The organism is Undibacterium sp. SXout20W, from assembly GCF_049340285.1.
GTDB lineage: Bacteria > Pseudomonadota > Gammaproteobacteria > Burkholderiales > Burkholderiaceae_D > Undibacterium.
On the sequence record NZ_JBMPPH010000023.1, the window covers coordinates 1 to 57,671 of the forward strand.

Annotated in this window: 44 protein-coding genes (1 of these 44 running past the window's edge); 28 read left to right on the plus strand and 16 right to left on the minus strand. The window is 46.7% G+C overall.

Annotated features, from left to right (window positions below):
* Nucleotides 1–418: 418 nt before the first annotated feature.
* The 5 genes from ACO0K1_RS12590 to ACO0K1_RS12610 all read right to left on the minus strand — a co-directional run bounded on the left by ACO0K1_RS12590 (nt 419) and on the right by ACO0K1_RS12610 (nt 8,829).
* Nucleotides 419–2,992: a DUF1631 family protein gene (locus tag ACO0K1_RS12590; protein WP_423026204.1), complete on the minus strand. Its 2,574-nt coding sequence runs from the start codon at nt 2,990–2,992 to the stop codon at nt 419–421.
* 106 nt (nt 2,993–3,098) lie between these two features.
* Complete coding sequence (locus tag ACO0K1_RS12595; protein WP_423026206.1) at nt 3,099–5,696, minus strand: DNA topoisomerase III; 2,598 nt, start codon at nt 5,694–5,696, stop codon at nt 3,099–3,101.
* Nucleotides 5,697–5,866: 170 nt separating this feature from the next.
* A complete protein-coding gene (locus ACO0K1_RS12600; protein ID WP_423026208.1) occupies nt 5,867–6,331 on the minus strand; it encodes a DUF494 family protein in 465 nt (154 codons plus the stop codon).
* Between the two features lie 232 nt (nt 6,332–6,563).
* Nucleotides 6,564–7,667 carry a DNA-processing protein DprA gene (gene dprA, locus ACO0K1_RS12605; protein WP_423026210.1) on the minus strand — a complete coding sequence of 368 codons (1,104 nt, stop codon included), beginning with the start codon at nt 7,665–7,667 and terminating at the stop codon, nt 6,564–6,566.
* A gap of 28 nt (nt 7,668–7,695) precedes the next feature.
* Nucleotides 7,696–8,829, minus strand: coding sequence for a LysM peptidoglycan-binding domain-containing protein (locus ACO0K1_RS12610; RefSeq protein WP_423026212.1), 1,134 nt, complete (start codon nt 8,827–8,829; stop codon nt 7,696–7,698).
* Nucleotides 8,830–8,988: 159 nt separating this feature from the next.
* Between ACO0K1_RS12610 and def the strand changes: the two genes are divergently transcribed.
* From def to ACO0K1_RS12630, 4 genes are all read left to right on the plus strand, one after another.
* Nucleotides 8,989–9,516, plus strand: coding sequence for a peptide deformylase (gene def, locus ACO0K1_RS12615; RefSeq protein ID WP_423026214.1), 528 nt, complete (start codon nt 8,989–8,991; stop codon nt 9,514–9,516).
* Nucleotides 9,513–10,478: a methionyl-tRNA formyltransferase gene (gene fmt, locus ACO0K1_RS12620; RefSeq protein ID WP_423026216.1), complete on the plus strand. Its 966-nt coding sequence runs from the start codon at nt 9,513–9,515 to the stop codon at nt 10,476–10,478. Before def ends, fmt begins: the two co-directional genes overlap by 4 nt.
* A 222-nt stretch (nt 10,479–10,700) precedes the next feature.
* The gene (locus ACO0K1_RS12625; protein ID WP_423026218.1) at nt 10,701–11,282 is read left to right on the plus strand and encodes a hypothetical protein; all 582 of its coding nucleotides are present in this window, start codon (nt 10,701–10,703) and stop codon (nt 11,280–11,282) included.
* On the plus strand, nt 11,282–11,854 hold the full coding sequence (locus tag ACO0K1_RS12630) for a FlgO family outer membrane protein (protein ID WP_423026220.1): 573 nt from the start codon (nt 11,282–11,284) through the stop codon (nt 11,852–11,854). Before ACO0K1_RS12625 ends, ACO0K1_RS12630 begins: the two co-directional genes overlap by 1 nt.
* Before the next feature lie 181 nt (nt 11,855–12,035).
* On the opposite strand, the gene nhaR is transcribed toward ACO0K1_RS12630, so the two are convergent.
* Nucleotides 12,036–12,938, minus strand: coding sequence for a transcriptional activator NhaR (gene nhaR, locus ACO0K1_RS12635; protein WP_423026300.1), 903 nt, complete (start codon nt 12,936–12,938; stop codon nt 12,036–12,038).
* Between the two features lie 165 nt (nt 12,939–13,103).
* Between nhaR and ACO0K1_RS12640 the strand changes: the two genes are divergently transcribed.
* The 6 genes from ACO0K1_RS12640 to ACO0K1_RS12665 all read left to right on the plus strand — a co-directional run bounded on the left by ACO0K1_RS12640 (nt 13,104) and on the right by ACO0K1_RS12665 (nt 23,522).
* Complete coding sequence (locus ACO0K1_RS12640) at nt 13,104–13,784, plus strand: Bax inhibitor-1/YccA family protein (protein ID WP_423026302.1); 681 nt, start codon at nt 13,104–13,106, stop codon at nt 13,782–13,784.
* Between the two features lie 2 nt (nt 13,785–13,786).
* Nucleotides 13,787–14,737 carry a TerC family protein gene (locus ACO0K1_RS12645; protein ID WP_423026222.1) on the plus strand — a complete coding sequence of 317 codons (951 nt, stop codon included), beginning with the start codon at nt 13,787–13,789 and terminating at the stop codon, nt 14,735–14,737.
* A 311-nt stretch (nt 14,738–15,048) separates the two neighbouring features.
* Nucleotides 15,049–18,792 carry a methionine synthase gene (gene metH, locus ACO0K1_RS12650; RefSeq protein WP_423026224.1) on the plus strand — a complete coding sequence of 1,248 codons (3,744 nt, stop codon included), beginning with the start codon at nt 15,049–15,051 and terminating at the stop codon, nt 18,790–18,792.
* Nucleotides 18,793–19,053: 261 nt separating this feature from the next.
* A complete protein-coding gene (locus tag ACO0K1_RS12655) occupies nt 19,054–19,299 on the plus strand; it encodes a hypothetical protein (RefSeq protein WP_423026225.1) in 246 nt (81 codons plus the stop codon).
* Nucleotides 19,300–19,824: 525 nt separating this feature from the next.
* Nucleotides 19,825–21,126 carry an HD-GYP domain-containing protein gene (locus tag ACO0K1_RS12660; RefSeq protein ID WP_423026227.1) on the plus strand — a complete coding sequence of 434 codons (1,302 nt, stop codon included), beginning with the start codon at nt 19,825–19,827 and terminating at the stop codon, nt 21,124–21,126.
* Nucleotides 21,126–23,522, plus strand: coding sequence for a sensor domain-containing protein (locus tag ACO0K1_RS12665; RefSeq protein WP_423026229.1), 2,397 nt, complete (start codon nt 21,126–21,128; stop codon nt 23,520–23,522). Before ACO0K1_RS12660 ends, ACO0K1_RS12665 begins: the two co-directional genes overlap by 1 nt.
* A gap of 2 nt (nt 23,523–23,524) precedes the next feature.
* Here ACO0K1_RS12665 and ACO0K1_RS12670 read toward each other — a convergent pair whose 3' ends face one another.
* Entirely contained in the window at nt 23,525–24,295 is a 771-nt protein-coding gene (locus ACO0K1_RS12670; RefSeq protein ID WP_423026231.1) for a tetratricopeptide repeat protein, read from the minus strand.
* Nucleotides 24,296–24,522: 227 nt separating this feature from the next.
* Here ACO0K1_RS12670 and ACO0K1_RS12675 point away from each other — a divergent pair, with 227 nt between their 5' ends.
* From ACO0K1_RS12675 to ACO0K1_RS12695, 5 genes are all read left to right on the plus strand, one after another.
* Entirely contained in the window at nt 24,523–25,422 is a 900-nt protein-coding gene (locus ACO0K1_RS12675) for a methylglyoxal synthase (protein ID WP_423026233.1), read from the plus strand.
* A 19-nt stretch (nt 25,423–25,441) separates the two neighbouring features.
* Nucleotides 25,442–25,930, plus strand: coding sequence for a phage regulatory CII family protein (locus ACO0K1_RS12680; RefSeq protein ID WP_423026235.1), 489 nt, complete (start codon nt 25,442–25,444; stop codon nt 25,928–25,930).
* 104 nt (nt 25,931–26,034) lie between these two features.
* Nucleotides 26,035–26,610 (plus strand): chromate transporter, encoded by a 576-nt coding sequence (locus tag ACO0K1_RS12685; protein WP_423026237.1) that lies wholly within the window; start codon nt 26,035–26,037, stop codon nt 26,608–26,610.
* Nucleotides 26,610–27,203, plus strand: a complete 594-nt coding sequence (locus tag ACO0K1_RS12690; RefSeq protein WP_423026239.1) for a chromate transporter — start codon at nt 26,610–26,612, stop codon at nt 27,201–27,203. Before ACO0K1_RS12685 ends, ACO0K1_RS12690 begins: the two co-directional genes overlap by 1 nt.
* Before the next feature lie 16 nt (nt 27,204–27,219).
* Nucleotides 27,220–27,552: a hypothetical protein gene (locus tag ACO0K1_RS12695; protein WP_423026241.1), complete on the plus strand. Its 333-nt coding sequence runs from the start codon at nt 27,220–27,222 to the stop codon at nt 27,550–27,552.
* Here the strand turns inward: ACO0K1_RS12695 and ACO0K1_RS12700 are convergent.
* Both ACO0K1_RS12700 and ACO0K1_RS12705 read right to left on the minus strand, forming a co-directional pair.
* A complete protein-coding gene (locus ACO0K1_RS12700) occupies nt 27,516–28,916 on the minus strand; it encodes a DUF1501 domain-containing protein (RefSeq protein WP_423026243.1) in 1,401 nt (466 codons plus the stop codon). The two genes, ACO0K1_RS12695 and ACO0K1_RS12700, sit on opposite strands and share 37 nt — an antisense overlap.
* Before the next feature lie 10 nt (nt 28,917–28,926).
* Entirely contained in the window at nt 28,927–30,702 is a 1,776-nt protein-coding gene (locus ACO0K1_RS12705; protein ID WP_423026245.1) for a DUF1800 domain-containing protein, read from the minus strand.
* Nucleotides 30,703–31,020: 318 nt separating this feature from the next.
* Here ACO0K1_RS12705 and ACO0K1_RS12710 point away from each other — a divergent pair, with 318 nt between their 5' ends.
* The gene (locus ACO0K1_RS12710; RefSeq protein WP_423026247.1) at nt 31,021–31,881 is read left to right on the plus strand and encodes a hypothetical protein; all 861 of its coding nucleotides are present in this window, start codon (nt 31,021–31,023) and stop codon (nt 31,879–31,881) included.
* 24 nt (nt 31,882–31,905) lie between these two features.
* On the opposite strand, the gene ACO0K1_RS12715 is transcribed toward ACO0K1_RS12710, so the two are convergent.
* Complete coding sequence (locus ACO0K1_RS12715; RefSeq protein ID WP_423026248.1) at nt 31,906–32,217, minus strand: hypothetical protein; 312 nt, start codon at nt 32,215–32,217, stop codon at nt 31,906–31,908.
* Nucleotides 32,218–32,395: 178 nt separating this feature from the next.
* Between ACO0K1_RS12715 and ACO0K1_RS12720 the strand changes: the two genes are divergently transcribed.
* Nucleotides 32,396–33,853, plus strand: a complete 1,458-nt coding sequence (locus ACO0K1_RS12720) for a PLP-dependent aminotransferase family protein (RefSeq protein WP_423026250.1) — start codon at nt 32,396–32,398, stop codon at nt 33,851–33,853.
* Nucleotides 33,854–33,942: 89 nt separating this feature from the next.
* On the opposite strand, the gene ACO0K1_RS12725 is transcribed toward ACO0K1_RS12720, so the two are convergent.
* Nucleotides 33,943–36,819 carry a TonB-dependent receptor domain-containing protein gene (locus tag ACO0K1_RS12725; RefSeq protein ID WP_423026251.1) on the minus strand — a complete coding sequence of 959 codons (2,877 nt, stop codon included), beginning with the start codon at nt 36,817–36,819 and terminating at the stop codon, nt 33,943–33,945.
* Nucleotides 36,820–37,466: 647 nt separating this feature from the next.
* On the opposite strand from ACO0K1_RS12725, the gene ACO0K1_RS12730 reads away from it, so the two are divergent.
* On the plus strand, nt 37,467–38,786 hold the full coding sequence (locus ACO0K1_RS12730) for a dicarboxylate/amino acid:cation symporter (RefSeq protein ID WP_423026253.1): 1,320 nt from the start codon (nt 37,467–37,469) through the stop codon (nt 38,784–38,786).
* A 130-nt stretch (nt 38,787–38,916) separates the two neighbouring features.
* Here ACO0K1_RS12730 and ACO0K1_RS12735 read toward each other — a convergent pair whose 3' ends face one another.
* Nucleotides 38,917–40,173 carry a TCR/Tet family MFS transporter gene (locus ACO0K1_RS12735; RefSeq protein ID WP_423026255.1) on the minus strand — a complete coding sequence of 419 codons (1,257 nt, stop codon included), beginning with the start codon at nt 40,171–40,173 and terminating at the stop codon, nt 38,917–38,919.
* A 308-nt stretch (nt 40,174–40,481) separates the two neighbouring features.
* Between ACO0K1_RS12735 and ACO0K1_RS12740 the strand changes: the two genes are divergently transcribed.
* The 3 genes from ACO0K1_RS12740 to ACO0K1_RS12750 all read left to right on the plus strand — a co-directional run bounded on the left by ACO0K1_RS12740 (nt 40,482) and on the right by ACO0K1_RS12750 (nt 45,455).
* On the plus strand, nt 40,482–41,786 hold the full coding sequence (locus ACO0K1_RS12740) for a hemolysin family protein (protein WP_423026257.1): 1,305 nt from the start codon (nt 40,482–40,484) through the stop codon (nt 41,784–41,786).
* Between the two features lie 71 nt (nt 41,787–41,857).
* Nucleotides 41,858–43,147: an Hsp70 family protein gene (locus ACO0K1_RS12745; protein WP_423026259.1), complete on the plus strand. Its 1,290-nt coding sequence runs from the start codon at nt 41,858–41,860 to the stop codon at nt 43,145–43,147.
* A gap of 85 nt (nt 43,148–43,232) precedes the next feature.
* Entirely contained in the window at nt 43,233–45,455 is a 2,223-nt protein-coding gene (locus tag ACO0K1_RS12750) for a bifunctional diguanylate cyclase/phosphodiesterase (RefSeq protein WP_423026262.1), read from the plus strand.
* A gap of 115 nt (nt 45,456–45,570) precedes the next feature.
* On the opposite strand, the gene ACO0K1_RS12755 is transcribed toward ACO0K1_RS12750, so the two are convergent.
* The gene (locus ACO0K1_RS12755; RefSeq protein WP_423026264.1) at nt 45,571–46,107 is read right to left on the minus strand and encodes a Spy/CpxP family protein refolding chaperone; all 537 of its coding nucleotides are present in this window, start codon (nt 46,105–46,107) and stop codon (nt 45,571–45,573) included.
* 312 nt (nt 46,108–46,419) lie between these two features.
* On the opposite strand from ACO0K1_RS12755, the gene ACO0K1_RS12760 reads away from it, so the two are divergent.
* From ACO0K1_RS12760 to ACO0K1_RS12770, 3 genes are all read left to right on the plus strand, one after another.
* The gene (locus tag ACO0K1_RS12760; RefSeq protein WP_423026266.1) at nt 46,420–47,148 is read left to right on the plus strand and encodes a response regulator; all 729 of its coding nucleotides are present in this window, start codon (nt 46,420–46,422) and stop codon (nt 47,146–47,148) included.
* Entirely contained in the window at nt 47,145–48,500 is a 1,356-nt protein-coding gene (locus ACO0K1_RS12765) for an ATP-binding protein (protein WP_423026268.1), read from the plus strand. Before ACO0K1_RS12760 ends, ACO0K1_RS12765 begins: the two co-directional genes overlap by 4 nt.
* A gap of 349 nt (nt 48,501–48,849) precedes the next feature.
* Nucleotides 48,850–49,320 (plus strand): DUF2721 domain-containing protein, encoded by a 471-nt coding sequence (locus ACO0K1_RS12770; RefSeq protein WP_423026304.1) that lies wholly within the window; start codon nt 48,850–48,852, stop codon nt 49,318–49,320.
* Between the two features lie 11 nt (nt 49,321–49,331).
* Here ACO0K1_RS12770 and ACO0K1_RS12775 read toward each other — a convergent pair whose 3' ends face one another.
* A complete protein-coding gene (locus ACO0K1_RS12775; protein ID WP_423026270.1) occupies nt 49,332–50,750 on the minus strand; it encodes a hypothetical protein in 1,419 nt (472 codons plus the stop codon).
* A gap of 186 nt (nt 50,751–50,936) precedes the next feature.
* On the opposite strand from ACO0K1_RS12775, the gene ACO0K1_RS12780 reads away from it, so the two are divergent.
* The 3 genes from ACO0K1_RS12780 (at nt 50,937) to ACO0K1_RS12790 (ending at nt 55,806) form a co-directional block, all read left to right on the plus strand.
* The gene (locus ACO0K1_RS12780; RefSeq protein WP_423026272.1) at nt 50,937–52,598 is read left to right on the plus strand and encodes a long-chain fatty acid--CoA ligase; all 1,662 of its coding nucleotides are present in this window, start codon (nt 50,937–50,939) and stop codon (nt 52,596–52,598) included.
* Between the two features lie 580 nt (nt 52,599–53,178).
* A complete protein-coding gene (locus tag ACO0K1_RS12785; RefSeq protein ID WP_423026274.1) occupies nt 53,179–54,846 on the plus strand; it encodes a methyl-accepting chemotaxis protein in 1,668 nt (555 codons plus the stop codon).
* A gap of 111 nt (nt 54,847–54,957) precedes the next feature.
* Nucleotides 54,958–55,806 carry an HDOD domain-containing protein gene (locus ACO0K1_RS12790; protein WP_423026276.1) on the plus strand — a complete coding sequence of 283 codons (849 nt, stop codon included), beginning with the start codon at nt 54,958–54,960 and terminating at the stop codon, nt 55,804–55,806.
* 44 nt (nt 55,807–55,850) lie between these two features.
* Here ACO0K1_RS12790 and ACO0K1_RS12795 read toward each other — a convergent pair whose 3' ends face one another.
* Nucleotides 55,851–56,063, minus strand: coding sequence for a SlyX family protein (locus ACO0K1_RS12795; RefSeq protein ID WP_423026278.1), 213 nt, complete (start codon nt 56,061–56,063; stop codon nt 55,851–55,853).
* A 286-nt stretch (nt 56,064–56,349) separates the two neighbouring features.
* Between ACO0K1_RS12795 and ACO0K1_RS12800 the strand changes: the two genes are divergently transcribed.
* On the plus strand, nt 56,350–57,312 hold the full coding sequence (locus ACO0K1_RS12800) for an HDOD domain-containing protein (RefSeq protein WP_423026280.1): 963 nt from the start codon (nt 56,350–56,352) through the stop codon (nt 57,310–57,312).
* A 301-nt stretch (nt 57,313–57,613) separates the two neighbouring features.
* Here ACO0K1_RS12800 and ACO0K1_RS12805 read toward each other — a convergent pair whose 3' ends face one another.
* Nucleotides 57,614–57,671, minus strand: partial view of a hypothetical protein gene (locus tag ACO0K1_RS12805; protein ID WP_423026282.1) — the 3' portion only. Its footprint extends 260 nt past the window's final position; only the last 58 of its 318 coding nucleotides appear in the window; its start codon lies off the right edge, out of view; its stop codon occupies nt 57,614–57,616.

Genomic DNA, 57,671 nt, shown 5'->3' on the forward strand with positions numbered 1-57,671 from the left:
TGCTCACATTTATTGACTGTTAATTGTTAAAGAACCGAATGGTGTAAATTCTTTTCCGCTCAAATCTAAGCATTTATTTACCTGATTTAGCAACGAAGCGTTGTGTTCGTTTGCAGCAGAGAAGCGAGATTATGCAGCACTTTATTTACCCTGTCAACTCCCTTGCTGCTTTTGCTGTTCGTTTCGATGCATCTTATGCAGATCTTGTCGCTTTCGCGCCAACTTCATCAAATCAAACCACCGGAGTTACCTGGCTGCTGCTTTCTTCTTACTTCCCGTTTTAGCGGGAGGAGAACTATAGCAAAGGCATGCCTATGAAAGCAAGCTTTAAGCATAAATTATTTATATGGAATAAAGAAATTAGTACGGATCGCTTTTCTGATTTTGATCTGCTATCTATCTGCTATCTATCTATCTGCTATCTATCAAGGGCATCGGCGGACTTTAGAACGGATAAAATCGATCTATCAAATAGACTTGCATTTTCCAATAACCTTGCTGTTCCATGATTTAGATGATGGCAAAAATCATCGATGGTGATAAAACCCGGCGCAGCATGAGATTTAAAACTCAGAACCAAGCTATTTGTTCCAGGACTACTCCAGTGCACACATCCGCGCCAGAAGCTTCCATCTAAACTCATTTCAATCGCTGTACCAGCGACCAGTCGCGCCTTCATTTCGTTGGCGTCTGTTACCTTCAATGGTTGAGTTAAGCGAATCGAATCCTCTTGTGTGCCTCTGGAGTTGAACTCTTCTTCTGTGAGCATCATGATGGTCAATCCTAGCTCAGACAAAATATCTATTAAATACTTGCGCATTTCTTGCGACTTGTCCCCTGTCGCAATGTCTGAGATTATCAGAGCAGGTTGTTTTGAAAATTCCCCAAACAGAGTACGAACTTCTTCCAGGGAGAGATCGGAATTTGTGCCTGGTGTGGGCTTTAATGCGCGCGAGTGTGCGTCCGCCAACCAGTTGGTTAATGCATTTTGTTTAAATTGACTCAACTCTGAAATTTCCATGCCCCGCTTTAAACAATCCATCATTGGCGGAACTAATTCGGCAAATAACAACCTCTCCTCTTGAGTGACCTTAGGGCGGATACTCCAGATGACATCAGGGACAAACTTCCTAAAATCTCCCGCCAATTCTGGATTTTGTCGGTCAGCGATATTAATCGCTCTGACCCACTCGTTTTCGAGAAAAGTCAGAAATGGTGTCGGCAAAACTAAGCTAGAAAGCGCAGCCTTCATGGTGTTCGATGTTTGTTCGAACTGGCTAAACCGAATTTGCGCTTCCTCGATCGACTTAACGGTGCGTCTTATGACCTTGTTCTGGATGCGCAATTCCCGCAAAACAAAAATATCGAAGCGATTAATAATTCTTTGGAACAATCCTGGGATACTACAGTCGTGCTGAACGAGCGTTTTAAAGATACGCTCGACTTCCGTTGCAAACTGCAGTTTTTGCGAATCGATATGCTGCACGGCGATCGTGACGGAGGCAATGCGATTCAATAATAAACGTGCCGGATGTTGGCTTGAGATCAAAAAATGCTGATCAATCAAGGCCAACTGCAAGTAAAGAAATTGCACGCGACCAATTTGAATCCGCAAGTCAATAGGAAGCAAGGAATCGAATAACATGGATTCAAAGATCAACGCGACAATATCAATTCTCATTTGCGCTTGCCTCGTGCGGACAAGTTGCATCAAAACATCGCGCTGTTCATGAATCAAGTTCCGTATCTCGCCACGCTCGTTGATCATATCCTTCGCTGCTGGCGTCAGCAATTTATGCATCTGACCAATAACGTCGTGGCAGTCCAGTCCGGCAAATGAAAATTTTGCCGCTGAAGCGGGGATATTGCCAGCTGAAACTTCCTGCTGATGAGCTTTCTGGAGTTGCTGTACTAAGTCTCGGATAGCAGCTAAATTTTGCTTATCGACGCTAATCGTCGAATCCGAAGGCTGTGGTGGTGGGCGAACTCTGGATTTAGTTTCCCAGCTTAAATCATCTTCAGCACCAAATGCAATGCGCAATGAATCTCCAAGGGCGCCACCACCTTCAAGCCAATTCAATGGGCCGGGCTCACGATTCCCAAGGATAATCTGATCTGCCGGAGCGATAGAGAAGCCAGCACGTCCACGTACAGCCATTAATAATTGTTCGATATTGATGGCAGGCTTCGTCATGAGCTGCGGAAAGTCCGCCGGAGGAACATTGTAGGCGGGTTTGGGAGCTGACGGGCTCCGCGCATCTGTGCGTTTCACACCGAGATGGTGTGACTGTACATCCTCAAATAGTGCCGATAATGCCGGCCGAGGTGCCTGGATTTTTGGTGCTTTATTTATCTTTAACGTCAGTTGCGAGCTAATCCCATGTTTGGCAAATGCTGCATTGGCAACTTGGTACATCTCTTTAACGTTGAAAGTGATACTCTCACCGATTTGCGTTATGAGTATCGCAGTCAGCTCGGGTGAAAATTTCAGACTATCAACGGCGAGCGAAATACAGCGAGCCAGGAGATAGGGGCGAAATGGATTTTCACGTTCGCGAATGTCATCTTGTCCAAATAACACTGCCAGACGAAGATTTAAATCAACCAACTCCTGTTCGGCAGCATCGCGGAAAAGCTGCATAATGTTATTAAAACGCAGGGAATTTTCAAAAGTCGACGAATCCAGCAAGCCAACTTTGTCTAATGATAATGATAAGGCTGATAACGTTGGGCGAAAGGCGTCATAGGTAGTTGCAATACTTCTGCTAAGCAACTGATCCATATTCAGATTCATTTGTCGAACTAATTCATCACGATTTTCTTGTAAAAGCACACGGGCGCGAAAAATCGCCGCCTTTTCTAGCGGGGAATTGCATGTAGATGCCTTGACAAATAGGGCCTCAATAGCAGATGGCACAATGAATTGCACCGCATTTTGAAAGCTATCGAAAAACCCCGAACGCGCACTAGCGAGTATTTCCTTCGGCTGCATACTGATCCTATTGCATAAATTACTTCATACAATATACAAAATCCTGATTTTTGTTTGCAAGATTGTGCAAACTAATCCGGATTACAATCGGCTCGAAAGAGTCGTATTAAGCTGCTTTCTTTTTACGTGCTGCTACTTTTTTTACTGGTGCATCTACGATGTCAGCTACTTTTTCAGCAGTAGACGCTTTAGATTTGGTTGCTGCTTTGCCCGCAGCTGGGGCTTTTGCTTTACGTTCTTCAAATTCAAAACTGACCTTACCGTCTTTACCCCTCACCAAAAAAGCTTTAAACGGACGACGGGTACGTTGTGAGACGAAACCAGGTAATAAATCAGTTTTACCATCAACCAACAGTTTCACCATTTGTTCTGGCAGAATTTCTTGTTGCAAAATGATGCGTCCACTACGGAAATCGCAAGCTTTCGGTTTTGCCATTGACTTTTCGCACACATAGTTCAGGGGCATTTCATAAACGCCGTTACCGCATTTTGGGCAAGGACCGAGAGAAGTCTGGGCACTAAAATCAACGCCCTCACCCTCTTCACCATCATCCTGGTTTTGTCCAAAGTCAAATTCCAGCTTGAGATTATTATGCTCGCTGTCTGGGACAATTTTCAAGACCGCGGCAAACGGTCTACCCATTTTTGAACGGAAACCTTGCAGTGGACCAATTTCGCGTTTTGCCAATAGTTCTTCGACTTCTGCCACTTCAAATTGACGACTACCAGGTGTTTTGCTCATAGAGAATTCACATTTGGTGCACGCAAAACGGCGATAGTTTTCCTTTACCACGCCGCCACAATGGGGGCACGGCGTGTGCAAAGTTGCATAGTCACCAGGTATTGTGTCATTGTCGTACTCTTTGGCACGCTTAACGATAATTTGTGTCATCTGGGCAATTTCGCGCATAAATTCTTCGCGACTGATTTTGCCTTTTTCCATTTGCGAGAGTTTATATTCCCACTCACCTGTCAACTCTGGGGAAGTCAACTCATCCACACCAAGGCCACGTAACAAAGTCATCAACTGGAATGCTTTGGCAGTTGGCATCAACTCGCGACCTTCACGCAGCAGATATTTTTCTGTCAATAAACCTTCAATAATCGCCGCGCGTGTCGCCGGAGTTCCCAGGCCTTTGCCTGCCATCGCATCACGCAAATCGCCATCATCAACGAGTTTTCCGGCACCTTCCATCGCTGACAGTAAGGTTGCTTCACTGTAACGCGCAGGTGGTTTGGTGACGAGACCGTGCGATGTAACATGATCCGCTAAGACTTTTTCACCTTTTGCAACGGCAACCAGGGTTCCTTTGCCGTCAGTATCTTTTTCTTCCAGTGCCTCTTTTCCATAAATTGCCAGCCAGCCGGCATTGGTCATGACCTTGCCTTCGGTTTTAAAGTGATGGCCGGTGACTTCCGTAATACGTGTAGTGACCTGAAATTCGGCGGCGGGGAAAAACACGGCCATAAAACGACGTGTTACCAGGTCATATAATTTTTGTTCGGGCTCCGATAAGTTTTTCGGTGCCTGACCAGTAGGGATGATCGCAAAGTGATCGCTGATCTTGCTGTTATCGAAAATCCGTTTATTCGGTTTGACCCAATTACTTTTCAAAATCTGGCTTGCAAACTGATGATAATTGTTGCTTTCCGAAATAGTACTCAAAGTCTGCTTCACTGTATCCAGATAGTCTTCTGGCAAATGGCGAGAGTCGGTACGTGGGTACGTCAATACTTTGTGTTTTTCATACAATGCTTGCGCCAGACCCAGCGTATTTTTGGCAGAAAAACCAAATTTAGCATTCGCTTCCCGCTGCAAACTGGTCAAATCAAATAAGCCCGGCGCCATTTGTGTGGCTGGTTTTGATTCTTCAGTAACATTGCCCTGACGGCCACGACAAGCGGCGACAATCGTGTCGGCAGCGAGCTTACTCCACAGGCGTTCGGCTTTTTTCTCGGGGTCGTGTTCATCTTTTTTGAATTGCTGATCCATCCACCGGCCTTCATAGATACCAACAGCACAGACGAATTCGGCACGAACCTCCCAAAAATCACGTGACACAAACTTCTTAATTTTTTCTTCGCGCTCGACAACGATTGACAAGGTTGGCGTTTGTACACGACCAACGGTGGTCAAATAAAACCCACCTTCTTTGGAATTGAAAGCGGTCATGGCACGCGTGCCATTAATGCCAATCAGCCAATCGGATTCTGAACGACAACGCGCTGCATCTGCTAAAGGCATCATATCGTCATCGCTGCGCAACTTTTGAAAGCCGTCACGTATTGCCCCGGGTGTCATCGATTGCAGCCATAGACGTTTGACAGATTGCTTGGCTTTTGCATGTTGAGCAATCAAACGAAAAATTAGCTCTCCCTCGCGGCCCGCGTCACATGCGTTGATCAGCGCGGAAACATCTTTGCGCTTAATTAACTTCGTCAGCACTTTTAAACGCGTTTCGGTTTTTGCAATCGGATTCAAGGCGAAGTACGGAGGAATCATCGGTAAATGCGTGAAACTCCATTTGCCGCGCTTGACGTCGTATTCTTCTGGAACAGTAATTTCTAATAAATGACCAACTGCTGAAGACAAGACGTAGTCATCAGATTCAAAATAATCATCATGCTTAGTGAAACCTCCCAATGCTTTCGCAATATCGGCGGCGACTGAGGGTTTTTCGGCAATGATGAGCGTTTTTGTCATTTCGGGATTCTCGAATGGTGTTCGGTGCAAGGAAAACAATGTCGAATGTACAACATTTTCCGCAAATAAGCGTAAGACTAACCTAAATTAGCGTGGAATGATCAGCGTGGCAGTCTAAAAAACATTATCAATATACGATTTTTGTTAAAAATCTTAGTATATTGGAATGATTAGTGCAAAAGGCGAGTGGCATTGTCGTCATCTGACAACAATAATTCATCAAACATCAGCATATCAGGTTCGGCACCCTGACTCCACAACATCATCAGAACAATGATACGCAGTTTATCTAACGGCAGCGGCGATTCATTCACTGCCAAAGCACGTTCAATGACGATTTCACGTTGTAGAGAAGATAATAAACCGGCCGATTCTAAAAATTGAATAAAACCGATTGCTTGCGTCCCTAGTGCTGAAATTTCAATAGGAGCATATACACGAAAACCACTTGAGCTCTTCGGTGCTGGTTGCTTCTCATCAGTCGTGAGGGCTAAGCCAGTCAACCAATCAAGTGCTTCTGAAATTTCATCTTCAGGGAAACCAACCGCAGATAATTTTTTGACCAAGGCCGCAGTATCCGGGCAAGCGTCGGGCCGGTAATAAGTTTCGTAGAGGTAAACAAGGATATCAAACATAGCACTACTCTATCTGTTGCAGCAGATTCGGACAAGTCCCTTAGCACTGATTACGGCTTTGTTTTTCATTTTTTAATACACTGCGTGTCCTTCGGAATCAACGATATTCGAAATAACGACTATAAAAACGTATCAAAATACCTATAAAACATATTTAAAAGAAATTTCTTCACGTGAGAACCGCCTCTGATTCACTTAATAAAGTGGCAGGCAGCAAACGACCTTAAGTTATTCAGACCAACCGACGATAAAGAGCTCCCGGTAAGGCTTCAACGCGTCCAGCTAACTCTAAATCCAGCAAGTGTGCAGATAGACTTGCGATATCGAGCCCACTATATTGCACCAACAAATCTAGAGGGGTCGGTTCATAAGTGATTTTTGCTAACAATCCGGGTGCTGTTTTTTCTATATGGCACAAATCGGTATCTGCCAATAACTTCACTGACTTTTGCGGTGGAAAGGCAACTTGTAATTCCTCTAAAATATCTTGGGCCGACTCAACTAGTTTCGCGCCTTGTTTTATCAGCTGATGATTGCCCTTTGAGAGCGGTGAATGTATAGAGCCAGGTATGGCAAAAATATCGCGTCCTTGCTCGGCGGCCATTCTTGCGGTGATCAGCGACCCCGATTGTACTGCCGCTTCGACGACCAAAACTCCTAGTGCTAAGCCAGAAATTATTCTGTTTCTTCGCGGGAAATTAGCCGCTATTGCAGGTGTACCGAGTGAGTATTCACTGACTATACAACCTTTACCAGATATAGTATGTGCAAGTTGATGATTCTTTGCTGGATAAACAATATCAGCGCCGGTACCAATAACGGCGATTGTCGCGCCCCGCCCGCGTAATGCGCCTTGATGCGCTGCAGCGTCGATACCAGCAGCAAGACCAGAGCTAATAGTTAAACCAGCCTGACTCAAGGCTTCCGAAAATTGTTCGGCATTTCGTAGGCCCTGGAGGGTTGCATTGCGACTACCAACAACACCGACGCCAGGAGCGGACAGTAGTTCTATTCGACCTTTAACATACAAAAGAATAGGGGGATCAGCGATCTCTAACAAAGAACGCGGATAACGATCATCCGCAAGTGTGATGATCTGATTTTGTGGCTGTTGGCACCAGTTCTGCGTTTTTTCAAACAAGGCAAGTAGCGTAACTGATGGTGGTTGCAACAAAGCCTTGGCGATGCGAGGTGTTACTACGGTAGTCAGCTGTTCATAGCTACTTGCGAAAATTTGTTGAGGTAAACCAAATGTCCGCAGCAACTTGTAAGCTGTTCCCGCACCAACCCCAGGCGTTTGCTCTAGCTGCAACCAAGATAAAAAGTCAGCGGACAAATGGCGACCTTGTCAGTCAATCTGCTAATTACTGCGGCGAACGGGCAACATCGCCAACTTTAACGAAGTCTTTCACCTGCATAATCAAGCCGTAAGAGATATTGTCGAACACCCGGAAAATAAATACATTGCCATATAACTCGTCAGGTAATTTTACGCGACGGTTTTCATCAGTACGATCGATGATCGTCTCACCATGGCGTTCTAAGGCTAAGACCATCCCAGTATTGATGCCACTTTCACTTCCGCGATTAATGGCAACGATCTGATTCTGGCCAGCAACTGATACGCCGCCATATACGCTGACAACCCGCCCTCTGACGTCTTCGGAAGGTGGGTGCGGGACGTAATTTAAGATGGGGGTCGGTGGCAATGGCAGTAAACGATCGCCAACGGACATTTCTTCTTTTGATTTGACGACGATAAACGTGTGAACATCGCCCTCGTCACCTGCTTCACGGTCGAGCTTTAAGGTGCCGACAAATGCAGCCTCGAAACCGATTACCTGGCCGTTATCAGGATCCTTTAAAGCGACGCCGGGACGAAATACCTGGAATGAAGTGCCACCATCAAGATCGCCCCTGACATACGCTTTTTCGCCTTGTCCCATATTCACCCGACTTTCGCTGGCGGCGACAATGCGCGGAGTTCGATCAAGTGCATTTGCCTCGATAATCAAAGGCTGCGATAAGAACGGTTCAATAACCGCTGAAGGGATCGACGGGATAGCGTCTGCGCCAAGTCCCTCAACACGTGAATGGGGCGTCCATTTGACCGTCGGGACGCCGCCTGACGAGCCGTCTCCGTTGCCATTCCCATTACTCGACACGTTTGCCAAACGCAAACGTTGATTAATCCGATCAAAATACACAATTTGTCCGGGATAAATCCAATGCGGATTTCGAATATCCTCTTTATTCATGCCCCAGACTTGTGGCCAACACCACGGATTCTGTAAAAATTGCGCAGAAATCCCCCACAACGTGTCCCCTCTGACGACGAGATGTTTATCCGGCGCATCTGGTAAAAATGTACATTTGCTACTATTTGCGACAGTTTGCGCTTGCGCAATGGTTGCATCCGCCGGATTTGCAAGTGAAACTCCTGAAGCAAATGAAAGACCAGCGGCGAGGATGGCGGTGATTGTGCTAAACTTTTTCATGTACATTATCCGATGCAAGATGCTGCGAAACAGCAAACTGGCAAGCACGCAGGCAAACGCTTGCAAAACTTGCCAAATTGAATCAAATTCTGCCCATAAATCCTTGAACTAGCAAGAAAAACAGCGCAATTGCCTCCACGGCTTGTTGTGAAAAGTCTTATGTCCATATTAAATATTTTGCGTTATCCCGATCCGCGTCTTCACAAGAAGGCAAAACCGGTCACCGTTTTTGATGAGCGATTGAAAAAACTCATTGCCGATATGGCAGAAACTATGTACGACGCCCCTGGCGTCGGACTTGCTGCATCGCAAGTAGATGTCCACGAGCAATTAGTCGTGATTGATACTTCAGAAACAAATGATCAATTGCAAGTTTTTATCAATCCTGAGATTATTTGGGCTAGCCCTGAGAAGAAGGTCTATGACGAAGGCTGCCTGTCGGTTCCTGGTGTCTACGATGGTGTAGAGCGTCCTGCCGAAGTCAAAGTCAAAGCACTTAATGCCAATGGATTGCCATTTGAAGTTCATGCCGATGGCTTGTTGGCCGTTTGCATTCAGCATGAAATGGATCATTTACTCGGCAAAGTATTTGTAGAGTACCTGTCGCCGTTGAAGCGTAATCGCATCAAAACCAAGATGGTCAAAGAAGAGCGCGAAATCGCACGCAAAGAGGCGAACCGCCGATGAAGGTAATTTTTGCCGGCACGCCAGAATTTGCCGCGACAGCATTGGCAGCGATCCATGAGGCTGGCCACGAAATTGTTCTGGTATTGACGCAACCAGATCGTCCTGCGGGACGTGGTATGCAATTGCACGCTTCAGCGGTTAAACAATACGCTCTGGCACATAACATTCCAGTTGCGCAACCGGTATCGCTTCGTTTGGATGGTAAATATCCCGCTGTGGCTGCCGAAGCACATACTTTGCTGCACAGCACACCACATGACGTTATGGTGGTAGCAGCATATGGATTGATTTTGCCGTTGTCAGTGTTAAACATCCCACCACTTGGCTGCCTGAACATTCACGGCTCTTTGTTGCCACGCTGGCGCGGAGCTGCGCCTATCCACCGTGCGATTGAAGTGGGTGACCCGGAGACGGGGATTACGATCATGCAAATGGAAGAGGGCCTCGACACTGGGCCTATGCTATTGGCAGAACGTGTCGCCATTGCGGACACCGACACCACAGGCTCTTTGCACGATACGTTGGCAGCGTTAGGTGGTAACTTGATCGTGCAAGCATTACAACGATTGGCATTGGGTGAGCTACCGGCAACCGTTCAACCGGAACTTGGCATCACATACGCTGCCAAAATCAGCAAAGAAGAAGCGGCTTTAGACTGGGTATTGTCGGCTGAAAGCTTGTCAAGAAAAATCCGCGCTTTCAACCCTTTCCCTGGCACACATACACAATACGGCGATAAAACGATCAAAGTGTTCCATGCACGCGCACTGCCGCCAGCGGCATATGATGACACGCCAGTGCCGGGAGAAATACTTAGCGCATCCGCAAATGACGGTATCATCGTTGCCTGTGGTACAGGCTGTCTGCAACTCACCGAATTGCAAAAGCCAGGTGGTAAGCGACTTCCCGCTGCGGAATTTTTACAGGGTTTTCCGCTGAGTGTAGGTACGAAGTTCTCTTGATTTAAGACGGCGTGCAGCAAAAAAGCGACAGCAATCTTACCAATAGGACCACTGTCTCCCAATTCGGCGGATAAACATCCGAAACCTTGTTGGTATGGAGCAAATTCTTTGTTATCTGGTAATACTTGTTGTATTCTCTGAGGCTCAATGTCGATCAGGGCATCGGCCAGCATCGATGCCACTATCGTGTCGATCCTGACAAGAATTTAAAAAGGTAAGTGCATGAAGATATTTGTACCTGTTGCCTGCGCAATAATGCTGCTAACGGGTTGCTCCACACCGTTTTACAATGATGCTAAGTACAACACGACTACCGCTGACAAAGTGGCTAGTGGCAATGCGGCATCAAACTGGTTACTCATCGCGAAAGATGTGGCGGATCAAATTAAGCTCGGTACTGATAAAATTGGTGCTCCGGTCTTTGTTACACCACCCGCGAACCGAAGTCATTTCGCGCAAGCTTTTTATACACAGGTCGTTACTTCACTGGTGAATCAAGGTGTGACTGTCAGAAAATTTAACGATGGCACAGCACAAATCATCGACATTGATACACAATTAGTACGCTTTTCCTCGGACAAAGCACAAAATCAAGCAAATCAGCATTTCATGGGAGTTGCTGGAGTGGTTTCATCGACTAACAATGAAAATCTACCTATGTACGAAGTGATTGTCACCACATCGCTGATCAAAAATGCGCAATATGTCGCTCGACGCACTGATGCATATCCTGTCAATGAATACGATGCGTCCCTTTATAACAAGGATGCTGAATTTACTTTTAAAGTCACCGGAGGCCAATAATGTTGAAACCACTTGTACTTGCTATTAGCTGCGGCGTGTTAATCAGCGGCTGCTCATCCCTGAATAATTTCGGCGGCAACTCTTCAGCCACGTCTGCCCAGGCACTCTCGTGGAAAGAGGCAGAAACCAACGAATTCATCCCCACCAACCAAAGAGCAGCGGCGGCGTTGATCGCGGCGGCGGCCAATTCTTTAGATAAATCACGTCCGTTGATCGTAGCGACACTGGCCAACATCAACGCGTTAGAAGAATCTTCGCCGTTTGGCCGTATCGTGGCAGAACAAGTGTCCGGTCAATTTTCTCGCTCCGGCTATCAAATGGTAGAGATGAAATTTCGCGACAAAGTGTTCATTAAACAAAATGTCGGCGAACTTTTATTGACTCGCGAAATTAAAGAAGTGGCAAAAGATCACGCTGCACAAGCCGTGATTGTTGGAACCTATGCGGAAAGCGAAAAATTAGTATTCGTGAATCTGAAGCTTATTCGTCCGGGCGACAACATCGTCCTTGGCACTTACGATTACGCATTGCCGATGGACAGAACCGTTAAATCTTTGCTCGGCCGTCATTAATTCTGGCGTCAGAGACACCGCGTTCCGCGACTACTGCGAACGCGGTGTATCAATATACTCCCTATCAGTATAGATATTTGATGTCGCTTCAATGAGTATTTGCAATGACTCTTCAAAAGAATCGCCATATACTCCCCATAATCAATATAGCTTTAACGCGAATAATGCGCACATATCGAGTTCAGGTTCTAAACATCGCGCCCTGCGCCGCATGACTGATCGCCAACACTGCCGGATGGGTCAATTTACGCTGCACTGAAATGGCATAGAACTGTTCACAAATATCGTCCGTGCTGCCGATCAAATTAACATCGTACTGTCGCATTACCATGTCTGCAATCACGCTGGGGGCAGCAAACATGCCAGCGCCAGCCTGGCCAAAAGCGCTCATCAATGCACTGTCGTCAAATTCGCCAGCAATTCGTGGATGCAATTCTTGTTGATCGATCCACTGTAATAAACGTGAGCGCATGGCGGCATCTTCCCCAGGCAGCAATAGCGGCGCCCCTTCAAGACATGCGGGGAAAGGGGCAGGAAATTGCGCACTCAACCCTGAAGTAGCAAAGAAACTCACACCGGATTCACCCAGCAAATGGTTATAAGCCCGCACCTTGGCGTTCGCCGGCATCGGGCTATCTGAAATCACGACATCCAATTTATGTGCTGCCAACTCGGCCAGCAACATATCCAATTTACCTTCGCGACAATTAATGCGTAAGGTTTGTGGCAATTGCAGCGCTGGTTCCAATAATTTATACGCAACGATTTTCGGTAACGCATCTGAGACCCCGACCCGCAATTGCAACGTGCGCTCGGTCGGACGATGGTGTAATACTTCTTCTAATTCTTGCCCAAGCGCGAAAATATCTTCTGCGTAGCTTAAAACCAGACGGCCCGCCTCCGTCAGCTCAAGGTTACGCCCGTTTTTGCGGAATAATGTTTCCCCTTGGGTCTGTTCAAACAAACTTAACTGTCCACTGATGGTTTGCGGAGTAAGATGCAGCTGTTCACTGGCGCGCGCTATACTACCGGCCTTGGCAACTGCCCAAAAATAGTGCAAATGTTTGTAATTTAAATTGGACAAAGTCAGCTCGGTAATAAAATGCATCGATTTTTACGAAGTATTTATCAATTATATTCGACTTTTATTGCGGTTCATTTACTACTACACTAGTCTTGCTCTTTAAAAAAGGGTAAGACATGCCGCCAGACAGCGATGTCTTCATTATTTCAGGAGAAAAGTATGAGAATTACCGGTCGTACCAATGCAAGCAATGTGCAAACTGTTGACTATATCGACAGCACAGCGAGCGACAGTCTGAAAGTCTTGCGCAACACCTACATGTTGCTGTCCATGACATTGCTGTTTTCCGCGCTGACCGCTGGATTAACCGTCGCCTACGCCGTTCCGGGCCCGGGTTCTATCCTGACTTTAGTTGGCTATTTCGGGTTACTCTTTGCGACCACCAAGTTACGCAATAGCGCATGGGGTATTTTGTCCGTGTTCGCCTTAACCGGCTTTATGGGTTATAGCCTTGGCCCTATCCTGAGTCACTATTTGCATTTACCTGGTGGCGCAACGATCGTTATGACGGCGATGGGCATGACTGGACTGATTTTCCTGGGATTGTCAGCGTATGTTTTAGTCAGCAAACGCGATTTTAGCTTTATGGGTGGCTTTCTGATGGCTGGTATGATCGTGGTCTTGGTCGCTAGTCTGGGCGCCATTTTCTTCCAGATTCCAGCGTTGTCTTTGACCATTTCCGCAGTCATTGTGTTATTGATGTCCGGCATGATTTTGTTCGAAACCAGCAACATCATCAATGGCGGTGAAACCAATTACATCATGGCGACCGTCAATCTGTACGTGACATTGTTCAATCTGTTCGTCAGCTTATTGCAGTTGTTGGGATTTGCTGAGAAGGAGTAAATATGTTGCATTCCGTCGCTCAACCCTGGATGTGGGTGGTATTTATAGGCTTTGTCTTTGCCATGTTGGCGGTTGATGTCTTTGCGCTCGGCGGGTCACGTGCGCACAAAGTCAGCATTCGGGAAGCGGCGGTGTGGTCGGTGATCTGGGTCAGTCTGGCATTAGGGTTTGATGCCGGCCTCTGGTTCTATCTCAAGCAAACTGCTGGTGCGGAAATCGCAACAGCAAAAGCAATGGAATTTCTGACCGGTTACGTGATTGAAAAATCACTTTCAGTCGATAACGTCTTTGTATTTTTGCTGATCTTTGGTCACTTTTCTGTACCTGTCCAATACCAACGCAAAGTCCTGCTGTACGGTGTAGTTGGCGCCATTGTCATGCGTATCGTCATGATTTTGGCGGGTAGCTGGGTGGTCACGCAATTTGCCTGGGTAATGTATCTGTTTGGGCTTTTCTTGCTCATTACTGGTGCGCGGATGCTGCTTTCGTCCAACCATGAATCCGATGTTGACAGCAATCCAGTACTAAAATTAGCTAAAAAGCTACTGCCATTTACCAATGAGTTTCATGCAGAAAAATTCAGTATCAAACGCGATGGCAAACGTTTTTTCACACCTTTGCTGTTGGTACTGATACTAATTGAAGTGTCAGACGTGGTATTTGCTGTCGATTCGATTCCCGCAATATTTGCGGTGACAACCGATCCCTTCATCGTCTTCACGTCGAATATTTTCGCCATTATGGGGTTGCGTGCCTTGTATTTTTTACTCGCAGATATGGCAGATCGCTTCCATTTATTGAAATTTGGACTCGCCTTCGTGCTGATGTTTGTCGGTATCAAAATGCTCATTGTCGATTGGATGCACGTACCGACGGACATCTCATTGATTACGATAGGCGTCATTTTAGGGACTTCTATTGTTGCTAGTTTAGTTAGTAGCCGCAAATCCTGAGTTTTCGACTTTTGTTTTCCCATTGGGCGTCTCGGCATAAGAGACGCCTTTTTTTTGACCCTCAAAATTACGCTGATGACCTTGCCTTTGTGCAAAGAACGCATAACCATCTAACCACAATGTATAAGCAAAATCTCCTAAAATGGGGGCAGAATACGTCCAAGCCTTTGATCTGACGTATAATTTATCTTTCCCAGCGCCGATTTGAGATTCAGATTGCGGGCGCGTAATAAGTGCTGCTAAAAGGACGTCGCCCGATCCGCCTGCATGCACAAGCCGATCGGGTTTTTTGCTTTTAGCGAGTGAACATCATGAACTTATCCCTGCCAGTCTCTGCCACCGAAATCCGTTTGCGTGAAATCTTGCAACAACGCATCATGATACTGGATGGGGCAATGGGTACCATGATCCAACGCTACAAGCTGACCGAAGAAGACTATCGCGGCGAGCGTTTTAAAGATTTTGCCGTTCCCGGCAAAGAATTATTCGTCAAAGGCAATAACGAATTATTGACCTTAACCCAGCCGCATATCATTCAGGAAATTCACGAACAATATCTGGCAGCTGGCGCCGACCTGATCGAGACCAATACCTTTGGCGCGACCACGGTGGCACAAGACGATTACCACATGGCACATCTGGCCTATGAAATGAACGTGCAAGCGGCAAAAATTGCGCGTGCGGCATGTGACAAATATTCGAGCGACGACAAACCACGCTTTGTCGCGGGTGCTTTGGGTCCAACGCCAAAAACTGCCTCGATTTCACCCGATGTGAATGACCCAGCCGCACGTAATGTGACGTTTGATCAACTGGTCGCGGCCTATCTGGAGCAAACCCGTGGTCTGGTCGAAGGTGGTGCCGATGTGCTGCTGGTCGAAACTATTTTTGATACGCTCAATTGCAAAGCCGCGTTGTTTGCGATTGACCAGTATTTTGAAGAAACTGGCAAGACCTTGCCTATGATGATTTCTGGCACGGTGACGGATGCCTCTGGGCGTATTTTGTCAGGTCAAACTGTGCCAGCCTTCTGGAATTCCGTCCGTCATGCTAAACCGCTGACCATCGGTTTGAACTGTGCTTTGGGCGCAGCGCTGATGCGTCCGTATGCCGAAGAATTATCCAAAATCGCCGACACCTTTGTGTGCATTTATCCGAACGCCGGTTTACCTAACCCCATGAGCGATACAGGCTTTGATGAGTTGCCTGCCGATACCTCAGCATTGCTGAAAGAATTTGCGGAAGCAGGTTTCATCAACATCGCTGGTGGTTGCTGCGGCACCACACCACCGCACATTAAGGCGATTGCCGATATTCTGCAAACCCAGGCACCGCGCGTCTTGCCAACCATAGAACCAGCAATGCGATTGTCAGGGCTGGAGCCATTTACCGTTGATGCGCAGTCACTGTTCGTCAATGTTGGTGAGCGAACGAACGTCACAGGTTCCAAGGCCTTTGCGCGTTTGATTTTGAATGAACAATACGACGAAGCATTAGCCGTCGCTCGTCAGCAAGTAGAAAATGGTGCGCAGGTCATCGACATCAACATGGATGAAGCGATGCTCGATTCACAAGCCGCGATGACGCGTTTTTTGAATCTGATCGCCTCAGAACCGGATATTGCGCGCGTGCCCTTGATGATCGACTCATCAAAATGGTCGGTGATTGAAGCAGGTTTGAAATGCGTGCAAGGTAAAGCCATCGTCAACTCGATTTCCATGAAAGAAGGCGAGGCGGAATTCCTGCGTCAGGCAACACTGTGCAAACGTTATGGTGCGGCGGTGATCGTCATGGCCTTTGATGAAAAAGGGCAAGCCGATACGTATCAACGCAAGATAGAAATTTGCGAACGTGCGTATCGCCTTTTAGTCGACAAATTAAACTTTGATCCGCAAGATATTATTTTCGATCCGAATATTTTTGCGGTCGCCACCGGTATTGAAGAACACAACAATTACGCGGTGGATTTTATTGAAGCAACACGTTGGATACATCAAAATCTACCAGGCGCAAAAATCAGCGGTGGTGTGTCTAACGTCAGTTTTTCTTTCCGCGGCAACGACCCCGCACGCGAAGCAATTCACACCGTATTTTTATACCACGCGATTCAAGCAGGCATGACCATGGGCATCGTCAATGCCGGCATGGTTGGTGTCTATAGCGAACTGGCACCAGAATTACGCGAACGCGTGGAAGACGTGGTGCTCAATCGCCGTGAAGACGCGACTGAGCGCATGATTGAATTTGCCGCCACCCTTAAAGCCGGTGGCAAAAAAGAAGAAGCCACCCTGGAATGGCGTAGCGAACCAGTTGGCAAACGACTGGCACATGCGATGGTACATGGCATCACTCAATGGATCGTTGAAGATACCGAAGAAGCGCGACAAGAGATCATGAACGATGGCGGTCGCCCAATTCAAGTCATTGAAGGTTCGCTGATGGCGGGCATGAATATCGTCGGCGATTTATTCGGTCAGGGCAAAATGTTCTTGCCACAAGTCGTCAAATCCGCACGCGTCATGAAGCAAGCGGTGGCACATCTGGTGCCGTTTATCGAAGAAGAAAAGAAGCGCAGCGGCAACAATAAACCCAAAGGTAAAATCGTCATCGCTACCGTCAAAGGTGACGTGCATGACATTGGTAAAAACATCGTCACCGTGGTTCTTCAATGCAATAATTTTGAAGTGGTAAACATGGGCGTCATGGTGCCGTGTTCAGAAATTTTAGCGAAAGCGAAAGCAGAAAACGCCGACATCATTGGCCTGTCAGGATTGATCACGCCATCACTCGAAGAAATGGCCTATGTCGCTAAAGAGATGCAACGCGATCCGCATTTCCGTATGATGAAAATTCCGTTGATGATTGGCGGCGCAACCACCAGCCGCGCTCATACGGCTGTCAAAATCGCGCCGAATTACGAAGGTCCTGTCGTCTACGTGCCGGACGCATCGCGTTCTGTATCAGTCGCACAATCCTTGCTGACACCAGAAAGCCGCGACCAATACATCGCTGATTTAGGCACTGATTACGAACGCATCCGCGTGCAACACGCGAATAAAAAAGCCACGCCACTAGTGACACTGGCACAAGCCCGTGCCAATAAAATGAAACTCCGTTTTGACGGCGCGAATACGCCCGTCAAACCTAAGTTCATCGGTCGTCGCGTATTTAAAAACGTCGATCTCGCGACGCTTGCCAATTACATCGATTGGGGTCCGTTCTTCCAGACCTGGGATTTGGCAGGTCCGTATCCTGCGATTTTGACCGATGAAGTGGTTGGTGAAGCAGCGAGCAAGGTATTCGCTGAAGGTCAGGCAATGTTGAAAAAAATCATCGAAGGGCGCTGGCTCACCGCCAACGGCGTGGTGTCATTGTTACCTGCCAATACGGTGAATGATGACGACATAGAAATCTATACCGACGATAGCCGCCATGACGTAGCTTTCACTTATTACGGCACCCGCCAGCAAACTGAAAAGCCGGTGATTGATGGCGTGGCTCGCCCTAACCAATGTTTATCGGATTTTATCGCGCCCAAAGACAGCGGCATCGCTGACTACATAGGCATGTTTGCAGTTACTGCAGGTTTGGGTATAGAAAAGCACGAAAAACGTTTTGAAGATGCACATGATGATTACAGCAGCATCATGCTGAAATCATTAGCCGATCGATTAGCAGAAGCATTTGCCGAGTATTTACACGAACGTATCCGTAAGGATTTGTGGGGCTACGCTACCGATGAAGCACTCACGAATGCGGAGCTGATCAAAGAGAGTTATCTCGGCATTCGCCCTGCGCCTGGCTATCCGGCTTGCCCTGAACATACCGTCAAAACCGCAATGTTCAAGCAAATGCAGTGCGAAGAAATCGATATGTTTATTACAGAATCGTGGGCAATGATTCCCGGTGCTGCGGTGTCTGGATTTTACTTCGCCCATACCGAATCAAAATACTTCAGTGTCGGCAAAATCGGTGACGACCAGGTCAACGACATGGCCACACGCCGTGGTGTTTCGAAAGAGGACGTAGAGCGGTGGCTGGCGCCTAATTTGTAAGCAGTCGCCTGCATGACGCACCTGAGAACTGAAGGTTAGATAAGTGTGTTGAGTTGTCTTTTTTAGGTCGTGCGTAGTGTGTGTAAATGTTTCTTATTTTTAGTGCTCTACGTTCTAAAATTTGGGTAAGCTTGTTTACCGGACAATCAAAAAATTGTCGTACCAATAGGCTAAATCTGATTCACAGAGGAATTCGCCATGTAGGAGCAAAACACACTTTCCTTGTGGCTAAGTCGCCATCCGATCTGGGCATTTTTGCTGATGACGAGCAGTTTTTTGTGTTTTGGCATACTCAGTGTCGATCTGGCGAAAGTGATTTTGGCCAATGCAGAATACATTAGCGATAATGGCTGGACTGGCATTATGGATGGCGGTTTACAACAATTTTTTGAGCTCGTCAGAAATGCAATTGCCGCAATGTTTTTTTATCTCGTTTTCAAATTATGTGAACGTGTCTTAGTTGATAAATTAGCAAACCGATATTTAAAATCGCGCCAAAAATCTTGATGCAGGACTAAGGTAACAAGTCCGATTTGGTGGTCTACCTATTCCGCTTCGTTTCACTCGAAACCAAGTAACTATCTGAGCTTGACTTGCTTACCGTAAGAATTGATCCCTCCGCGGCCTTTGTACAAAATTCAATTTCAGAAACATCTTGAAACACATATTTATCAATTGTCTCTTTTTACGCTTTACAAATTCACATTTCGTGACATAGTTAAGTCTTAGGACTATGGGATGCGTATAACAGATAGTTTTTTTGTCGTCCTGACATTAATTAAAATGAATCGTTGGCGTAATTCTTTCCATTCAAGAAAAAGCGGAGCTCAGTAATCACCTTCAGTCTTTATAAAAAATAAATTGAATTAAACAACAAACTAAGTGCAAATTCATTGTTTTTATTATAATTATGTGGCTTTTTTTACAAAAATTTGTTGTACTATCGTGGCAATACAATGTTCTCTGTAAAAATGGCAAAAAATCAATTGAGATGTTTATCCCTAAGGCGCGGCCTTGTGATAAGTGAATGCGATGACTGATATTCATACACAATTTATCGACCTATCACAATTGCGTCTCGGAATGTTCGTCTACCTCGACGTTGGTTGGATGGATCATCCGTTCCCCGTCAGTAACTTCAAAATCAGCAATCAAACACAAATAGACATCCTGCGTTCGTTGGGATTACAACGCATACGCTTTTCGCCCGACAAGAGCACTGTGGTTCACACGGATGAAGATCAGGCAGCGAATTTCACCTCTGACAGTGCGGCGGCGCAAGCAGCTGCAAAAAATCAAGAAACCTCAGAAGAACGCGAGCTTCGACTGCGGCGTGATTTGTTAATCAACCAAGCTGTCAGTTTGCAAGTTTGCGAAAAACAATTTAGCAGCGCTGCCCAAACATTCAAACAAATTGGCGATCAGGTATTTTCTCAACCAAGCGTCGCAAAAGAATTATCTGAAGAACTTATCCAAAGTTTTCTAGGGCAGATTTTAGATGAGGACGAAGCGGCAATTCGGTTGCTGTCAGAAAAAGCAGGTGAAAAAAGCTCATTGCACTCAATCAATGTAACAGTCATTTCACTCTTGCTGGGAAAAACCTTAAACCTGAGTAAGTCAGATATGCTGCATCTTGGTGTCGGCACCTTGCTGCATGACATTGGGAAAGCAGAATTACCAGACCGGTTACGTTGGGTCGATGAACAATTCAATTATGCAGAAAAACAAATTTTCCAAGAACATGTAGGTCATAGCCTTGCGCTGGCACGTAAAATGGATTTACCACCAGGTGCCTTGCTGTTGATCGCACAGCACCACGAGTATGTAGATGGAAGCGGCTATCCGAGCCGCATCAGAGGCGAGAAAATGTCGTCTTTAAGCCGCATCGCTTCGTTGGTGAATTTTTATGACAATCTATGCAATCCAGCCAACCCGGCGCTAGCGATCACACCACATGAAGCCTTGTCTCAAATATTCACCCAATACAAACCGCGCTTTCATACGCCAACCTTAACCGCGTTTATTCGCATGATGGGGATTTACCCGCCGGGCTCAGTCGTACAGTTGACCGATGAACGCTACGCGTTGGTGGTCTCGGTGAACTCGGCGCGGCCAATCAAACCTAAAGTCATCATTCACGACCCGACATATCCACGTGAAGAAGCCTTAATTATCAATCTGGAGCAGGAACAACAACTCGGCATTCACCGTAGCCTTAAACCTCTACAATTACCAAAAGCCGCTTATGACTACTTGTCTCCTCGAAAACGCTTGTGTTACTTCTTCGAGCGCGGACTAGAAGCAGGTGCTGACCTGGCAGTGGGAAATAGCTAATGAAACCGCATCAATTGCAATCATTGATAGAGGGAATGCTAGAAGCCATCATTCTGGTTGACCCGATCCATTTACGCATTCTGACCGCTAATCGTACCGCACACCAATTACTCAAAGTTGAGCCTGGCAGTCTGTCAGGAAAAGGCATCATTGATATTGCTGCTGCGCCAGAAGATGTATTTTTTTGGGAAGACGTCGCCGTTGGTCTGTCAGAAAATATCCATTCAGAAACATTGTTGCAATGTGCCGACGCCAGTATTTTGCAAGTAGAACGCCGGGTTTCTCTGGTAAGAGTTGGTATGGATGGTTCATTCTACGTTGTGGCAATCAATGATCATAGCAGCCAGCGCAAAATTGAAAATGAATTAGAAAAACTGATTGCGGAATTGCGAGGCACCTTAGAATCAACTGCCGACGGTATTTTGGTGACCAACCTAGACGGTGGCATCCGTAGTTACAACCATCTGTTCGCTGAACTATGGGGGTTGCCAGACGAATTAATGACGCAACGTGATGACGGCGCGATCTATGCGTGGATGGACAAATGCATGATCGATGCCGAACGGTACACTGAACGTCTGGGTACGATCGGCCGCTCTCCCTTAATGGAGGCGACAGATGTTTTAGTCCTGCGTTCTGGAAAGATTCTGGAGCGTGTTACCTTGCCGCAATTCGCTCGCGGACGTCCAATTGGACGAGTCTATTCTTATCGAGACATCACACAAAAATTAGCCGATGAGGCACGCTTACATCTCGCAGCGAAGGTATTTGAATCCAGTACTGACGCCATTTTTATTACTGATCACGAACAAAAAATAATCACCATCAATCCCAGTTTTGAAAAATTAACGAGCTACACGGAAGCAGAAATGCGCGGCAAATCACCGCGGTCATTTTTTGCCACTGAAAGTAACATCGATTTAATTGATCAGTTATTAGCGAAACTCGAAATTAATGGCTCCTGGGAAGGTGAACTTTGGAACCGTCGTAAGAATGGCCACGCGTATTTGTGCATGATAACGCTGGTGAAATTGCAAGATGATCAAGGCAAAACAATTCACTATATTGGCTTCTTTAAAGACCGCACTGAGACGCACGCTGCGAAGCAAAAAATCGAAGAACTAGCGTTTTCTGACGCACTCACCGGACTACCCAACCGACTTTTGCTTGCCGAACGAATTCATCAGGCGATTACCCATGCCGGGCGTAAAAATGGCACATTTGCCTTATTGTTTTTAGATCTGGATCACTTTAAGCAAATTAACGATGCCCTGGGTCATCCATTTGGTGACCGAGTTTTACTGGAAGTGACAGAACGCTTGAAACGTTGCATCCGTCAAGTCGACACTGCCGCGCGTTTAGGCGGTGACGAGTTTATTTTGCTGCTGCATGAAGCAGACGCTGCCGGTGCCGAAATTTGCGCCCAGCGTGTGTTAGAAGAACTGACGACACCGATTACGTTGGATGGCATGAACTTTACGGTGACGTCGAGTATTGGTATCGCTCTCTATCCTGCTGATGGCATTAGCATGGATGATTTAATTAAAAACGCTGACAGCGCGATGTACCACGTCAAGGAGCGCGGTCGCTCGGATTTCCGTTTTTATCAAAGGCAAATGAATATTGGTTTGCTTTCGCGCATGAAGTTGGATCATGCAATGCGTCAAGCATTAGAAAAAAATCTGTTTCGTTTGCATTATCAGCCGCAGTTCGATATGCAGACCGGCAACATTTTTGGCGTCGAAGCGCTGATCCGATGGACCGATAAGGATTTAGGCGAAGTGTCCCCTGGCCAGTTTATACCTATCGCTGAAGAATCTGGTGTCATCGTTCAAATAGGTCACTGGGTCATGCAAACTGCCATGCGTCAGGCCGCAGAATGGCAACGCCAAGGCCATACACTCAGGATGAGTTTCAATGTCTCAGGCTTACAATTTCAGCAAGCAAATTTTGTTGAAACGATCGCTGCAGCGCTGACCGAAAATAATTTAGCGCCGGGAAGCATCGATCTGGAGTTAACCGAATCGGTGTTAATTAAAGATATTGATGAGAATCTGAAAAAATTAACGGCACTCGCCAAACTTGGCGTGAAACTATCGATTGATGATTTTGGCACAGGGTATTCGAGCTTGAGTTACCTCAAACGTTTTCCTATCCACAAATTGAAGATTGACCGCTCATTTGTTGAAGATTTACCGGATGATGAAAGCAATGTGGCGATCGTCACCGCAATCATTCACCTCGCGCACGCTTTGAAATTACAAGTCATCGCTGAAGGCGTAGAAACGGTAGAACAAAGAAATTTTTTAGCAACGTTACAGTGCGAAGAATTGCAGGGATTTTTATTTGCGCCAGCAATGTCAGTTGAAGAATTTGAAAAAAAGTTTTTACAATAAACTCATAACTTAGTAGGTTGCCAGTTACGCGTTTCTTCTTGAATAGCAGCAATTTGTTCTTGGTTTAAACCAGAACTGACCAAGTCACGGCTATCCAATTTTTTAGTGCCGATGTTCAGGCTAGCTTGTAATAAATACTGGTAGCCCACAATCACATTTTTTTCAATTCCTGCACCATACAAATAGTGCCTTCCCAACTGAAATTGGGCAGAAGATAAACCTTTTTCCGATGCTTGCTTTAACAAAGCCACTGCCATTTTTTCATCTTTTTGCAGGCCATTGCCTTCACTGTAAAGCATTGCAAGATGATATTGAGCGGCAGGATTTTTTTGTGCAGCTGCACCTTGATACCAGGCAGCAGCTTTTTTGAGGTCTTGCGGAACGACCTTTCCTAGTTCATATAAAGAACCCAAGATCAATTGCGCCGATGAGAAATTTTGTTTGGCAGCTTGATTAAACAAAGCTAAGGCATACGCTTCATTACGATCTTCACCTTCGCCCGTCAAATACAATAGGCCAAGATTCGTTTGCGCGCCCGGATGCCCTTGTTCAGCAGCTCGCGTCAGCCATAGGCGCGCCTCTTCTAAACTTTGATAACCGAAGTCACCATTTAAGTATGCTAATGCCAAAGTATTCTGAGCCTCTACGTCCCCCAACAAGGCCCAATGCTGCACCTGCATTTCATCTTCATCGAAATCATCATCGCCAACGGCGCTGGCACATGAAGATATGATGAGCAGTGCAAAAAAAAGATGGAGGCATTTTTTCATCATTTTTCTTTCGCTTTTTTTGACTTGATTTGATACTACGCTTTCCATGTTAAAAAAGATGTTTCCATCGTGTCGAATTAGGTAACGTATTGTTGTGGAGAAACAGGCGTCTGGCAAACTCTCAAGCACTTGATCAACCACTTAATCAACTATTAGTTAACTGACGAATAGCTGACTATTCCATGAATCGCAAGGTACACTATTAAAAATTTAAATGGAAGGGTGCAAACTTGAATCAACTCACAAAAAAGAAATATCGCATTGGGTTAATCGCCAATAGGTCTCACCAGGACGCGCAAGACTCTGCCTTAGTCAAGTTAATCCGTGGGGCTCAGCATGCCATTTCCTTTCTCGATCCCGAATTTGTGGTGGTCGGCAGAACCCTCGATACCATGGTGTCGCATGGATTGATGGATATTTGCTCTCGTGTCGAACGTTTTCCCTATGGCCGCGATGGTGGCTTGATGAAACTCGTATCGCGCGTCGTTGACAGTGACCCTCTGCGTGCCGTAGATGCCGTGATCTATTTGATTGATCCAGTTGATCCTTCTTCTATTTTCCCAGAAGCTGTTGCCTTAAAACGGCAATGCGTGATTCATAAAAAGCCTTTTCTGGCGACCTTGGCAAGCGCCCGAGAATGGCTGGAACTAGAAGCCCATTCGCAGGGCGCACCGCGCGATGTCAGTTTGGACCCAAGTTTCGATTTACAGCATGAAGGTATTGCTCTGATCGCACACGATGCAATGAAACAAAAAATGTTGTTACTTGCTGAAAAACATTTTTCGCTACTTGATCAGTTTTCACATCGCTATGCAACCGGTACCACCGGTGGTTTGCTCAATCAACTGGCACAGAAAATCAAAGGCGAAGACGCAGGGCAACACTGGGTTAAACCATATTTGTCTGGCCCCTTAGGTGGCGACGCACAACTTGCTGAATTAGTATTAGATCGTGGAATTCGTCGTATTTTATTTTTAGAAGATCCTCATGTTGCGCGGCAACATGAGGCTGATATTCAACTACTGGAACGCGCAGCACGTACCGTCACTGATTTTTCTCAGGTTGTCAGTGAAGTCGATGAAGCAGATCATTGGTTGACTTGTTTACGTCAACGAGTTGACGCTTGTTAATGAGTAACGAGGAGAAAAGATGACGCGCAGATATTCCGACATGAACCAGCACGACGCTCTGTACAAAGTCGCCCGTGCTTATCCGGGAGGATTGGAGGCGCTGGCTTCGAAGCTGGATATATCGGTCAATGTGTTGAGAAATAAATTAGCTCCGGGGATAGAAACGCATTACCCATCGTTTGAAGAGTTATCGCAAATTGTTGAATGTTGCGATGCGGCAGGCGTGAGCGATGCACATCTTCCGTTACACGCTTTATTAGGACGACACGGGCTCGCGGCATTTGTCATTCCTGAGCCGGGACAAATTAAAGATGACGACTTATCACGTACCGTTTGTCGCGTCATGAGTCAAGTTGGCGACGTTGCCGAGGCAGTGTCTACCGCCTTACTTGATGGTGTTATTACCGATACCGAAGCAGATCTCATTGAACGCGAGTTTCAGGCGGCGCTCACGGTGTTAGGCGAGTGGCGCGCACGCATACGTGCACACCGACAATCACAAGATTAAGGCGCTGTCGTTAATGAATTTATCAGGTACACAGGACAGACTATTTTCTGCGAAGATCGCTGGCTTGTTTTACAATCAGACCTTTTGTTGACGCCACCAGCACCATGTCAAACGAAACACTTGCACCTCAACCACGACCACAATCGCTGGCAGATCTGTTTATGTCATTTACGCTATTAGCTTTACAAGGCTTTGGTGGCGTACTCGCGATCGTTCAACGCGAATTAGTAGAAAAGAAACGTTGGCTGACACCTGAAGAGTTTATGGAAGACTGGGCAGTAGCGCAGATCATGCCCGGTCCCAATGTCATGAATTTGTCGATGATGGTTGGCAACCGCTATTTTGGCTTGCCAGGAGCGCTGACGGCGTTAGCTGGGATGCTGACGGTGCCTCTGATCATTGTATTGTTACTGGCCTTAATGTATTCGCAATTTGCCAGTCATCCTGGCGTTGCAGGCGCTTTGCGCGGCATGAGCGCGGTCACTTCCGGCATGATCTTTGCGTCTGGATTGAAACTGATACCAGCATTAAAAAATCATCCTTTGCGCCAGGGCGTGGCATTGATCCTAAGTGCAATTTGTTTTATCTGTGTCGGCTTACTGCACATTCCCTTACTTTACGTATTACTTGGTTTAGGTGCGTTTTCCTGGCGCCTGGTTTTTAAAAAGCTGGGGAAATAATGCCCAATCCGGAACATCTTTTATTAATACATATGCAGTGGTCTGACTGGCTGCATTTGTGGTTGCACTTTTTGATGTTGTCTTTGTTATCGGTCGGTGGTGCGGTCTCGACCTTGCCGGATATGCATCGATATCTTGTTGGACAACAGCATTGGTTAAACGATACCCAATTTAACTCCTCCATCGCTATCGCACAGGCGGCGCCTGGTCCAAACGTCCTGTTCATCGCCTTAATGGGTTGGAATGTTGGCCTGAATGCCGGCAGCATGTGGATAGGTTTGCTGGGGGTATTAATCACGATGAGTGGTATTTTATTGCCAAGTGCAACGCTGACATTCATGGCCGCCCGGTGGGGTCATGAAAATAGGGATTTGAAAATCGTGCGCAGCTTCAAGCTTGGCATGGCGCCGATTGTGGTCGGTTTATTATTATCAACTGGTTGGATTATGGCCAGCTCCCACGATATCCCAAGCAAGGACTGGCCGATCTGGTTGTTATCCGCCTTATGTGCACTGGTTGTCTGGCGCACACGGCTGCACTTATTATGGCTGCTGGCGTTAGGTGCAGGGTTGGGATGGTTTGGGCTGGTTTAGCCAACCACACTGCCATGTGACGCCAATTCAAATAACGGCAATTACTCCCCTCTACCGTAAGCGAGTCCAGCTTGGTGTTGGTGTTGGTGTTGGTGTTGGTGTTGGGGTTGGGGTTGGGATTGGGGTTGGGATTGGGGTTGGGATTGGGGTTGGGATTGAGGGTGGTCGCTTTGCTGATTACCTAAATAAAGAAAGTTCTAAGTCAAATACAACACATAAGAGTCATCAGATTTGGTTGGCGGGTCAATCCCGCTCTCCGCGTGGTGGAAACCACGTCTTTGTGTGTACAACCCCAAAAACCGTCACCTGCAATCAGACAAAACCCAAATTCCGGCTACTAACATTGTAATTCGCCAAATTTGGTAACAAGGTCAGCAAATCGCTGTCGGAGACACCAAGCCATTTACCTAAAGTCGCCGCATATTGATCGACCGATGTGGTTGGCAACAACCGTCCCTGACCGACGTCATCAGGGCCATTGGATGCGATAACTGGTGGCGTGCCATAAAAACGTTGGCCATTCACCGCACCGCCCATCACAAAATGCATACTGCCCCATCCATGATCAGAGCCATCATTGTTACCGCTCAAGGTTCGTCCAAAATCAGATGCCGTAAAGCTGGTCACATTATTGGCGACACCCAACTCTACCGTGGCGTTATAAAAAGCGGACATCGCGTCTGCCAAACCTGTCATTAATTTTGGATGAATAGTTACTAAACCATCGTGCGTATCAAAACCATTCATAGACACAAAAAATACCTGGCGTTTCGCGCCTGTCGTCGCCGCAATTGAAATCATGCGCGCCACCATTTTTAATTGGTCGCCGAGATTATTCTGAGTCGGAAATACCGTTTTTAATGCCGGTGCACTCGCCAATGCACTGGTCAAGATCGCATTGGCATTGATGGCGCGGCTATTGATGCGGTTGTATTCATTTTCCAGAAGGTGTGTGCGGCTTTGCGTTACCAAGGCCTGCAGCGCACTTGAACACGCAGCGGAACCAAATAAAGGCGATTTAATGCCGTTGAGTGGCACGGAACCATTCGTAGAAACCTGATACTGTACGGCAGTATTGCCAGCGAGATAAACGGCATTGCCTGAAACATTAATGCAGGTAAACGTCGAATTAGTATTCGAAGATTGAAACAGATCCCCCATCTTTCCACCCCAGCCTGACCGTGCACCTTCCGCTGACGAAGACTGCCAGACCGACTGCTGATCGTTATGAGAAAACAGCTTAGGAGGTAAAGGCACGCTTTTGTTGGTGTACTGTAATTTGGTAGTTGGTTGAACCAGGGTACCAACATTTAAAATCACGGCCATCTGGCCGGCGCTAAAAATCGGCATGAGCGGCGCCAGTTCGGGTGCCAACGCATATTGATGGCTAAAACCTGCGCTATCAATCGGCGCTTTGAGCGGATTGAGCACGGTGCTAGTCAGTAAATTTTGCGCATATCCGAGGCTGGGACGCAAATTAAAATACGCGTTATAGCCGGTCGTATCGTAAGGAATTAAGGTATTACCGTAATCGTTACCGCCATACAGAAAAATGCAGACCGTGGCCTTATAGTCAGTCGCGTTGGCAGCAGAAGCTTCAGACAAAGCGGCTAAATTGAGCGCCCAAGGCGTCGCGACACCGGCAATGGATAAACTGGAAGCGCGCTGTAAAAATGCGCGCCGTGACGCATTCATCGTTGGTTTATTAGTCATGATGAATTCCTTATTTCTGAACGATATATTCGGGGGCTGCAAACACTAAAGTGAGTGCCGCATAAACACGGTTCGCATTCGCCGCGTCGGTACCGCCAGGCATACTGCTAATCGCTGTAACGAGTGCAGAAATCGTCGCGTCGCTCAGTTGCCCGGCCGCGACTACAGTATTGATTTCTGCCAATAAAGCACTTGGTGTCGCCGCTAATGGTGTCAGACTACTATAGTCAGGAACCAGGTCAGTATTCCCTTTGCTGACGATTCTCTGCATAAAATTAACGTAACCAATCACCGTGGATTCATTCGTAATCTGGAACTCGGGTGCCACCAAGGAAGCGTTTGCAATCGAGGTATTTGGTGGCACATAACCAGGCCTGAAAAAGTTAAACACGGAGCCCGATCTCAGCGGGCTCTGACCTAGTTTGGAAGACGCATCGCTGGTATTGCCTACCGTCCACAAATCGCTTACTGAGGTGACATTGTAGGCACGCGCCCAGTTCAAAAACCGATAAATCGGTTCGCGCAATTTGCCGAATTGTGGGTTGGTCAAATTACTACTATTGCGCGCTTCATCATCCAGCAATATGGCTTTGACAACCGCAGCCAGATTGCCTTTCACGTTATTGCCGTCATTTAAAAATACCGTAGAGACGCGTTGCACATAGGCGGGCGAAGGGTTGCTGGTCACCAGTCGTTGAATCAGCTGCCGGCTCACAAATGGTGCCAGATTCGGATGAGCAAAGACGATATCCAACGCTGCCGTCAGGCTTTGTGCGCCAGTCAAACCAGCAGGGACAGTACTGCCAAGGAAAGTCGAGGCGCCAGTTTCATGCTGACTTGCTACCTGTGTCAATGGCCGTTGATGAAAATCTGGCGTCGTCGTATTGCTGGTCGATAAATCGAAATTCCACCCCGTAAAAATGCGGGCTAATCCGGTAATATCAGTGAGGGTGTAGGTCTCTTGATTGGCACCATTGACGACCACGGGAGTCCCATCTGGATTCAGTTTTAGCAGACCAATGGTGAATAATTGCATCAGCTCACGAGCATAGTTTTCGTCAGGGAGAGAATCGATTTTTGGGTTCGCTTTTATGTTGCCAACGAATGTCAGATACTGTCCCATTGCTGTACTGGTAGAAATGACCTGTAATAAGGTTCTGTAATTACCAAAGGCGTTGGCCTCCAATAGATCCAGATAGTTTGCGGCCGCAAAAGCTTGCCAGCCAGAACCTGTCAAACCGTCAATACCAACCACCAATATCTCAGACAAAGCGTGCGCTACCCGTTGTCTTAGCGTGTCGGGTGACGTCATCAGTTTGTACCAAACCACCGAATCAAAGCCATTTTGGGTAAAAATATTGGCGGCAGCATCGTAGCCTTTGGTTTTCAACCAATTCCATCGACTCGCCGATTGCGGCAAGGCGATTTGCGCGTCTATCCATGCTGAATAACCAGACGCTTTAACCTGAGCAATATGGGCACGAGTCGCGCCGACAGACGCCTGCGCCAGAAAGCGCGACGCTTCAGCATCAGTCGGTGCGACCGCGACCGGCGGGATCGTCGAAGAGGACGTCGAACTCGACGCAGAACCGCCGCCGCATGCCTCTAAAAGCAAACTCGCACCGATCACTGAGGAACTGGCTTTTACAACTTTTCCAGCTTTTTCAGCTTTTTCAGCTTTTCCAGTTTTTACTGCGTTTGCGCCTGCTAACGAAGGATCTTCATTCATTTCTAATGTGACCAGGTTGCCGTTTTGTAGCAAATTTTCTAACAAAGTGTGTTGCATGACTTACTCCAAATGGTACACGCGGTAGCAAAGCGCTTATCAATACGAATTAGCTTAGCGGATGGGATCGATCTTACCTAAGGGAATTTGTTGTTTCAAATGTTACAAATTCAACCACGTTGTCGTAAGATCGTATTTTTTCATAGGGAACTTAGTGAGCGAACTGGGTCTCTGATGTAATGAATTGTTACACATTACTTTTTTATGACTTGCAGAAATGGCATCCGTGGTAGGTGTCTAGCAATCTTTGTTACAGTGCCCGGCGTAGATTAAGGTATCCTTGGCAACTCAAAATTCAGATATCCCGAAACATCACCCATGAAGTTGAGTATTGAAGCACCTGAAAATGACAACGATATTACCGATCCCGGTGAGATTCACCTGCATCTCAGGTTTCGTCCGGCCAATTTCATCGGTATTACAATCGTAGTCATCATTCATGCCCTGTTGCTTTATTTTTTGCTTCATATTCAGGTAGAAAAAAAGAAAAAGCAGGGGGATGATGCTGGCTCACGCACACCCATGGTATTAATTTTGGACAAAGCCGTTATGGCCAAGATGGCAGCGCCAGCACCAAAAAAATCGACACCAAAGCCGCCCGTCATCCCGCATACCAAGAAGTCGATCACGCCGCCAACGCCTGTGGCACCTGTTCAGACAGCACAAACGACAGTCAAGGAACCGACACCTATTGTCGAAGCACCGCCACAGCAGGACATGATGAGCATGCTCAATGCAGCACGTGAACGCCGTCGCGCCCAGCAAGAGGCAGCAAATCAAGACGAGCAAGCGGCAAATCGGTCCAGCCACGGTATGAGTGCGCAAGAAGTAGCGGAAGCGAATGTTCGCCATAGCATGCAGCAAGCAGCTGGACGTGAAGGGACGAATGGTGTGTTCCATATTACAAGCATGAGCACCCGGGTTGGTAGCTTTTCGTTCCGTGGCTGGAAACCGACGTCTGGCAATAGCTGGAAACAAACCATCGAAGTCGATGCTGGTTTAGGCGGCGACCTGCAAACCGCCATGGTACGACGAATGATAGAACTCATTCGCTCGCATTATCCAGGCGACTTTAGCTGGGAGTCGCCTCGTCTCGGACGCGTGGTCACTCTTTCTGCGCGCCCACAAGACAGCGAACAGCTGGAAACCTTCCTGAAAAAAGAGTTCTTCGGCAGTTGAGTTGCGGACTCTACACAACTGAATCTACGCAGCAGACTCAACAAGGTGCAACCGACGGTAAAGACTCCCGACATATTTCAAGATGCGTTCTATGCCGGAGCTCGGTTCTTCCAACAATAGATCACAGTCAGTGTGTGCCGTCAGACATAACCAGCCGCCCTCACTCACTGTATAGCGATCACCTTCCGCCACCGACATTGTAGAGCTCATACAAATGCCTTCCGACACGTTCACGCACTTTTGTACGCTGATGCGTCCTGAGCGTACATGGATGTGGCTGGATTTGTTGATACGCTGATACAAGCATTGACCTTGACCTATAAATTGGGTTTGCATTGCTCTCTCCTGAGAAGCAGTTGGTGAAGTTCACAGCCTAAACGTCAGTACGCATCACCAACAGGCACAGAAATTTACTATCTGTATCGCAGCACAGGCTAAAATTATTCACTGTTATGGTCATAAATTTGTTTAACTGTATCTTTGCCAGCCACGACAGAACACGGATGATTTACGGATGCAAGCACCTACTCTATATCGCCAATTAGCGGAACATTATCTGAGCGCCATCCGCCATGGCACACTTGCGACCGGTGATCGCATGCCGTCGGTGCGTAAGCTGATGCAATTGCATGAAGTCAGCCTGTCAACTGCCCTGCAAATGTGCCGCTATATGGAAGCGGAAGGATGGTTGGAGGCACGCCCCCGCTCGGGCTATTTTGTGCGCCAACCCCGACGGGTGCGCCTGGCGCCAGCGCTAGAACCCAAGCCGGCGACGGGTATCGATCCGGCACAGTTTGTCGGTATCCATGAACGTGTTTCTGGCATCATTGCACAGGGTCAACGATCAGTGAAAATCAATCTGGCACGCGCTACAGGGGCGCCAGACTTGTACCCACATAAACAGTTGCGCCAACTCGCAGCCAATTTGCTACGTCAACATCCACTTTTATTAACCAAGGCCATTTCACCCGGCGGCAACCGCGAATTAAAAGCGGCGCTGGCAAAACGCGCGTTGGATGTGGGTATCAGTACGCCTGCAGATGAGGTCATCGTCACCAATGGCTGCATCGAAGCGTTGAACCTCGCATTGCGCGCAGTAGCACACGCAGGCGACGTCATCGCAGTAGAATCACCGACGTTTTATGGCTTGCTGCAAGTACTCGAAAGCCTGGGGATGAAGGCTTTAGAAATCCCCACCAGCCCCAGCACAGGTATTTCAATCGAAGCCTTAGAACTGGCGATGCAAACCTATGACAATATCAAAGCAGTTGTGGTGGTGCCACATTTACAAAATCCGTTAGGTAGCATCATGCCCGACACGCATAAGCAAAGGTTAGTGGCGCTCTGTGAAGAAAAGAACGTTCCACTGATCGAAGATGACTCCTACGGCGCGCTGGCCAATGGTGACAAGATTCCGACGGCGGCCAAGCACTGGGACCGCACTGGCAATGTGATTTATTGTGCCTCGTTACATAAAATTTTAGCACCCGGTTTGCGTTTGGGTTGGATGCTGGGCGGGCGCTGGCAAGCACGTATCAGCATGTTCAAATATGCTCAGACGCGCTATAACGAAGAGTTATCGCAACTCATTGCTGCCACCTTTTTACAATCTAGTAGCTATGACCGACACCTGCGAAAATTGCGCGCCACACTGACACAACAACGCGAAAAAATGGCGGAAGGCATTGCGACCTATTTCCCCGAAGGCACGCGTTTAACCATTCCCGATGGTGGCGTATCGGTATGGGTAGAGATGCCGCACCAAGTGTCGTCACGTGCCGTTTTTGATGCCGCATTACGTCACGATATTCTAGTCTCGCCGGGTTTGCTGTATTCGAATTCGAACCGCTTCGATCATTTTTTACGGCTCAATTGCGGCACCCATTACTCGCATGAATTAGACGATGCTTTGCGGACTTTAGGCCGCATCGTCAATGATATGGCACAGCGCAGAAAAGACGCTGCGGCATAAAAAAACTCCCGCAATCACCGAAGTGATGCGGGAGTTTCAGACCAATCTCAGGTTACATCTTGCTGTCTAACCTCGGACAACTTTACATCTTATTTGAACTTGTAATTCAAGCTCAGTCTAAACATACGACCTTGTGCATCTTGGAAGCTCGATGGGATTGCGCCACCAATACCAAACGCACGAATGTCCGTCGCGGCTAACTGGTTAAACACATTCAACACGTTTGCAGAGATCACTGTATTTTTAAATCCAGTGTACACAAAGAAGTAATCAACAGTCTGGCTTGAACCAACATAGCATGCGCTTACCTTGTTTGTTTTGCATGCCGCATTGTTCCATGTCGCATCGTACTTACCTTGTTGCAATGCATAACCATTGTTGTAGTTTAAGCGGAAACCATTCGTGAAACTACCGGTTTCCAACGCTGCCGTCGCATTAGCATTGACGTGTGCGAAACCATATTGGCCAGCCAGATTCTCAGTAATATCACTGATGTTTGAATCTTTGTAGCTGATCAGGTAGGTACCATCAATTCCAACACGTAAGGTGCCGAGGTTTTCAAACTTCGCTTTACCTTTCAATTCAACGTCAACACCGCTGGTAATTTGCTGCGTCAGATTCTCCATCATTTGCGTTACGTTTTGCAACGGACCGGATGTCACGCCATAAGCTGCAATTTCTGCCGTAGTAAATGTAGGATCAGCTGCTGGGTTCAATGCTGCACGATTTAATGTCGTACCTGCTGGCAACGGGCCACCATTCAAGACCTGAGCTATTGAAGGAATACCAATCGTGCCTTTACGATCAATATGCCAGTAGTCGAAAGAGGCCGTGAAGTTTTTAATCGGCTCAATGACGATACCAACAGAAATTGATTGTGATGTTTCAGGTTGCAAATCTGGGTTATTAAGCGTTTTAATCGCCAAACCAAAACTACATTCCGCGCTATACACAGCCTCTGCACGGGCATATAACAGTGCCGCCTGCGGGTCATTCGGATTCAAGGCATTTGCCTTATTGTTCAAATCATTTTGCAAATTTGTCGCTTGTTGGCAACGCTGAGGATCTGAAGTACCACCGCTGTATGCAAACTTAGTTGATTGGGCACTTTCTACCATGTTTGGTGCACGGAAACCGTTTTCGATCGTACCACGCAACAAAATTGAATCCGTTGGTGTATAACGGAAAGCCAGACGTGGTGAGAAATGTGCTGCTAATTGAGGATATTTATCAACACGGGCTGCTGCTGAAATTTCAAATTTCTTAAATACTGGAATATTGAACTCAGCAAACAGAGAGCTCGTGTTACGTGAAGCATCAGAGGAGCTAGCACCGTAACCGACAATATCGCCGACCAACAGATTGGCTGACGGCGTATTGGAATAGCTCTCATGGCGTACTTCACCACCGACCGCAAAGCCTAAGTCACCAGCGGGCAACTTCGCCAAAGTACCACTCAGTTTAGCATCAACAAATGCTTGCGAATCTTTACCTTGGTAGCCAAAGGCTGGGAACAAGGTATTCAATACCGCCGCACTATTGACCTGACCTGGATGGTAGCCATTTGGTTGATTAAAGAAATTTGGGTCTGTTGCCGTGTAGGCCAGATTCGCAGAGCTGACGTTACCAGTATATTTATTGTAATCGCCGATCGTCTGAATGAAGCCAGAACTACTAAACGCGCCACGCTGAGTTGTCGTTGTTTTAGAACCCATTACACCGGCAGCTGTTTCCCAGTCAAAGTCTTTAAACGTTCCACGTAAGCCACCGATGGCACGATACTCACTGCTATCCACATTCTGGAATGTTGGCGCGTCAACAAAGCGGTAACGCAATGCGGCACCTGCCTCACCAGCGGAGTTCAGCGGATTCGTCACTGGCAACCCGAGGTAATTAAACGTCAGAGACTGACCCGTTGTCGGGTTACCCCAACCAATCGTACCCAGACCATCGCCATAGTAGGTAAATGGGCTGATGTATTTAGTGGTGATTTTTGAATACAGTACTTCGCCGAAAGCTTGCGTGCCACCGCCAAGATTTAATGTGCCGGAACCGTAGAAGTTCGCACGTTGCGATTCAGGAACAGCTTGGAAGCGTTCATATTTATTATATTTACAGGCGCCGCCTTGAATCAAACTTGGATCGCAGCCGGGAACTGGTGTGACTGTGGCGTCAACAATATTTCCTGGATAAGAATACGTCGAATATTTACCAAAATTTGGAGAATACTTCAGCAGTGCAGGATCTGTATATTGCAACAGATTTGTCCACATTGTGCTTTCACGTTTGTAGAAATCAGCATTCAGCAGGACGTTATAACCATCTTTATCGTACTCACCGAAACCGCCAGTAATCGATGCTTTTGTCGTTGCGAATGCACCACCATGGGAAGACTGCGTGCGGTCAGCACTGACGTCAAGACCCTGGTAATTCGATTTGGTAATGATATTGATAACGCCAGCAACTGCATCTGAACCATAAATCGCGGAAGCACCCGTTTTCAGGATTTCTACGCGCTCAATCGCGTCCAGAGGAATCGCGTCAACGTTAGAGAATACATTGGTGTAGTCAGCTAACGCATAAACCGGGAGACGGCGACCATTCAGCAACACCAAGGTTGATTGTTCACCTAAGTTACGCAAACTTACACTTGTTGCGCCGGGTGCAAAACTATTGCTGCCGCCGATATCACTGAGGCCACCTGTGGATGCAGACAGATTACCGATCAGATCAGCAACGTTCGTCACGCCTTGACGCATGATATCTTCATGCTTGATCACTTGTACCGGCGAAGTACTTTCAGTATCAATAGATTTAATGTTTGAACCTGTGATCACCACACGTTCCACTTTATCTGTATTTGGTGTTGTTTGTTCTTGCGCGTGTGCTGCCATCAAGGTGCCGGTCGCGAAAACTGCTAACGCGACGCGTACTGCGTTGACCCCAATTTTTTCTCTGAATTCCATACCCGCTCCCAGTTATTTGATAAGTGTTTTTTTATTTGCTTTAATTTGCTCTTATTTGCTTTAAATAGGGGCACTAAAAACATCGCTGTGTCGAACTCAACCACGGTTCCGAACAAAATGCGTACAACGTTTTCAGTTAAATTTTTCTAATGAAAATTTTTTCCCTATTTGTTTAGATTATTAAATAAATTGTTACAGGAGTGTTGCATGAAGCGTGTCACATACAACACTTTTAAAAAGGTATGATCAAATGCGGAGAAGCTTCGGTGTTGCCATCTTTTTACTGAATTAATTTCGAAATTAAGCCAATTAAACTTATTTTCAATGGCAGGAAATAAAGAAAACGTCTTTATTTAGACGATAAATGCGCTTATCTCCTCTTTTAATTATTAAAAACACCACATAAATTTGTTTTTAGACAATGTCGTTTATGAGCTTATAAAAATTCATTCTTAAGCGAATCTAATTATTTCTAATTATTAACAATTGTTTGGTGTGGAAAGCCACAATAGCCGTGTAATACTTAATTTTTCATAATGGATTTTGATATTTCATTTTGACCATAAAATAGCCGACAGAAAACAAGTCAGCATCGGCGTTACCTGTTTAAAACATGGTGACACCTTCCCACACAACGGAGACATAATATGCAGTCGCAGCCGATCTACAAATCCCTGTATTTTCAGGTGATTGTTGCCATTCTACTGGGCGTCTTTCTCGGGCATTTCTATCCCGAATCCGGCGCCGCCATGAAACCGTTAGGGGATGGTTTCATCAAACTCATTAAGATGATGATTGCCCCGATTATTTTCTGTACCGTGGTTATTGGTATTGCGGGCATGGAAGACATGAAAAAAGTCGGCAAAACCGGTGGTATGGCTTTGTTGTATTTTGAAACAGTGAGTACCCTGGCATTAATTGTTGGCTTGTTTATGGTCAACATCCTGCAACCAGGTGCGGGCATGCACATTGATATACATTCGCTGGACACCAAAGGAATCGCCGCCTATACAGGTCCGGGAAAAATGCAAACAACCGTTGACTTCCTGATGGCGATCATTCCGACAACGCTCGTTGATGCATTTGCAAAGGGCGAAATTTTACAAGTTTTGTTGATCGCGATTTTCTTTGGCTTTGCGCTACATCGCTTTGGTGGCCGCGGTACGCTGGTATTTGATTTTATCGAAAAAATCTCTCACGTCTTGTTTACAATTGTCGGCTACATCATGAAAGTTGCACCGATTGGCGCGTTTGGTGCGATGGCCTTCACAATCGGTAAATTTGGTATCAAGTCCTTGTTGTCGTTAGGTTATCTGATGGCGACTTTTTATGGCACTTGCTTAATTTTTATCTTTGTCATACTCGGCTTAATTGCCCGCTTTCACGGCTTTAGTATCTGGAAATTCGTCAAATACATCAAAGAAGAGTTACTTATTGTGCTCGGCACGTCGTCATCTGAATCCGCGTTGCCAGGCATTATCGGTAAATTGGAAAAACTGGGCGTCAAAAAGTCGGTTGTTGGTTTGGTGATTCCAACGGGCTATTCGTTTAATCTCGACGGTACGTCGATTTATTTGACGATGGCGGCAGTATTTATTGCGCAAGCGACCGATACGCCGATGACATTGCTGCAACAATTGACTTTGCTGGCGGTATTGTTGTTAACATCCAAAGGCGCTGCAGGTGTGACGGGTAGTGGCTTTATCGTATTGGCAGCGACACTGTCTGCCGCGAGCGACGTACCTGTTGCAGGCCTGGCTATCATCCTTGGGATCGACCGTTTTATGTCTGAAGCGCGGGCCTTGACCAATCTGATAGGCAATGGCGTTGCAACGATTGTGGTGGGTAAGTGGGGTAATGATGTCGATATGCAGCGTCTCAATCGCGTATTGGATAACCAACCGGTTGCAGACATTGAAAAGCAAGATGAACACGAAGCGATGATATCAAGCGCAAAACATCTGTAAAAAGATCGTCGGTCAGCATCAAAAAAATAGCGAACTGTGGGTTCGCTATTTTTTTTGTTTCAAGATAATTTGGGGAATTTAAGTTCGGAACTTGAATTCGAAATATAAGTTCGGAATTTTAATTTTCGACTTAAGCGTCCTGTTTTACTTTTCTCATATGCAAATAAGCCATCACCAACGCTACAAACTGCACTGACGCGGCCATAAAGAATGGTGCTCCTAACAACAAACTTCCGCGTGGCGCATGACTCACTTGGGCTAACAGCGACGTCCCCGCCAGCGTCGCGACCACACTCATAATACTGGCCAATGCGCTCAATGAACCCATGGCTACCCCTTGCGAACGCGCATCAACGGCACGCGAAAAGAAAGCTTGCAACGCTGGACCGGCAGCGAAAGCAAGAACATTACATAAAATCAGCACGTACATCATCCAACCTTGCGTAGCCAGACCATAAAGAGTCAGCGCCGTGCAGGATGAAATCAGTCCAAACAAGATCGCCTTGGCGTCACCGACCCATTTTATATAGCGACCAAGGAACACACCCTGCATCACGACGCTGGAAATTCCCACCATAAATAGCGACAAGCCATTTTGCATCGGTGTCCAGCCAAACCGCAATTCGGTCGATAATACCCACGTCGTTTGCAAAGTGAACTGGGCAAACATGGTTAGTCCATACACCCATACCAATGAACCAACGCCACGCAAATGTGCGAGGCCACTCAAACCCGCAAACGGATTGGCAGATTTGATTGAAAATGGCTTACGGTTGGCCAAAGCCAGGGATTCTGGTAAAGAAAAATAACCATAAACCACATTCAATAAGGACACAACCGCTGCCAGATAGAACGGATAATGGATGTTCACTTCCCCGAGCAAGCCGCCAGTGACGGGGCCACAAATAAAGCCCAATCCAAACATCGCGCCAATTTTACCTAGTGCTTTACTGCGATTTTCGGGGGTTGAAACGTCGGCAATATAAGCGTTAGCAACCGACAAATTACCCGCCGTCACACCGCCCAATGCGCGTATGATAAGCAGCCAGAATATGCTGGTCGCCTGCGTGAGCAGTAAAAAATTAAGCCCCAGACCAAATACACAGGTGAGCAAAACCGGACGACGGCCAAAGCGATCACTCAATGCGCCGATAATCGGTGCAAAGAAAAATTGCATGACGCCATAAATCGCCACAATCGCGCCGTACCACTGTGCCTGGGCGTCAGCTTGTTGCGTAAAATGCCCGACGAGCCTGGGGAGCACTGGAATAATCAAGCCAATGCCCAGAATATCGAGAAATACCGTTATCAGCACAAAACGTACGTTTGTCGAAAGTGGGCTTGGTGCAGGGCTAGCAGCGCTAGCAGGAAGCTCGGGTACAGTCATCCTTGTGGGCTTTCATTGAAAAAAGAGATGGTTCAAAGACAAATAATTGCGGCATTGAAACAACAATCGTTTCAGGCGCACTAAGTCACCTGTCTCAGCTGTCATTTTCATGCAATCGCAATAGTATATGATTCAATCCATGGGATTCTTGCAAAAATAGTTTTTGTCAGGGAGTTCGATGGTCTAGCCCTTCAATTCATTGTTTCTGCCTTTTTGCCCATCATCATGCATGTTTGGGTGCGGCGGCGGTTGAAGCGGCGGACGTTGACCCAAATTCAACATGACGTTTTAGGTATTCAGGAGCACTTATGCCCTTATTTGATCACTTTCTGGTGATTGCTTTGTTAGTCGCCATCAGCGCCTTTTTTTCGATGTCAGAGATCTCACTGGCAGCGGCGCGTAAGGTGAAATTGCAAGTCCTCGAAGCCGAAGGCGAGCCGCGCGCTGCTAAAGTATTAGAATTGCAACAAGAGCCGGGGCATTTTTTTACGGTGGTGCAAATTGGCCTCAATGGTGTCGCGATCCTCGGCGGTATATTAGGTGAGCAAGCTTTAACGCCGTATTTTGCGAAGGTGTTCCATACGATGTTCGGCGATGCATCCTGGGTCGATACTGCCAGTTTTTTGAGTTCTTTTCTATTCGTTACGTCGATTTTTATCTTATTTGCCGATTTAATGCCTAAGAAATTGGCCATGATTGCACCGGAAGCAGTCGCTATATTCGTCGTCACGCCGATGTTGTTATGTGTGCGCTTGTTCAAACCTTTGGTCTGGGTATTTAACGGTCTCTCGAATCTGATTTTCGGCATATTGAATTTACCGACTGAAAGAGATGAGCAAATCACCTCCGATGAAATTTACGCGATGGTCGATGCTGGCGCCGAAGCGGGTGTCCTGCAAGCGCGCGAACATCATATGATCGGTAATGTGTTCGAATTAGAGAGCCGCACCGTACCAAGTGCGATGTCGCAACGGGATAGTATTGTCTATTTCACCTTACAAGACAGCGACTTTGTCATCCGGCAAAAAATTGCCGAACATCCCCATGCCAAGTTTTTAGTGTGTGATGGACATATTGACAATGTGGTGGGGTATGTTGAGTCGAAAGATATTTTGAAGCGCGTCTTGACCAATCAGGCATTTTCCAAAGTGCAGGAACTATCCATACGTACCGCACTAGCGGTACCGGATTCATTGACATTGTCCGAGATGTTGGAGCAATTTAAAGGGACGCGTGAGGATTTCGCCGTCATTTTGAATGAATATGCACTCGTGGTGGGCGTGATTACACTCAATGATGTACTCAGCACTTTGATGGGTAATTTAGTTCATCCGTTCCAGGAAGATCAAATCGTTCAACGTGATGCAAACTCCTGGCTGATTGACGGGGCGACAACAATCGAAGATGTCTGCCGTGCATTAGCGATTGATTCCTTGCCCGAGCAAGATAGCTATGAGACTATTGCGGGCTTCATGATGACGATGTTGAAAAAGATACCGAAACGTACCGATTACGTCATGGTAGGCTCGTACAAATTTGAAGTCGTTGATATTGACCATTATCGCATCGACCAATTGCTGGTCATCCGGACCGATAACGCACCAGCACCGTAATATTTATTTTCAGAATTTCAACGCCGCCAGCATCAGGTTGACGGCGTTTTCGTTTTAAACAGGAAAGTTTCATGTCCCAAGCTTGCGGAGTAGATTTTGGCACCTCAAATTCAACAGTGGGTTGGCATCAGGCCAATCGGCCAGCGCTGTTAACTTTAGAGCAAGATAAGGTCACCTTGCCATCGGTCGTATTTTTTAATGCAGAAGATGATGAAGTCAGCTATGGCCGCGCCGCACTCAGCAATTATCTGGCAGGTTATGAAGGGCGCTTGATGCGTTCCATGAAGAGCTTGTTAGGCACGAGTCTGATGGATGGACAGACTGAAGTGTTGGGCAAAAGTGTGCCGTTTCGAGGCTTGTTAGGGCAATTTATTGGCGAATTAAAAGGACGCGCCGAAAAATCAGCCGGACGATCCTTTGACTATGCAGTCCTGGGCCGTCCCGTCCATTTCATTGACGATAACGCGAATGCTGACCGCATTGCGCAAAATACCTTAGAAGATATTGCGCTAGAAGCGGGCTTTAAAGAAGTCCATTTTCAATTTGAACCGATCGCTGCGGCATTTGATTACGAATCGCGTATCGACAAAGAAGAATTAGTGCTGATCGCGGATATTGGCGGTGGTACCTCCGATTTTTCTCTGGTTCGCCTCTCACCCAAACGTTCACACGTACTTGACCGTAGTGATGATATTTTAGGCAATGGCGGTATTCATATTGGTGGAACCGACTTCGATAAATATCTGAGCCTGGCGCACATCATGCCGTTACTGGGACTGGGTGGAAGACTGTCAAATCAAACCGATATTCCCTCCAGCTATTACTATAATCTGGCAACATGGCATACAATTAATCAGGTCTATACGCAAAAGGTCGGACGCGAGCTTTTAGATGTGTACCGCGACATCCAGAATCCTGAATTTAGAATGCGCTTTGAACGATTACTCAATTTGGTTGAGGACCGCGATGGACACTGGCTGGCCATTAAATCAGAAGAAGCAAAGATTTTGCTTTCTGATCAAGACATGGTAAATTTGCCATTGGAACGTTTACGTAGCAAACAAACAGCAACATCAACAGCAGCATCCGCCTGTTCACTGGTCATTGAACACACAGGCTTGCAATCAGCAATCGGTCATTTGAGCGTCAGCATCGCTAACGCGGTTTCCAGCGTCATTCATGATGCCGGGATACGACCTGAACAGGTCGATACCGTATTTTTTACCGGCGGTTCTAGCGGTGTGCGTGGTCTGCGGCAACAGATAGCAGCCATCGTTCCCGGTGCTCGCAAAGTAGAAGGTGATTTATTTGGAAGTATTGGTGCTGGCCTGGGCCTGGACGCTGCACGTCGATTCGCATGAGCCTGAGCTTTTCGTTTGCTTTGCATAGGATATACTGGCCTTACTGGACTTGATAATCCTATAGATTTTGCCACCCGGGGGTTGCATGCCAATCGATGACGACGATTTGTTCATTGAAGACGATTCTACTGATGACCCCTCGCAAGCTTCAAACGCGCCCGTTCGCAGCTGGAAAATTGCGATCGTTGACGACGATGAAGACGTCCACAAAACGACATGTTTTGCATTGCAATATACGCAAATTCTGAATCGCCCTCTGGAATTTATTCATACCTACTCCAAAGAAGAGACCAGACGCGTTTTTGCCAACGAATCCGATATCGCCGTCATTCTGCTCGACGTGGTGATGGAAACTGAGCAAGCAGGTTTGGAATTGGTCAGTTTTATTCGCGAAGAACTCAAATGGCGCGATACACGTATTATTCTTCGCACCGGCCAACCAGGCTACGCCCCCGAAGAAGAAGCCATTCGCAACTTTGATATCAATGATTACAAAACAAAAAATGAGCTGACCCGTAAGAAGTTACTGACCTCATTAACTGCAGCAATTCGGTCCTATGAGCAAATATGCACCATCGACGCTAGTCGACGTGGCCTACATCAAATTATTCTTTCCAGTGCCTCATTCACGTTCGATCATGGTATCCAGGCGTTTGCTGCGGGCGTTATTACACAAATTGCGGCCCTATGCGGTGTGCCACCGGAAGGTCTTTTGTGTGCTCAAGGCGAGCTGAACGAGGGTGAGAACGGACAGCAATTCAACGTCATTGCCTCTGCAGGACATTACAGTCGCCTCATGAATTGTACAATCGACGAAATCGGGGACGTTAATATTCAAAATGCCCTGACACATGTGCTGACACATCGCGAGTCGCTGTTCAATGAACACAACATGACCTTATATTTTTCGGGTCGCGGCAACCGTCCACTCGCAGCCTACATCGATTTGCCTTACGCTTTATCTGAAATCAATCACAATTTATTAGAAGTGTTTTGCTCTAATCTTGGTGTGTGTCTGGATAATTTGAGCTTGGTGAATCAACTCAAAAATCATGCCTACCGTGATCAACTTCTCAAGTTACCGAATCGATTAAAGTTTATCGACCACATCAACGATTTAATCAAGGCCAAAAGGCCACAGCAAATGCTGGCGCTGGTTGATATCGACGACTTCGCCGAAATTAACGACGTCCTTGGCCATCACTATGGCGATTTGCTATTAAAAGCGGTAGCAGATCGATTGCGCTCTGATCTGGGTAACGATATTTTTCTGGCGCGTATTTCCGGTGATGTATTTGGCTTGTTGGGTCACCAGGCACAATTGCATCCCGATCACTTGAAACAGCTTTTTAGTGCACCTTTTATTTTCGATGATACAGCGCATGCTGTCTCAACCTCGACCGGTATGGTGGAATTATCCGGCTACGAAACAGACGGCGCTGAAGCCTTAAAAGATGCCAGCATCGCCTTAAAACGTAGCAAAACATACCAGCGTGGTAGCTACACCTTGTTCACTCGAAAAATGGGACTGGAAATACGTGAGCGAGCCACTTTGATGCAGCATCTGCATGCAGCGTTTGATGCTGAGCGCTTATTTTTAATGTACCAACCGCAAATTGAACTCAGCACACAACGTTTTATCGGACTCGAAGCATTGATACGCTGGCGCACCGACGATGGACAAATGATTCCACCAACTGACTTCATTCCACTGGCAGAATATTCTGGATTGATCGTCAGTCTCGGTGCGTGGGTCTTACGCACGGCCTGTTTTTTAATGGTGCGATTGCAAAAAGCTGGGATTGCGCCAGAAAGAATGGCGGTCAATGTCTCGGTAGTGCAATTTCGTCAGGATGACTTTGTCGAAAATGTGCGCAAGGCGCTTGCTGATAGTGGTTTAAGACCAGAAAATCTCGAATTAGAAATCACCGAATCAGTCACAATGGCGAGCGCAAGCATGTTCGAAAGCCGCCTGCATGAACTCAAAAAAATGGGCATTAATATTGCCATTGATGATTTTGGGACTGGCTTTTCTTCGCTCAGCTATTTGGATAAATTACCGGTAGACAGACTCAAAATCGATCGCGCTTTTGTACAACAGATCGATACCCCTGAAGGACCAAGAATCGCTGAACTGATTACGCAGTTAGGAAAAAAACTTGGTTTATCCGTCATCGCAGAAGGCATAGAAACACAAACGCATTTGGATACCTTGCAGGCAATGGGATGCCATGAAGGCCAGGGATTCTTAATTGGGCGACCAATACCAGAGGATATGTTGCTGGAGTGGATCAAAGCGCGCGTTTAAGGAATTTGCGCGCGGAACCAAGCGTTGACTGATTAACGGATTAAATTGCCCGATAGAAATAAAAAAAGCAGTCCAGGTAACCAAACCTGGACTGCTTTTAATACAGAAGATCAGGTTAGTGTCTTTCCATCGTTCCTACACGACCACCTTTTTCCATTTGCTTTGCCATGCGTTCTTGCATTTCTTTTTGCATACGCTTATGGCTTTCGTCAAAGATCTTTTGTTGGTCAGGTGTGAGCGCTACGTAAAAAGTCTTGACCGCGTCCAGCCGTGTTTGCATCAAGGCTTCGTGCTTTTTCATGCGTTCCAACGACAAGGCCATACGTTCAGGTGTACTCAGTTTTTCCTGATCCTGGCTATGCATATGTTCGGGCATCGATGGTGGCGTCATCGCTTGCGTAAATGTCTTCCAGGCTGGCTCCTGGGCTGGCGTGATTTTTAATCTTTCATGCAATTCAGCTTGATGCTTGATTGCACGCTCTTTCATTTTTTCGTGCCACTTTTCCATGTCCTGCGGTGAATGCCCCGGCAACTCCTGCGCGCCTGCTGCTGGAACTGAGGCAGCAGGGTTAGACTGCGCCAAAGCAAACGGCGAAGCACTGAATCCAACCAGCGCCAGACCGATCAACAAAGTTTGCTTTATATTTTTCATGTGTTCTCACTTTTAACCATGGAAAATCCTCGCTTCGCAAATTGTCGTTAGTCAAACGAAGCATTTGCCCTAATGCTAAGGAAATATGAAACCTACAATCAATACGACTTAATATGACTTTTAATTTAGCTGTATGGTGCGCCGCTCTTGTATCTCAGGGATATCAATTTTGCTGCTGTTTGTATCCCTGAGTAACATAAACGATGTAAAACGCGCAATTGATGTTTCTAAGTTTCCAGACAAAGGTTTATCATAACAAGCTGATACAAAATCACTATTTTTTTCTTGGGAACCGAGCACATAATGGGACATATGGATACATCAAATAAAATTCTTATCGTTGACGATGATCGGGAAATCCGTACTTTACTGGCGGAATACCTGGATCACAATGGTTACTCTGCCATTATGGCAGCAGATGGCCCCACCATGTGGGCGGCAATGCTCGAACATCAGTTTGAACTGATCGTGCTGGATTTAAATTTACCGGGCGATGATGGTCTGACTCTCTGTCGTAATCTGCGCGGCAAATCGAATATTCCAGTGATTATGTTGACGGCACGTGGCGAACCTCTGGATCGGATTATTGGTCTTGAAATGGGGGCCGATGACTATCTGCCAAAACCATTTGAACCACGCGAATTGCTAGCGCGGATACGCAGCGTGTTGCGTCGCACTCAACATACGCACGCCAATTCTGGTAACGACGCGTTGCAAAAAATCAAATTTGCCGGTTGGACGCTGGATATGACGGCTCGCCATTTGATCAGTCCCGACGATATGGTGGTCTCTTTGTCAGGTGCTGAGTTCAGAATGCTCAACATCTTCCTGGAACATCCGAACCGTATTTTGAATCGTGACCAGTTGCTCAATATGACCCACGGCCGTGACGCTGATCCGTTCGATCGCTCGATTGATATTCAGATCAGTCGTTTGCGACAAAAGCTGCGCGAAGATGCTCGGACGCCGCAAATCATCAAAACGGTGCGCAATGGCGGTTATGTGTTAGCAGTGAGCGTTGTCACTGAAAAAAATACATGAAGATTTTGTCGTCGATGTGGGGACGGGTATTTACCGTACTGATGTTAGGTATGCTGTCGTCTACCGCATTGACTGGCTGGCTGGCGTTTGGCGAGCGTGAAAAAACGCTCATGCAGTACCGGATTTCGCACAATATCGAGCGCACTGAACAAATGGCGCGCGCATTAGATGTGTTGCCGACCGCCAGTCGTGAACACTTCCTTGCAACCGCACCACCAATGGGCTTGCAAGTTGCTTCAGCAGCATCAGAATCTATTCCGGCGAATCCCGAATCAGACTACGCCAAAGCGGTCAGCGCGAAATTAGGCCAAAGTTTTCGCGTGAGTTCACTCCCCACTGATCCGTCCTTATGCCCGCGACTGCCAACGGACGCCGCCGTTACCCGGCTTCCTTGTGAAAGCTTAGGAATAACGTTGCACGATGGCACTGGCTTACGTCTGACAGTGACCCCGCCACGCGCGACCCCGCCGCTGCATACGGATTTTGTTCAGTACTTGCTGATGTTTCTGGTGAGCGTCGCTATTTTGTCGTATGTAATTTCCCGCATGGCAATGCGACCTTTGCAACAGATGGCCGAGGCAGCGACTGCACTTGGGCAAGATATTAACAGTCCAGCCTTACCGGAAACCGGCACCACGGAAATTTTGCAGGCGACGCGTGCATTTAATGCAATGCAGGGTCGCATTCGTCATCACATTTCACAACGAACTCACATGTTGGCAGCAATTACACATGATTTACAGACGCCATTAACGCGCTTGCGATTGCGATTAGAAAAAGTGAGTGATGCGGAATTGCGCAATAAATTAATTGGCGATCTGTCGGCGATGCAAATGATGATCAAAGAGGGGCTAGATCTGGCGCGCAGTATGGATAGCAGTGAAGCCCTAAGGCCATTGGATATCGACTCCTTAATCGACAGTGTCTGTAGCGATGCCATCGAAGCAGGTCAAAAAATCAACTTCAATGGGTTGCCTGGCATCACCGTTCTAGCGAGACCACAAGCATTAAGGCGATGCCTGACAAATCTGATCGACAATGCGGTCAAATACGGATATTACGCAAACATTAGTCTGAAGCTGGATAAAGTTGATGGGGCTGATGTCCTCAAGGTATTGATTCGTGACGGCGGAACCGGTATTCCTGAAGAATTTCAAAAAAAGGTGTTTGAACCTTTCTTCCGCATGGAAACATCCCGATCAAGGGAGTCTGGTGGCACAGGGCTGGGTTTGACCATTGCTCAAAATATTGCCCAACAGCATGGTGGCGAACTCCAGCTCACCAATTTAACAGAGGGCGGGCTAGAAGTAACGTTGACCCTCCCAGTTCAAAGCGCTTCGGACAGACACTAAGTATCATCAGAGAGTATCTGCATTTTAGCTGCCAACATTGCCTTTGCCGCCATCACTTGGCTCAACAATCTTGAACGTACTTCTGAGATCGATTAGGATAGTCATCGCGATTTTGTCTTAGAGAACCGGATTTACCGTCTGTTTTCTCTGCGCTGCGCAAGTTCCACAGAATGATCGACGTGCTTTGCTGTATGCTGCACCGACAATCAATGTTGAACTGCCGCGAAGTAAACAAGCAAGATTGTTGTTATAAAAATGAATTACTACAAAAATAATTTAAATAAAAACGCGCTCTTTGACGCGAAGTAATTTAGCGAAAATCCTGACCATAAGAGAAAAGATCACCATGATTAATTTGCAACTAGGCGACGTCGGCCACACCATACAACTGGCCATTGCCCCCGTATTTTTACTGACTGGTGTCGGCACCAAGCTCTCCGTACTCACGAGTCGCTTAGCACGCATTATTGACAGAGCCAGAGTGGTAGAACAGTTATTGAGAACGGAAGAAGGCAAGCGCATCGAGCTGGAAACCGAATTGGAAGAAGAGCTCGATGAGTTATACCGCCGCTCCCATCTGATCAATCGCGCTATTACCCTCAGCACCACTACGGGCCTGCTCATTTGTCTGGTGATTGCAGCGTTATTTCTCGGCGATGCGACAGGGTTAACATTAGATAAATTGATCGCGGCATTGTTTGTCGGCGGGATTTTATCGTTGATCGGTAGTTTTATCTTTTTTATGCGTGAGATATTCGTCGCTACTCTTACACTTTCACGCCAACATCAGCGCGACAAAATCAGACGTTTGCCGCGCTGAACCAAAACGCACTACGGGCTGACCACGACCAATGCACTAAAGGTCGAGCTGCCTGCGCCCGGACAAGCGACGGTCGTCTGGTACGACGCGCACACCATAAACGTTAATTGTGCTGGCGTGGCACCAGTAGCGACCGTTGGCGCAATAAATGCCGTGGTTTGCGAATTGTAATTGAGCAAGGTCACAAATGGGCCGTAGGTTTGTATCCAGCTAAAGTAAATCGGCGGTGAACTACTGCTATTTGCCGATGTATTTGCGGTGATATTGACAATGCCGCCACTGTTGACCTGAATAATCTGCGGATTGATCGACAGCACGATTGAAGGTAATGCGCTGACATAAAACACCACTGGATTTTGCTTAACGGCGTTGCTTGACAGGTTGGTCGGATCGATCGGTGAACTTGAAGCATACAAGGTAAACGTGTAAGTCGTGGGTGTCGTTACGACGCTAGGAAAAACAATACTTGCGACCGCATTGTTGGGATTGATCACGGTAACCGGCGACGCCGTGGATGGCGATGCGGACGTGTATTTCCACAAATAATAAATGGTGCCAGTCGTGACTTTACCATTCGCGTCATAGAGCTTACTTGCGGTGCCATCTAATTGTTGCGTTGCTCCAGGCGAGACGTTTCCACCACTGGTAGAAATAGGTACGGCGGTAGGTAAAATGATAGGATTGATCGTGATTGTTTGAATCGCTGTAGCAGTTTTCTGATTGCTATCGGTCACGCGACATTGTAATTTGACGGCCGTTGCCTGGGTTACCACTGGGGCAACAAAACTACTGTTGGCCGTCGTGGAATTAATCAGGCTCAGCGTTAACCCTGCAGCATCATTGACCACCCATTGGTAGGCAAACGTGACACCTGCCGGTGCAGAACTACCCGCCGTCGCATTACATGTGAGCGGAACCGTGTCACCTGAAGTGGCGCTCGTATTGGTGCCGACCGCCACCACAGGATTATAGCTACTAGAGGCGGATTGCAGGACCTGCAGTGTCGTCAAAGAATTATTGCTATTGCCTTTAGCATCCGTCGCTGAGAATGTCAGCTGATAAGTCGTATCAGCTGTGAGCAGCGATGGTGGCGTTAGCTGCAGCGTGCAACTTACACCACTCCCGGTTGCATCAGCCTGTGTTGTGCTACAACTACTGTTGCCAACGGCCGTGACTGGATTAGCGCCTAAGGTCAAGGTTGTAATCTGCCAATTCATACTGGTGATAGCGCCAGCGGTACTGCTTGCATGACCAACAAAAGTGAGAGGGGCGCCACTCGACACCGTGGTTGTCGCAGGAACTGTTATCGATACTGCGCTACTCGTTGAGGCTGAACTGCTACTGCTACTGTTGCCGCCGCCGCATGCAGACAAAACAAGACCCAGCGTTGCGATGAGTGCGAAATGAACAAATTTGTGAGTGGGATACACAATAGCTCCGAGAGTAATTAAGTAATCGATGTAGATCGCCTCATTGTAGCGCTATCCAGACACTTTCTACGTTACCAAATTTACAAATTATCATATTTTTATACCTTCATTTTTACAAAGATTCGTGCAAACGAGCGCTAATTGTGGCAATCTCGACTTTCGGTTTTCCCCACCCGGAGACACTTCATGAATACTTTGCATTACCCGCACTGGCCACAAGGCTTGCCATATCAACTGATCGCGCCAGCGACCAGCGTCTACCAAAATTTGCACGTCTCCGCATTTCGATATCCAGATAAATCAGCACTCATATTTTATGACTCGGTGCTCACATATAAGCAACTCAATTCCGAAGTACTCGCTTTAGCAGGGTATTTACAACAAGTTTGCGGTGTCAAAAAGGGGGATCGAGTTTTACTCAACATGCAAAACAGCGTGCAATTTGTTATTGGTTTTTATGCGATTTTAAGAGCTGATGCGATGGTTGTTCCTGTTAATCCAATGTTGCTGAGCGAAGAGTTAGCTCACTATGTGCGAGATAGTGGCGCCAAAACGGCGATTGTCGCGCAGGAAATACTCCCAAAAATTCTGAATTTACTTCATCCAAATGATTTACACCATATTGTCGTCAGTACCTATTCCGATTATCTGACGAGTGAAACGAATCTGACGGTGCCTGAATTTGTAAAGGCGAAAGCTGACGTTCCTTTGATCGATGGCGTCACTCCTTGGAAAAAAGCACTCGCTGCCAATCTCGCGCCAGCAGAACATCTCGCCGGCTCGGATGACCTTGCCTGCATGCCTTACACCTCAGGAACCACCGGACATCCAAAAGGATGCATTCACACCCATAGCACAGTCATGTTTAATATTGCCGCCAGCCCCGCATGGACTGGTGCCGGCATTCCAAATCAGGTCGCCTTGGCAGTACTGCCCTTCTTCCATGTCACGGGTATGCAGTCGGTAATGAATGTGACGATCTATTGTGGCGGTACCTTGGTGATTTTGCCACGCTGGGATCGTGACGTTGCAGGTCAATTGATTACTCGCTATGGCGTCACCAATTGGACTTTAGTGCCTTCGATGATGATCGACTTCTTGTCCAATCCGCGTCTGGAGGAATACGATATTTCCAAACTCGCGCGCGTCTCCGGCGGTGGTGCAGCGATGCCTGCGGCAATCGCCCAAAAGCTGCTGGAATTGACTGGTCAGGTCTACATGGAAGGATACGGCCTATCAGAAACCATGGCCCCTTCACACGTCAATCCACCTCAACGTATGAAGCAACAATGTCTGGGTATTCCACTATTCAATGTCGATGCCCGTATTGTTGACCCAACCACCGGTAAAGAAGTGCCGCAAGGCGAACAAGGCGAAATATGGATCCATGGCCCACAGGTATTTAAAGGTTATTGGAACGATGCCAGTAAAACAGCGGAATCCTTCGCGGAATTAGATGGTAAACAATTTTTCCGCTCGGGCGACTTAGGCTACATCGATGAAGATGGATTCTTTTTCTTTACTGACAGACTTAAACGCATGATTAATGCCAGTGGATTTAAAGTCTGGCCAGCGGAAGTCGAATCGATGATGTACCAACATCCGGCAATACAAGAATGCTGCGTCATCGCGAGCCGTGACCCCTATCGAGGCGAAACCGTCAAAGCGGTCATCGTCAAAAAAGCCAATGTCGACGTGAACGCTGAAGACATTATTCTTTGGGCCAATCAAAAAATGGCTGCCTACAAAGTCCCACGAGTCATCGATTTTGTTCAAGGTTTACCAAAATCAGGCACCGGCAAAGTGATGTGGCGCGCATTGCAAGAACAAGAATTAAGTAAAAAGTAAAAATTGAATTAAAGAGCGGGTTTTTTTTGAGGAAAAATGCGTACTTTTTTTAAGCATAATCAAAATAATTTGACGCATCGTGTCATACAAATTTTTGCATTGAATTAATTCATTTTTAAAAAAATCCCTGCTTTATTTAACGACTTAATTTTCATCTTTAATAAAAGCTGTGTAACTAGAGCAAACTTTATCGTCCTTTTTCCTACCTATCTAATACCAGTTAGATTTTTCGTCACAGATCGTCGCCTTGAAAAAAAGTGTCAATCATCTCACCTCGTGTGTTTGAAACAACAAATCAAGCTTTGCACCAAAGCAATTTTGACATAGTATGGAACCAGCGTTACGCCTCAGCTGAAACAAGCTGAGGCGTCAAAATTTTATTTGCCAAATGAGATCTTTGATAGTGTGCATTTTTGCTTGTGGTCTCATTTTTTAATTTATTTCTTAACCAACATCGACCGTTATTGAACTGTTTGACACCTCCTCCCTTTATTCTGCACCTTGGCAAAGTCAACGCAAACCTCAGAATAATCGGTCAAAAGTTCTCTGCAAAGACACGATTAATACTAAAGGGGTCATTATGAATTTCCGTCAACTTCGAATAGGAACACGCCTCGCTATTGGCTTTGGCGTAATTTTGATTTCTTTGATTCTGATCTTAATCGCCGGCAGCGTACTTAGCGCCCGGAACCGTCAAGTCATGATGAAAGGTATTGAACTGTCGCATAGCAAAACCGCGCAGGCAGCAAACATGAAAAGCAGCATGTTGGAAGGCGGACTGGCAATCAGAAATATCGGCATGCAGACTGATCTCAGTGAAATTGAAAAGCAAAAATCACTGATCAAAAATAAGCGTGCCAAATTTAATGAAGCCCACGACAAACTAGTGGCATTAGGATTGAGCAACGAAGAGAAAAAGATCCTCGATGCCATTACCGGATATGACCAGCAAGTTGACGCGCCAACAAAAGAAGCATTTAAAATGCTGCTGTCATTTAATGGAGAAGAGGCGGTCAAACTGATTGCGACACAGATTGATCCACTTCAACAAAAAGCTTTACTTGAAATTAATAAACTTGTTGATCTTCAAGATGCAGCATCTGCAGAACTCGCCAACCAAGCTGAGAGCAATGCGAGTAAGCTTGTGGCCGTTTTGCTGGTCATCGGTGGCATTGTTTTAGTGGCAGGTGTGGGATTTTCATTAATTCTGACTCGCAGTATTACCAGACCACTTGGTGAGGCGTTAGAAATTGCAAAACGGGTTGCAGCGGGTGAATTGTCACATCGCGAGGCCGCCGAAGGTAACGATGAAATCAGTGAATTGTTAAATGCATTGAAAGAAATGAATGACAATCTGTTTAACATCGTCAGTGAAGTAAGGCAAGGAACTGATGCCATTGCGATTGCCTCCGGTGAAATTTCTTCAGGCAATGCAGATTTGTCGTCACGCACAGAAACCCAGGCTGGCGCATTGGAAGAAACCGCCAGTTCAATGGAAGAAATCACCGCGACAGTGCGCCACAATGCGGACAATGCACGACAAGCCAACGGCTTAGTCACTTCTGCCTCTAACTTTGCTATTAAAGGCGGTGAAGAAGTCGGTAAAGTTGTGCATACCATGAACTCCATTAAAGAAAGTTCTCGCAAAATTGTCGATATCATCAGTGTCATTGACGGTATTGCTTTTCAAACAAACATTCTGGCTTTAAATGCCGCCGTAGAAGCTGCACGTGCAGGTGAGCAAGGACGTGGTTTTGCAGTGGTCGCTTCTGAGGTACGTAATCTCGCACAACGAAGCGCGAGCGCCGCCAAGGAAATCAAAATTCTGATCGGTGACTCGGTGGAAAAAGTCGAGTCTGGTGGTAAATTAGTCGATGCCGCTGGACAAACCATGAACGAAATTGTCACATCGGTAAAACACGTAGCGGACATCATGGCAGAAATCACTGCGGCTGGACAAGAACAAAGCACCGGTATCGAAGAAGTGAATCGCGCCATTACCCAAATGGATGAGATGACCCAACAAAATGCAGCGCTAGTAGAACAAGCGGCGGCGGCGGCTGAAAGTATGGAAGAGCAAGCAGGTAATCTGGCACGGGTCGTATCGGCTTTCAAGTTAGGCACGTCCAGCTTTGCAACGACCAATCGGGGAAATACGATACATAAGGCCGAGCCACTCGACGATATGAATGGGTTAGCAAGCACAAAAGGTAAATTAATCAAAGCGTTAGGAATTCACAATAAGTAATTTATTATTAATTTACCGTTAATTTAATGTTAATTTACTACTAACTATTGATTTCCTATTGATTTGCACGCAATTAGATTTACAATGACGCTCACCAGCACATGTAAAACTATGAATAAACCGGAAGCGTTAAAAAAAATTGTTGCCGAGGCGAAGTTGGGAGAGCTAACTTTCCCAACCAATGTGCACGCCACTCTCAAGATTCAAGAAGCACTCAACGATCCTGAATGCGGCATAGAAGCGGCTTCCAAGTTAGTCATGCAAGATCCGATCGTTGCGGTGCGTGTTGTCGCTATCGCTAATTCCATCGCGTATAGCCGATTTGGTGGTGGCGTCACAAATGTCCGAACGGCAATCACGATACTCGGCTTCAACACTCTACGATCGGTAGTCGTTGCAGTGGCAATGCGACAAATTAATCAAGCGATCAAAAATCCCAAGATCAGAGCGAAGATGGAACTGCTTTGGCAACATTCCGCTCACGTTGCGGCGATGTCTCATTTACTCGCCAGAAAAGTCAGTAAAATCGACCCGGAAACAGCCTTATTCGCTGGCATCGTGCATGAAATTGGTGGTTTTTACTTGCTCGCGCGCGCCGATGAATTTCCCTCACTTCAGGAAAATCACGATTGCGCTATCGAAGATGAACTGGATGAAGATCACGAGATTTACATAGGACGGGCGGTATTACGCCAATTGCTGGTTCCCAAACGTGTCGTCACGGCCATCGAAACCTTGTGGTACGGTACCCTGGCTATGCCACCTGAAACTTTGGGTGATACCTTACTTCTGGCCAACGAACTGACGACATTAGCATCCCCTTTAGATAATCGCAGTGAGAACATTATTGCCGAAACAGCTGCCTCAATTGACTGTGAGCTTGAAGGAAGTACCTTGCGCCAGATTCTTCATGACTCTACCGATGATTTACATTCCCTCGTTGCAAGTCTGATTCATTGATCCATTAGGCCAACACAGCATACGCAGTGCTAAAAGCTGACTTCTTAATAATGTGGCGGTCTTTCGTCTACCATGGTATTTCTTTGATTTGCAGTAATCGCCAGTTCGCGCATTCTCGCAGCCATCGCCGTCAACAAAGCCTCTAATTCATCAATTTTTTTCTGTTGTCGATACACTTGGGTGTTCAAAGTGTCAACCAGATCGTCCTGGCGTGACAAACGAATTTCAAAGTCAACCAGCCGTTCTTCGGTGTTCATAGGGAATCTACTTTCATAAAATGGATCGGTAGTATGCCATAGCCAATTCAATTTGATGAATGGAATCAACTCTGTGCATATGTAACAATATCGGCTACCATGATCGTACACTACAAGGTCACGTGTATCGAAATTCGTGTCTAACTCAAGTCAAAGAAGCATCAGAGAAGTGTCCAACAAGCGTTTTTGTCTTTCGTTCCTCAAGCTATGATTGGGATTGTTTGTGATCGAATTTTTTCGACGATTTTTTGGGAATTCAACATCAGTTTCAGCTGAATTTAAGTCGATGCCTGATGGTTCGACCATTAGTCCAAAAACTGTCCCTCATGATGCAAGTGTTGCTAATACAGGCCAAGCGTGGCAACCACATCAAGACTTTAATCAGCAATACCGCCAGTGGCTGCTCGGTAACGAAGTCGATGAAGCCAGCCCTTATGTCGAAAAGACTATTCTGCAAGCCTTAGATAGACTGAAGCAATCTGAATCAGGCGCTTCGCAATTACTGCCACGCGTACCGACGGTTTTACTTAACGTATTAAAAAGCCTGCGTGATACGAATGTGTCCGCCAATGAGCTAGCACAACAGATTTTCAAAGATACGTTATTGGTCGGCGAACTGCTACACGAGGTAAATGGCGCCTATTTCAATCTCAGTAGTCGCGTCAGCAGCCTGGATAGTGCGATCCAGTTATTGGGTTTAAATGGTCTGCGCATGCTCATTGCCCGTACCGCTTTTCGGCCGATTATCCAGATGCAAAGTGGGAAACTAGCGAAAGAATTAGCACCCCGGATTTGGGCGCATTCAGAAAAAAATTCGCTTGCCTGTCAATTGCTGGCAAAACATAAAAACCTCGACCCTTTTCATGCCTTTCTGACTGGCTTGTTATATGACGTTGGATTGATCGTCGCTTTTAGGCTGGTCGATCAGACTGGGGTGACGGATACCTTACCTTCATCAACCGCTTTTCAAGATATTTTTTTCAACCTGACCCCACATTTATCAATTCAAGTGGGAAGGAAATGGGAATTTCCGGAACCGGTACTGCAGGCGATTTTGGAAAATACCACCGAAGCGACGTCAGACCAGAATTCCGCACTAGGCAATTGTTTGCGACAAGCTGAACAAATCGCCAGACTGCGGCTACTAATGGACCATGGAGTTATCACGACAACCGATGGTTTAGCTTTATTGGAAGGCGATTCTGTTTTGTCAGAATGCCTTCAACAACTACAGCAAACCTCGTCCTAAAAAGTACACAGTTGGCGATGGATAAGAACGTCAACATCACAGAATAGAACACGGTCAATTAATATGGATTCGTTGTTGGCCTCAGAAGCGGCCTCAGAAGCCGCCTCAGAAGCGGCCTCAGAACGATCAAGGCAAAAATATCTGCATCTATCAAGCTTGCAAATCGTTTTGCTTTGACAATTCTGAGGCTATATCGTGAACTGCATAAGACTCAGATTAGAGGTGCGAGGGGTTCGCCGAATGTCGCTGACTAAAGCACCAAAATTGGTTACATCGCTCTCTGGCATTATCGACCTTTTCATTAAATGGCAGTCCGATGATTGCCGCTAGCAGCGATGTGCTGAGCGTTCAATGTATCG

Excerpts from the sequence above, each read along its gene's own strand:
- ACO0K1_RS12765 (WP_423026268.1), top strand. The coding sequence starts at position 47,145 with ATGAAGATTTTGTCGTCGATGTGGGGACGGGTATTTACCGTACTGATG.
- ACO0K1_RS12760 (WP_423026266.1), top strand. The coding sequence starts at position 46,420 with ATGGATACATCAAATAAAATTCTTATCGTTGACGATGATCGGGAAATC.
- ACO0K1_RS12715 (WP_423026248.1), bottom strand. The coding sequence starts at position 32,217 with ATGCAAACCCAATTTATAGGTCAAGGTCAATGCTTGTATCAGCGTATC.
- ACO0K1_RS12735 (WP_423026255.1), bottom strand. The coding sequence starts at position 40,173 with ATGACTGTACCCGAGCTTCCTGCTAGCGCTGCTAGCCCTGCACCAAGC.
- ACO0K1_RS12785 (WP_423026274.1), top strand. The coding sequence starts at position 53,179 with ATGAATTTCCGTCAACTTCGAATAGGAACACGCCTCGCTATTGGCTTT.
- def (WP_423026214.1), top strand. The coding sequence starts at position 8,989 with ATGTCCATATTAAATATTTTGCGTTATCCCGATCCGCGTCTTCACAAG.
- metH (WP_423026224.1), top strand. The coding sequence starts at position 15,049 with ATGAACTTATCCCTGCCAGTCTCTGCCACCGAAATCCGTTTGCGTGAA.
- ACO0K1_RS12740 (WP_423026257.1), top strand. The coding sequence starts at position 40,482 with ATGCCCTTATTTGATCACTTTCTGGTGATTGCTTTGTTAGTCGCCATC.
- ACO0K1_RS12680 (WP_423026235.1), top strand. The coding sequence starts at position 25,442 with ATGACGCGCAGATATTCCGACATGAACCAGCACGACGCTCTGTACAAA.
- ACO0K1_RS12720 (WP_423026250.1), top strand. The coding sequence starts at position 32,396 with ATGCAAGCACCTACTCTATATCGCCAATTAGCGGAACATTATCTGAGC.
- ACO0K1_RS12800 (WP_423026280.1), top strand. The coding sequence starts at position 56,350 with ATGCCTGATGGTTCGACCATTAGTCCAAAAACTGTCCCTCATGATGCA.
- ACO0K1_RS12710 (WP_423026247.1), top strand. The coding sequence starts at position 31,021 with ATGAAGTTGAGTATTGAAGCACCTGAAAATGACAACGATATTACCGAT.
- ACO0K1_RS12600 (WP_423026208.1), bottom strand. The coding sequence starts at position 6,331 with ATGTTTGATATCCTTGTTTACCTCTACGAAACTTATTACCGGCCCGAC.
- ACO0K1_RS12670 (WP_423026231.1), bottom strand. The coding sequence starts at position 24,295 with ATGATGAAAAAATGCCTCCATCTTTTTTTTGCACTGCTCATCATATCT.
- ACO0K1_RS12795 (WP_423026278.1), bottom strand. The coding sequence starts at position 56,063 with ATGAACACCGAAGAACGGCTGGTTGACTTTGAAATTCGTTTGTCACGC.
- ACO0K1_RS12645 (WP_423026222.1), top strand. The coding sequence starts at position 13,787 with ATGTTGCATTCCGTCGCTCAACCCTGGATGTGGGTGGTATTTATAGGC.
- ACO0K1_RS12700 (WP_423026243.1), bottom strand. The coding sequence starts at position 28,916 with ATGACTAATAAACCAACGATGAATGCGTCACGGCGCGCATTTTTACAG.
- ACO0K1_RS12685 (WP_423026237.1), top strand. The coding sequence starts at position 26,035 with ATGTCAAACGAAACACTTGCACCTCAACCACGACCACAATCGCTGGCA.
- ACO0K1_RS12755 (WP_423026264.1), bottom strand. The coding sequence starts at position 46,107 with ATGAAAAATATAAAGCAAACTTTGTTGATCGGTCTGGCGCTGGTTGGA.
- ACO0K1_RS12665 (WP_423026229.1), top strand. The coding sequence starts at position 21,126 with ATGAAACCGCATCAATTGCAATCATTGATAGAGGGAATGCTAGAAGCC.
- ACO0K1_RS12725 (WP_423026251.1), bottom strand. The coding sequence starts at position 36,819 with ATGGAATTCAGAGAAAAAATTGGGGTCAACGCAGTACGCGTCGCGTTA.
- ACO0K1_RS12595 (WP_423026206.1), bottom strand. The coding sequence starts at position 5,696 with ATGACAAAAACGCTCATCATTGCCGAAAAACCCTCAGTCGCCGCCGAT.
- ACO0K1_RS12780 (WP_423026272.1), top strand. The coding sequence starts at position 50,937 with ATGAATACTTTGCATTACCCGCACTGGCCACAAGGCTTGCCATATCAA.
- fmt (WP_423026216.1), top strand. The coding sequence starts at position 9,513 with ATGAAGGTAATTTTTGCCGGCACGCCAGAATTTGCCGCGACAGCATTG.
- ACO0K1_RS12730 (WP_423026253.1), top strand. The coding sequence starts at position 37,467 with ATGCAGTCGCAGCCGATCTACAAATCCCTGTATTTTCAGGTGATTGTT.
- ACO0K1_RS12630 (WP_423026220.1), top strand. The coding sequence starts at position 11,282 with ATGTTGAAACCACTTGTACTTGCTATTAGCTGCGGCGTGTTAATCAGC.
- ACO0K1_RS12610 (WP_423026212.1), bottom strand. The coding sequence starts at position 8,829 with ATGAAAAAGTTTAGCACAATCACCGCCATCCTCGCCGCTGGTCTTTCA.
- ACO0K1_RS12790 (WP_423026276.1), top strand. The coding sequence starts at position 54,958 with ATGAATAAACCGGAAGCGTTAAAAAAAATTGTTGCCGAGGCGAAGTTG.
- ACO0K1_RS12705 (WP_423026245.1), bottom strand. The coding sequence starts at position 30,702 with ATGCAACACACTTTGTTAGAAAATTTGCTACAAAACGGCAACCTGGTC.
- ACO0K1_RS12660 (WP_423026227.1), top strand. The coding sequence starts at position 19,825 with ATGACTGATATTCATACACAATTTATCGACCTATCACAATTGCGTCTC.
- ACO0K1_RS12625 (WP_423026218.1), top strand. The coding sequence starts at position 10,701 with ATGAAGATATTTGTACCTGTTGCCTGCGCAATAATGCTGCTAACGGGT.
- ACO0K1_RS12655 (WP_423026225.1), top strand. The coding sequence starts at position 19,054 with ATGACGAGCAGTTTTTTGTGTTTTGGCATACTCAGTGTCGATCTGGCG.
- ACO0K1_RS12745 (WP_423026259.1), top strand. The coding sequence starts at position 41,858 with ATGTCCCAAGCTTGCGGAGTAGATTTTGGCACCTCAAATTCAACAGTG.
- ACO0K1_RS12690 (WP_423026239.1), top strand. The coding sequence starts at position 26,610 with ATGCCCAATCCGGAACATCTTTTATTAATACATATGCAGTGGTCTGAC.
- ACO0K1_RS12750 (WP_423026262.1), top strand. The coding sequence starts at position 43,233 with ATGCCAATCGATGACGACGATTTGTTCATTGAAGACGATTCTACTGAT.
- ACO0K1_RS12590 (WP_423026204.1), bottom strand. The coding sequence starts at position 2,992 with ATGCAGCCGAAGGAAATACTCGCTAGTGCGCGTTCGGGGTTTTTCGAT.